This window comes from Tindallia californiensis, from assembly GCF_900107405.1.
Classification (GTDB): Bacteria; Bacillota; Clostridia; order Peptostreptococcales; family Tindalliaceae; genus Tindallia; species Tindallia californiensis.
Genome location: NZ_FNPV01000008.1, coordinates 115,344 through 164,553, shown reverse-complemented (window position 1 = coordinate 164,553; position 49,210 = coordinate 115,344). Strand labels below are relative to the sequence as shown.

At 42.2% G+C, this 49,210-nt stretch carries 43 protein-coding genes and 1 other annotated feature (1 of these 44 running past the window's edge); of the genes, 22 read left to right on the top strand and 21 right to left on the bottom strand.

What is annotated here, in order from left to right:
* Positions 1-318 precede the first annotated feature (318 nt).
* Both leuC and BLV55_RS11915 read left to right on the top strand, forming a co-directional pair.
* A complete protein-coding gene (gene leuC, locus BLV55_RS11920; protein WP_093314727.1) occupies positions 319-1,581 on the top strand; it encodes a 3-isopropylmalate dehydratase large subunit in 1,263 nt (420 codons plus the stop codon).
* Positions 1,582-1,597: 16 nt separating this feature from the next.
* Positions 1,598-2,101 carry a 3-isopropylmalate dehydratase small subunit gene (locus BLV55_RS11915; protein ID WP_093314725.1) on the top strand — a complete coding sequence of 168 codons (504 nt, stop codon included), beginning with the start codon at positions 1,598-1,600 and terminating at the stop codon, positions 2,099-2,101.
* Between the two features lie 56 nt (positions 2,102-2,157).
* Here the strand turns inward: BLV55_RS11915 and BLV55_RS11910 are convergent, their stop codons facing one another.
* On the bottom strand, positions 2,158-2,859 hold the full coding sequence (locus tag BLV55_RS11910; protein WP_093314723.1) for a FadR/GntR family transcriptional regulator: 702 nt from the start codon (positions 2,857-2,859) through the stop codon (positions 2,158-2,160).
* 126 nt (positions 2,860-2,985) lie between these two features.
* Positions 2,986-4,227: a threonine ammonia-lyase gene (ilvA, locus tag BLV55_RS11905; protein WP_093314721.1), complete on the bottom strand. Its 1,242-nt coding sequence runs from the start codon at positions 4,225-4,227 to the stop codon at positions 2,986-2,988.
* A gap of 40 nt (positions 4,228-4,267) precedes the next feature.
* Positions 4,268-4,499, bottom strand: a binding site (T-box leader).
* A gap of 354 nt (positions 4,500-4,853) precedes the next feature.
* Between ilvA and citC the strand changes: the two genes are divergently transcribed.
* The 3 genes from citC to BLV55_RS11890 are packed head-to-tail and all read left to right on the top strand — an operon-like array spanning position 4,854 to position 7,326.
* On the top strand, positions 4,854-5,894 hold the full coding sequence (citC, locus tag BLV55_RS11900) for a [citrate (pro-3S)-lyase] ligase (RefSeq protein ID WP_242870115.1): 1,041 nt from the start codon (positions 4,854-4,856) through the stop codon (positions 5,892-5,894).
* A 36-nt stretch (positions 5,895-5,930) separates the two neighbouring features.
* Complete coding sequence (citX, locus tag BLV55_RS11895; protein WP_207646074.1) at positions 5,931-6,440, top strand: citrate lyase holo-[acyl-carrier protein] synthase; 510 nt, start codon at positions 5,931-5,933, stop codon at positions 6,438-6,440.
* On the top strand, positions 6,433-7,326 hold the full coding sequence (locus tag BLV55_RS11890) for a triphosphoribosyl-dephospho-CoA synthase (protein ID WP_093314717.1): 894 nt from the start codon (positions 6,433-6,435) through the stop codon (positions 7,324-7,326). The genes citX and BLV55_RS11890 overlap by 8 nt, the downstream gene beginning before the upstream one ends.
* A 119-nt stretch (positions 7,327-7,445) precedes the next feature.
* On the opposite strand, the gene BLV55_RS11885 is transcribed toward BLV55_RS11890, so the two are convergent.
* Positions 7,446-9,062: a methyl-accepting chemotaxis protein gene (locus BLV55_RS11885; protein WP_093314715.1), complete on the bottom strand. Its 1,617-nt coding sequence runs from the start codon at positions 9,060-9,062 to the stop codon at positions 7,446-7,448.
* A 360-nt stretch (positions 9,063-9,422) separates the two neighbouring features.
* Here BLV55_RS11885 and BLV55_RS11880 point away from each other — a divergent pair, with 360 nt between their 5' ends.
* The 14 genes from BLV55_RS11880 (at position 9,423) to BLV55_RS11815 (ending at position 28,309) form a co-directional block, all read left to right on the top strand.
* A complete protein-coding gene (locus BLV55_RS11880) occupies positions 9,423-10,085 on the top strand; it encodes a GntR family transcriptional regulator (protein WP_176968401.1) in 663 nt (220 codons plus the stop codon).
* 179 nt (positions 10,086-10,264) lie between these two features.
* A complete protein-coding gene (locus BLV55_RS11875) occupies positions 10,265-10,954 on the top strand; it encodes an RraA family protein (RefSeq protein WP_176968400.1) in 690 nt (229 codons plus the stop codon).
* Positions 10,955-11,050: 96 nt separating this feature from the next.
* On the top strand, positions 11,051-12,994 hold the full coding sequence (locus tag BLV55_RS11870) for an aconitate hydratase (protein WP_093314709.1): 1,944 nt from the start codon (positions 11,051-11,053) through the stop codon (positions 12,992-12,994).
* Between the two features lie 123 nt (positions 12,995-13,117).
* Positions 13,118-14,173, top strand: a complete 1,056-nt coding sequence (locus BLV55_RS11865; protein ID WP_176968399.1) for a tripartite tricarboxylate transporter substrate binding protein — start codon at positions 13,118-13,120, stop codon at positions 14,171-14,173.
* A 133-nt stretch (positions 14,174-14,306) separates the two neighbouring features.
* Complete coding sequence (locus tag BLV55_RS11860) at positions 14,307-14,807, top strand: tripartite tricarboxylate transporter TctB family protein (RefSeq protein ID WP_093314705.1); 501 nt, start codon at positions 14,307-14,309, stop codon at positions 14,805-14,807.
* Positions 14,808-14,851: 44 nt separating this feature from the next.
* Entirely contained in the window at positions 14,852-16,366 is a 1,515-nt protein-coding gene (locus BLV55_RS11855) for a tripartite tricarboxylate transporter permease (RefSeq protein ID WP_093314703.1), read from the top strand.
* Positions 16,367-16,445: 79 nt separating this feature from the next.
* Complete coding sequence (locus BLV55_RS11850; RefSeq protein WP_093314701.1) at positions 16,446-18,743, top strand: hydratase; 2,298 nt, start codon at positions 16,446-16,448, stop codon at positions 18,741-18,743.
* A 139-nt stretch (positions 18,744-18,882) separates the two neighbouring features.
* Entirely contained in the window at positions 18,883-19,161 is a 279-nt protein-coding gene (gene citD / locus BLV55_RS11845) for a citrate lyase acyl carrier protein (protein ID WP_093314699.1), read from the top strand.
* On the top strand, positions 19,158-20,045 hold the full coding sequence (locus BLV55_RS11840) for an HpcH/HpaI aldolase/citrate lyase family protein (RefSeq protein WP_207646073.1): 888 nt from the start codon (positions 19,158-19,160) through the stop codon (positions 20,043-20,045). Before citD ends, BLV55_RS11840 begins: the two co-directional genes overlap by 4 nt.
* Position 20,046: 1 nt before the next feature.
* Positions 20,047-21,603: a citrate lyase subunit alpha gene (gene citF / locus BLV55_RS11835; RefSeq protein ID WP_093314697.1), complete on the top strand. Its 1,557-nt coding sequence runs from the start codon at positions 20,047-20,049 to the stop codon at positions 21,601-21,603.
* A 189-nt stretch (positions 21,604-21,792) separates the two neighbouring features.
* A complete protein-coding gene (locus BLV55_RS11830; protein WP_176968398.1) occupies positions 21,793-22,890 on the top strand; it encodes an AbrB family transcriptional regulator in 1,098 nt (365 codons plus the stop codon).
* Positions 22,891-23,110: 220 nt separating this feature from the next.
* Entirely contained in the window at positions 23,111-24,283 is a 1,173-nt protein-coding gene (locus BLV55_RS11825; protein ID WP_093314693.1) for an NAD(P)-dependent malic enzyme, read from the top strand.
* 230 nt (positions 24,284-24,513) lie between these two features.
* Entirely contained in the window at positions 24,514-25,887 is a 1,374-nt protein-coding gene (locus tag BLV55_RS11820) for a DEAD/DEAH box helicase (RefSeq protein ID WP_093314691.1), read from the top strand.
* A gap of 181 nt (positions 25,888-26,068) precedes the next feature.
* The gene (locus tag BLV55_RS11815) at positions 26,069-28,309 is read left to right on the top strand and encodes an EAL domain-containing protein (RefSeq protein ID WP_093314689.1); all 2,241 of its coding nucleotides are present in this window, start codon (positions 26,069-26,071) and stop codon (positions 28,307-28,309) included.
* Here the strand turns inward: BLV55_RS11815 and BLV55_RS11810 are convergent.
* Together BLV55_RS11810 and BLV55_RS11805 are read right to left on the bottom strand one after the other, a co-directional pair.
* Entirely contained in the window at positions 28,294-28,944 is a 651-nt protein-coding gene (locus BLV55_RS11810; RefSeq protein WP_093314747.1) for a potassium channel family protein, read from the bottom strand. The two genes, BLV55_RS11815 and BLV55_RS11810, sit on opposite strands and share 16 nt — an antisense overlap.
* A 22-nt stretch (positions 28,945-28,966) precedes the next feature.
* Positions 28,967-30,328: a TrkH family potassium uptake protein gene (locus BLV55_RS11805; RefSeq protein ID WP_093314687.1), complete on the bottom strand. Its 1,362-nt coding sequence runs from the start codon at positions 30,326-30,328 to the stop codon at positions 28,967-28,969.
* Positions 30,329-30,643: 315 nt separating this feature from the next.
* Between BLV55_RS11805 and ercA the strand changes: the two genes are divergently transcribed.
* Together ercA and BLV55_RS11795 are read left to right on the top strand one after the other, a co-directional pair.
* A complete protein-coding gene (ercA, locus tag BLV55_RS11800) occupies positions 30,644-31,834 on the top strand; it encodes an alcohol dehydrogenase-like regulatory protein ErcA (RefSeq protein ID WP_242870114.1) in 1,191 nt (396 codons plus the stop codon).
* Complete coding sequence (locus BLV55_RS11795) at positions 31,800-33,302, top strand: bifunctional diguanylate cyclase/phosphohydrolase (protein ID WP_093314685.1); 1,503 nt, start codon at positions 31,800-31,802, stop codon at positions 33,300-33,302. The genes ercA and BLV55_RS11795 overlap by 35 nt, the downstream gene beginning before the upstream one ends.
* A 70-nt stretch (positions 33,303-33,372) precedes the next feature.
* Here the strand turns inward: BLV55_RS11795 and ilvD are convergent, their stop codons facing one another.
* The gene (ilvD, locus tag BLV55_RS11790; RefSeq protein WP_093314683.1) at positions 33,373-35,049 is read right to left on the bottom strand and encodes a dihydroxy-acid dehydratase; all 1,677 of its coding nucleotides are present in this window, start codon (positions 35,047-35,049) and stop codon (positions 33,373-33,375) included.
* A gap of 200 nt (positions 35,050-35,249) precedes the next feature.
* Between ilvD and BLV55_RS11785 the strand changes: the two genes are divergently transcribed.
* Positions 35,250-36,464 (top strand): CapA family protein, encoded by a 1,215-nt coding sequence (locus BLV55_RS11785; protein ID WP_093314681.1) that lies wholly within the window; start codon positions 35,250-35,252, stop codon positions 36,462-36,464.
* 48 nt (positions 36,465-36,512) lie between these two features.
* On the opposite strand, the gene ade is transcribed toward BLV55_RS11785, so the two are convergent.
* The 15 genes from ade to BLV55_RS11710 form a co-directional block, all read right to left on the bottom strand.
* Positions 36,513-38,237 (bottom strand): adenine deaminase, encoded by a 1,725-nt coding sequence (ade, locus tag BLV55_RS11780; protein ID WP_093314679.1) that lies wholly within the window; start codon positions 38,235-38,237, stop codon positions 36,513-36,515.
* A complete protein-coding gene (locus tag BLV55_RS14870) occupies positions 38,221-39,240 on the bottom strand; it encodes a xanthine dehydrogenase family protein molybdopterin-binding subunit (RefSeq protein WP_093314677.1) in 1,020 nt (339 codons plus the stop codon). The genes ade and BLV55_RS14870 overlap by 17 nt, the downstream gene beginning before the upstream one ends.
* Entirely contained in the window at positions 39,237-40,502 is a 1,266-nt protein-coding gene (locus tag BLV55_RS14865) for a xanthine dehydrogenase family protein molybdopterin-binding subunit (protein ID WP_093314675.1), read from the bottom strand. The genes BLV55_RS14870 and BLV55_RS14865 overlap by 4 nt, the downstream gene beginning before the upstream one ends.
* On the bottom strand, positions 40,474-40,983 hold the full coding sequence (locus BLV55_RS11765; protein WP_093314673.1) for a (2Fe-2S)-binding protein: 510 nt from the start codon (positions 40,981-40,983) through the stop codon (positions 40,474-40,476). The genes BLV55_RS14865 and BLV55_RS11765 overlap by 29 nt, the downstream gene beginning before the upstream one ends.
* Complete coding sequence (locus tag BLV55_RS11760; protein WP_093314671.1) at positions 40,980-41,855, bottom strand: FAD binding domain-containing protein; 876 nt, start codon at positions 41,853-41,855, stop codon at positions 40,980-40,982. Before BLV55_RS11760 ends, BLV55_RS11765 begins: the two co-directional genes overlap by 4 nt.
* A 25-nt stretch (positions 41,856-41,880) precedes the next feature.
* Positions 41,881-43,218, bottom strand: a complete 1,338-nt coding sequence (locus tag BLV55_RS11755; protein WP_093314669.1) for a 5'-deoxyadenosine deaminase — start codon at positions 43,216-43,218, stop codon at positions 41,881-41,883.
* Between the two features lie 132 nt (positions 43,219-43,350).
* On the bottom strand, positions 43,351-44,670 hold the full coding sequence (locus BLV55_RS11750; protein WP_093314667.1) for an NCS2 family permease: 1,320 nt from the start codon (positions 44,668-44,670) through the stop codon (positions 43,351-43,353).
* Between the two features lie 123 nt (positions 44,671-44,793).
* Positions 44,794-46,608: an adenine deaminase gene (locus BLV55_RS11745; protein ID WP_093314665.1), complete on the bottom strand. Its 1,815-nt coding sequence runs from the start codon at positions 46,606-46,608 to the stop codon at positions 44,794-44,796.
* 21 nt (positions 46,609-46,629) lie between these two features.
* On the bottom strand, positions 46,630-46,908 hold the full coding sequence (locus tag BLV55_RS11740) for a EutN/CcmL family microcompartment protein (RefSeq protein ID WP_093314663.1): 279 nt from the start codon (positions 46,906-46,908) through the stop codon (positions 46,630-46,632).
* Between the two features lies 1 nt (position 46,909).
* Positions 46,910-47,698 carry a hypothetical protein gene (locus BLV55_RS11735; protein WP_093314661.1) on the bottom strand — a complete coding sequence of 263 codons (789 nt, stop codon included), beginning with the start codon at positions 47,696-47,698 and terminating at the stop codon, positions 46,910-46,912.
* Between the two features lie 42 nt (positions 47,699-47,740).
* The gene (locus BLV55_RS11730; RefSeq protein WP_093314659.1) at positions 47,741-48,019 is read right to left on the bottom strand and encodes a BMC domain-containing protein; all 279 of its coding nucleotides are present in this window, start codon (positions 48,017-48,019) and stop codon (positions 47,741-47,743) included.
* Entirely contained in the window at positions 48,016-48,363 is a 348-nt protein-coding gene (locus tag BLV55_RS11725; protein WP_093314657.1) for a BMC domain-containing protein, read from the bottom strand. The genes BLV55_RS11730 and BLV55_RS11725 overlap by 4 nt, the downstream gene beginning before the upstream one ends.
* Positions 48,360-48,641 (bottom strand): hypothetical protein, encoded by a 282-nt coding sequence (locus BLV55_RS11720; RefSeq protein ID WP_093314655.1) that lies wholly within the window; start codon positions 48,639-48,641, stop codon positions 48,360-48,362. Before BLV55_RS11720 ends, BLV55_RS11725 begins: the two co-directional genes overlap by 4 nt.
* Before the next feature lie 3 nt (positions 48,642-48,644).
* On the bottom strand, positions 48,645-48,917 hold the full coding sequence (locus BLV55_RS11715; protein ID WP_093314653.1) for a BMC domain-containing protein: 273 nt from the start codon (positions 48,915-48,917) through the stop codon (positions 48,645-48,647).
* A 22-nt stretch (positions 48,918-48,939) separates the two neighbouring features.
* On the bottom strand, positions 48,940-49,210 hold the 3' end of the coding sequence (locus BLV55_RS11710) for a UbiD family decarboxylase (RefSeq protein WP_093314651.1). It continues 1,082 nt past the right edge of the window; the window shows 271 of its 1,353 coding nt (coding positions 1,083-1,353); its start codon lies off the right edge, out of view; it ends in the stop codon at positions 48,940-48,942.

Sequence of the window (49,210 nt, the reverse complement as noted above, 5' to 3'; positions counted from 1 at the left end):
AAGACTTGGATCCTGAAGCGTATCCCTGGCACCCAACGCATAACCACAACCTCGCGCATGAGTATTCGAATCCTTTAACTCATAAGCTGCCCGGTGACTGCTATCGCCGGTATGAACCAAAGGTGATACAGCTTGTGCGTTTGCAGTGTAACGGTGGACCGGGAGACAGTCTTCGAAATGTAGTCTAGCTACAGGAGGAATTAGTCTTTGCCCAGATAGATCCTTTTCCTTGGTTCTATTATCCAGGGATGCGCTTCAGGATCCAAGTACTAATTCAATATTTTATTGAATAAACTTATTATACGAGGAGGAAGTCTTATGGGAATGACAATGACTCAAAAAATACTGGCCGATCATGCGGGAAAAGAATTGGTTACGGCGGGAGAGCTGGTAGAAGCCAACCTGGATCTGGTTTTAGGAAATGACATTACCACACCAGTAGCCGTAAGTGTTTTTCAAAAGATGGAAGCAACAAAGGTTTTTGACCGGAAAAAAGTGGTCGTGGTACATGATCACTTTACACCGAACAAAGACATACAATCAGCGGAACAATGCCGAGTTAGCCGTAATTTTGCGTTGGAACAGGATTTAGAGCATTTTTATGAAGTAGGCGAAATGGGGATTGAACATGTGTTACTACCGGAAAAAGGCTTAGTAATCCCCGGGGATGTGGTTATTGGAGCGGATTCCCATACTTGCACCTATGGTGCGTTAGGTGCCTTTTCGACAGGTGTTGGTTCAACGGATATGGCAGGCGGTATGGCACTTGGAAAAACCTGGTTTCGTATTCCGGAAGCCTTAAAATTTGAAGTGACCGGCAAAATGCAAGAGTGGGTCAGTGGAAAGGACGTTATTCTTTATATTATTGGGATGATTGGAGTGGAAGGAGCTAGATATAAATCCATGGAGTATGTGGGAGAAGGAATCCAAAACCTTACCATGGATGACCGGTTTACGATTGCTAATATGGCAACGGAAGCCGGTGCTAAAAACGGAATTTTTCCAGTAGATGAGAGGACAGAAGCCTATCTGAAGGAGCGGTCCAACCGAACCTATCAAGTGTATCAGGCAGATGAGGATGCTGAATATGAAAAAACCTACCAGATCAATCTTTCGGAAATTCCGCTAACGGTAGCCTATCCTCATCTTCCGGAAAACACACGTCCAGTGAAAGAAGCAAAAGAGGTGAAAATCGATCAGGTGGTGATTGGGTCCTGTACCAATGGAAGAATTGACGATTTAAGAATGGCGGCAAAAGTATTGAAAGGCAAAAAAGTGGCAAAAAACCTGCGATGCATTGTTATTCCAGGGTCACAGCAAGTACATTTGCAGGCGGTTAAAGAAGGGCTAGTAGAAACCTTTATCGAAGCCGGTGCTGTTTTTACAACGGCGACCTGTGGTCCCTGTCTGGGAGGCCATACAGGAATCCTTGGAAAAGGCGAACGCTGTGTATCAACAACTAATCGGAACTTTGTAGGGCGAATGGGACACACAGAATCAGAAGTATATCTTGCCAGTCCGGCAGTAGCAGCTGCCTCTGCTGTGACAGGAAAAATAAGCAGTCCGGAAGACATGGTATAGGGAAAGGGGAAAAACAATGATCGCAAAAGGAAAAGCGTTTGTCTATGGAAACAATGTGGATACAGATGTTATTATACCGGCCAGATATCTTAATAATGCAGATCCTTCTGCATTAGCCAGCCATTGCATGGAAGATATTGATGAAAATTTTGCTAAGGAAGTAGAAAAAGGGGATGTAATCTTGGCTGGAAAAAACTTTGGCTGTGGATCTTCCCGGGAACATGCACCGCTGGCCATCAAAACCACCGGTGTCTCCTGCGTAATTGCTGAATCTTTTTCTCGGATATTTTACCGCAATGCAATTAACATAGGGCTACCAATTTTGGAATGCGAAGCGGCTGTGAAAGAGGCAAAGAGAGGGGATGTGCTGGAAGTTGATTTTTCCGGTGGCACCATAGTCAACAAAACCCAGCAGAAAACCTACCAGACAAAACCCTTTCCACCCTTTATACAATCTATTATTGATCAGGATGGCTTGGTAGGAAAGGTTCAGAAAGAATTAGCCGCAAAAAAAGGATAAAAAGAAAAACCCTGAAACTCTGTTAACAGAAGTTAAAACAGAAGAACAGGGTTTTTTTAAGGTTTCAAAAGCTTATTCAAGATAGCGAGGGTTCGTTGAACATGACCTTTGACAGCTTTCTCAATAATGGGAGGATGACCGGATTCGATGGCCTTCATGATATCCAAATGATCCTGATGCCTAAGATCTAAAGGGTAAGGCGTTAATTCCAAGGATAAGAAACATTGTTGCCACTGAAGGCATGTTTTTTTATGCATTTCATGGATCATCGGATTTCCATAATAATGAGACAGGAGGAGTTCTAATTCCATCGACATAAAGACATCTTGATGATCTTGTGTGGACCCCAAAATCCTTTCCTCCTTTTGGATAACGTCATAAAGTTCTTTTAGTTGCTGAGGAGTTAAGGTAGAAGCCAGTTCTACGGCACAAAAACTTTCAATCATCATTCTGGACTGTGCTAATTGCTTTAGTAAATGAAAAGTTTCCTGACTTTTGTCAAAAGTTTCGGTTCCTGACAGGAGAAAATTTTCCGGGCCATTAAAATAAACCCCGCTCCCATGACGAATACTGACAATATCCTTTGCCTGTAATGTTTTAAGAGCCTCCCGGATGGAGGTTCGGCTAACGGCTAAGAGGGTGGACAGTTTTCGTTCGGAGGGAAGCTTGTCTCCGGGATGATACTGGTTATTTTTCATAAAAGCAATCAGCTGTGCAATCACAGCCTCGTAAAGAAAGATCTTTTTTTCAGTAGGCATAAAAGGGGCACTCCTTATGGTTATTGAGATGTCTTCTGTGGTCGAAGCAATAAGCCTATATCACTAGATCTTTATTTTACCTTATTCAGTGACCATGATCAATTCAAAGCTACCTGTCGAAGAAGGTTAATAAACCCGATTCACCTTAAATCCATCCTTTAGCAGTGCTTCAATAATTTCATCAATGTGAAGGTGACCATTGGTCTCTACCGTCACCTCCAACTGAACATTTTCATAACGATCCATTGCCTTGAACTGGTTATGATCCAGTTTGATGACATTGGCTTTCAGATCCGACAAAATTTTAGAAATATGAAGAAGTTGACCAGGAACATCCGGCAGGTCGACGCTAAAACAAAAAATTCGCCCCCGGGAAATAAGCCCCTTATTAATCATAGAAGAAATGGTCACCACATCGATATTACCGCCACTGATCACACTGACAATTTTTTTATTGGTAACCGTCAGCTTCTTCAGCGCTGCAAGCGTAAGAACACCAGCAGTTTCGGCAATCAGCTTATGTTTATCAATAAGCATTAATAGTGCTTCCATAATTTCTTTTTCAGAAACTGTAACAATGCCATCCACAAAACATTTTGCAATCTGAAAGCTTAAATCTCCTGGTCGTTTTACAGCAACACCTTCTGCAGAGGTGCGAATGAGGCTAAGGTCACAGACTTTATCATTGTTAAGCGAATTTTTCATGGTCATGGCTCCTTCTGGCTCCACACCAATCACCCGAATATTAGGATTCACTGATTTTACGGCCATAGCGATACCGGCAATTAATCCACCACCACCGATAGGCACCAGGATTTCATCAACATCCTTCAGTTCCTCCACAATCTCCAAACCAATGGTTCCTTGACCACAGATTACATCATAATCATTAAAAGGATGAACAAATTCCCGGCCTTCTGTTTTGGCAATATCCATGGCTTTCTGATAAGCATCATCATAGATATCACCATGGATCACAACTTCTGAACCATGAGCTTTAGTAGCCTCTACTTTAATTAATGGTGTGACACTGGGCATAACAATTTTTGAAGAAATACCGAGACGTTTAGCTGAATAAGCTACGCCCTGAGCATGATTCCCGGCAGAAGAAGCTACAATGCCATTTTTTCGTATCGATTCCGGTAAGCGGACAATTTTATTGTAAGCTCCTCGTATCTTAAAAGAACCTGTAAACTGAAGGTTTTCAGGTTTCAGATATACATTGTTCCGGCATTCACTGCTGAAAAAATCACTGTAGATTAACTCGGTTTTATTCACAATCCCCTCTACATTTTCTGCGGCTACTTTAATGTCGTTACCGGCCTCTTCTAAGCTAACATGTTTACTTTCAAAATCTTTTGCGGTCATGATCATCCCTCCTAATAAAATAAAAAACCGCCTCTATCATATAAGAGGCGGATATCCGCGGTACCACTCTAATTGCTCTTTTATTCCAAAGAGCCACTTATTTCGGTTCTATCAAACCTAAATCGATAACGAGATTAACCGTCCTTTCCTACTATTATTCAGAAATGCTCCCCTGGAGTGATTTGAGGCAATGGCTCCAATGTCGGCTTTCAGCATACACCGACTCTCTTTGATTGGAAGAACAAAGCACCTGTCTCCAGCAATGGTTTTTTCATTCATTAACTTGTCAGTAAATTATCATCTATTCTAAATATTTCTTCGATTGCTGTCAAGGCCTAATGAAAAAGTTTTTTGAAAAAATATTGTCTGACAAAGTAAAGTTCCCCAAAATGTGTAATTTTATCGATAACATTTTTTGATCGATGACAATGATCATACCGTTATTTAGTAAAGAGGAATAGGAATAGACATTGTGTTCATTCACTCATCCGTGATAGTATTTAGCTGAGGAAAATAGGGATATGTCTTCAAAAAAAACGGTGGGCTGCTGTGAAAAGCAAGTCGGAAGGCTTAAAGATAAGGACTTGCTAGGGGTAGATCCACTTGAATCGTAAGGAGCGGGTAGGATGAGCATGGATTATGGATTTACCTTAAAGCAATTGAATAGTGACAGAGAAAAGCAAATGGTTTCGGATTTTCTGATAGAACAAGGCTTAAAGTTGGAAAAAGATGTGGAGTATACGGTGGGCATTTTGAAAGGTGAGGAAATCATAGCGACGGGTTCTTTAAGCAGGAATGTACTAAAATCTCTGGCGGTTAAGGAAAACTATCAAGGAGAAGGCCTTACGAATAAAATAGCCACCCAACTGATCAATGAAGCTTATCAACGTGGAGAAACCCATCTTTTTATCTATACGAAACCAGAAAACCGGCGTATGTTTGAAGACTTGGGATTTTATGCGATTACAGAAGTGGAAAATTATGTTTGTTTACTTGAAAATCAGCGAGATGGTATAAAAACCTATATAGGAAATTTGAAAAAGAAAAAAAGAGACGGTCATGTGATTGGTTCCATTGTGATGAACTGTAATCCCTTTACCTTAGGGCATCAATACTTGATTGAACAAGCTGCCAAGGAATGCGATGTAGTGCATGTATTTATTGTATGGGAAAATCGTTCCAGCTTCCCGGCAGAAGTCAGGTATGAGCTGGTAAAAGCTGGAACAAAACATCTTGAAAATGTGTTTCTTCATAAAGGGGAAAACTATATTATTTCCGCCGCTACCTTTCCCAGTTATTTTTTGAAGGGCGAAGAAGTTCTTCGGTCCCACACCTTGCTGGATCTGAAAATTTTTACCGAATTTATTGCACCGGCATTAAATATTCATCGCAGATATGTAGGAGAAGAACCTTATTGTCCTGTAACAAAAATGTATAACGAAACAATGCATCAAGTATTACCGGAAGCGGACATCGAATTAAAAGTGTTTGAAAGAAAGAGACAAGAGGATAGTTGTATTAGTGCATCAATGGTTCGAAAAGAGTTGGCAGCCGATCGTTTGGAATCGGTTCGACAACTTGTCCCAGAAAGCACGTATCAATATTTATTAACGGAAGAAGGGCGAAGAATTACAGAAGCAATAAAAAAAAGCAATAGCAGGCATTAACCCTTTGTTAAAACTGGATTAATGGAGTGACGAATGTTGGATAAACGAATGAGAAGAGTGCTAGAAGCAAAGGAAGAAAGGAGCGCCTTTCAAAAGGAATGGATAGCTAGGTACCAATTACCGATGATTTCCCTAACATTAAACTTGCCAGGTGGTTTTGAAGCGTATAAAGAGTGGGAAACAATATTTCATATTGCCTTAAAAACCATTGATAGAGCTTATGACGGAAATATTGTAGATAAGCATAGCAGGTTGGGGAAATGGGGACCTGAAGGTTTTTGGGTCATTGATTTACCGGCAGTTCAAATAAAAGAAAAAGCCATTGACCTGGAAAACAGCCATCGAGGGGGGCGGATTTTTGATATTGACGTGCTAGACGAAAAAGGAAGCATGCTCTCACGTCGAGATTTACTAATGGAGGGAAGAGTTTGTTTGGTTTGTGATGAAAAAGCACTGCTTTGTTACCGTGAAAAAAAGCATGATTTTGAAGAAGTGAAGGCAAGTGCTCAAAAAATAATCTTCAAAGGATTGGTGACAGATGAATGAAAAACAATGGAGCTTATCAAAAGAGGCACTAACCATTGGACAGGCAATGACAGCAGGCATTCTTTTAGAGGTATCCTGTGAACCATCGCCGGGATTGGTGAGTCCCAACTCCGTAGGTGCACATAAAGATATGAATCTGATTAGTTTTCTTTTAAGCAGTGCGGCCATTGCTCCCTATTTTTCTATTTTTGCGGAAATGGGATTGGATTGCAAAGTGGAATCTCAGTTGCTCCCAAAGCTTCGACCATTGGGAATAGAAGCGGAGAAGGAATTTCTTTCCCTGACAGATCAGGTGAACACGCAGAGAGGCATTTTATTTCTTGGCGGTATTGTGGCAGCAGCAGCTGGTCTTGCAACTAATGCAGGAGAAAGATCGATGGAAAAAATATGCGAAAAAGTTTCCGTGATTTGTGAAGGAATGATCAAAAAAGAACTTGATGCTATTAGGGAAGATAAAGAAAGGACCAATGGAGAAAATCTATACATAAGCCATGGATTAACAGGTATTAGAGGTGAAGTTGAGAAGGGGCTTCCTTCCATAAAGAATATTGGATATCCAGTATTTCAGGATGCTATAAACAGTGGAATGAGCGTTAATGATGCAATGGTGCATACCCTGCTGCATTTGTTTTCTCAGGTGGAAGATACCACCGTTGTTTCGCGGGTTGGGATGGAAGGACTTCAAAAATGCCGAGAACAGGCGTTGAGAGTGATTGAAAAAGGTGGCATGGAGAGTAAAGAAGGACGGCAAGCGATGACAGAGCTAGATACCTACTTTATTAACCAGAATATCAGTCCCGGCGGATGTGCGGATTTATTAGCCGTAACAGTAGCGATTTATCTAATGGAAGGTTGTTTTTTCAAACTTGAAAATATTCTTGGTTAACGAATACCGCCTTTTCTGGTTTTGAACACAGAAAAAGCGGTATTCGTTGTTTTGGATCCTTCAGAAAGCATGGATCAAAGGGGAATACAAATTTGGATGGTATTAACTGATGAAATCAGTTAAACCTTAAACTTACCCAGCTCATCATTAAGCTTGACAGAGAGTGCATTTAACGATTCTGCTTCAGAAGCAATTTCGTCAATAGCGGACGATTGCTGATGCATGGATGCGTTTACCTCCTCCGAAGTAGCGGCTGATTCTTCAGATACAGCGGAAATATTTGTCATTGTCTTAACAATATCCGATACGACAAAGGATAAATCCCTCGAAGAGTCTTTAATGCTTTGAATTCCTTTTGTAATACCGCTGATTGATGTTGATATTTCGTTAAAAGATTTTTCCATATTCTCTACAGCATTCTTTTGTTCGCTGGAAATCTGTTTAGCTTTTTTCATTGTTTCAACTGTTTGACCACTTCCGTAAATAATAGCCGTCGTTATGTTGCGGATTTGATCTGTTGCTTCGCTAGACTCTTCGGCCAGCTTACGTATTTCCTCTGCAACAACAGCAAATCCCTTGCCTTGCTCTCCAGCTCTTGCAGCTTCGATAGAGGCATTTAAGGCTAATAAGTTTGTTTGAACAGCAATTGAACTGATAGAGTCAAGAATACTGCTTATTGACTGTGTATTTTTGTCTAGGTCTGAAATTGCTTTCTCGACACTATCGTTGGTACTTTCCGCTAACTCAGATTTTTCCTTAAGTTGCTTAATAGCCACCTCACCCTGTTCTTTTTCGCCAATAATCTTTTCTGAAAACCGATTCATTTCAGAAGCTTTACCATCCATTTCTTCAAAAACCGTTGAAAGCTTTGAGGCTGTTTGAGAAGCATGATCTGTATCGGTAGCTTGTGCACAAGCACCTTCAGCGATTTCATCAATTGCTTTGGAAACTTCATCCACTGTATCGCTAGCTTTTTGGGATGACATAGCCAAGGTTTCAGCCGATGATTTAGCCTTGGAAGAAATACCCTTTATATTTCGCAATAAACCATTTAAGACTTGTATGGTTCCTAAAACAATATTCTGCTTTTTCTCTGAAGCAGGGCTTATTTCTATAAGATCAACCGTTGCCGCAACAATGCCATTGAACCTGGCATTACGCTGATAAGGTGCGGCGACAATAATAGCGAGCCGATTTTCTCTTTTAGAAAAAGTACAATTGGATACTTGTGGTTTTCCAGTCTTCTCAGCGTTTTTGAAGTATGACCGATCTCCGTTAAAAAGTAGTTTTTTTGGATCCGTTACCGCCGAGTTATAGATTTGCTGACCTGTTTCGTCGGTAATAAAAATTCGCTTAATTCCTTTATGATTACGAAGAAATCCTTCATAATCATAGGCATCTTTTGTGGATAGATCTGATCCTTTTGAAAGGCTATGAGCTATGTGACTGATTTTTTCTGAGTAAGAGAAGATAATCGATGTTGTCTGTTTACCAAGTTCGGAAGATACAACCAAATTTCCGGCAGCAACATCCGTGAGATAGGTTAAGATTTTCTCATCATCCTTGACTAATCTAGAAGAGATAAAAAAATAGATGCCAATAAGCAACCAGGAATAAAGACCATATAATAACAGGTTCTTATCATATGGAAGCACAATAATGGGGACAGAAAAAAGCAAAGCACCTAGAATAATCTTTGGGGTTGCTGCTTTTGAAGACAGCCATTTTTTCAACATGGTAGTTCCCTCCTAAAAGAATGTGTTTTTTCCTACTTGTAAAAGTAAAAAGGTAAAAAAAGCAAAGAACCTTCGGATATTATACATACAAAATTTTCGGAATATTAGAAAGTGAAACGACACCGAGGAAATAGAAAGGATTTTCTGTATACAATATACAGAATACATTATAAAATAGACGAAAGAAAATAGCAACGGCGGTTGAAAAGGATTATCCGGATAAATTTTTTGTTAATTTCGAAATTTTATTGACAAGATCTAGCAGAAGGAAGTATACTGTATACAATAAACAAGAAACCGTTTGCATAAAATGAAGGTAACAATGTTAAGATATTATCATTCAAAATAGAGGTGTTAATGATGAATACAACTTACAAAGTAGAAAATATACAGTCCGTAAGCGATATCGTTTATAGTAATTTAAGAAATATGATCTTCAGTCAGGATCTTAAGAATGGAGATCGATTGATAGAGAGTAATATTGCTGAAGAAATGAATGTCAGCAGAACGCCGGTAAGAGAAGCGATAAAGAAATTAGAAGCGGAGGGATTACTGGAGTATAAACCTCGAAGAGGAGCTATTGTAAAGGGAATCAGTAGAGAAGATATCATTGAGATTTACTCCATAAGAAAGGCCATAGAAGTGTTGGCGGTTGAGTATTCCGTAGATAATATTACGTCGGAGGAATTAGAGAACCTCAGAGAGTTATCCAATAGATCTAAAAAGCATGCAGAAGCAGGAGAAACAGAATTGTTTAATAAAGTGTTGAAAGAATTTAATCAACTGCTGATAGAAACCAGTAGAAAACCAAGATTGATACGGCTTATAGACATACACTTAGATTATTTAGAAAGATTTCGATTAGCGAATAGAGGTCAAATCAATAGAAGAAAAGAAGCTATTGAAGAGCATGATGAAATCATCGAAGCAATCTCAAAAAAAGATAAAGAAGAAGCTAGAAATGCTGTGATAAATCATTTGAACAACGCTCAAAAAGCATACTTAGATGTGGTCTTAGAGTAGATAAAGGAAGGCGGGTGGTGAAAAACCATCAATCTTTGCTGTGGATTGTATACAGTATACTGAACTGAAACTGAAAAATGATGATCCAGAAAGCGATCAACGAGGATATCTACCAAGGCCTGGAAGCATGATTCATTAGAAGAAGGGGACACCTTAGAATCCTACAAGGGGTGAAAAAAGTGAGCAAGGATAGAATCGGATATCGTGTGAGAACAAAAATCAATCGATTAGATCAGAACACAATAGAAAAGATTAAGCAGTATGATACCACTTTGCTGGCGGATGGAGCAGGCAGTCGAATAGCTTTATCGAGTGACCTCAAGCCTGTGATCCAGGAAAAAAGTATTGTTGGACCTGCGATTACGCTTAAGCTAACCCTAGGAGACAGCTTGTTAGTTTCTAAAGCCATCGATATTGCTCAGGCGGGAGATATCATTGTGATTGATGCTTTTGGAACTGATATGAATGCGGTATGGGGCGACTTGAAAAGCCTGATAGCAAAGCAAAAAAACATTGAAGGAATTATTATTGACGGCTCCATAAGAGATGTCAGTGCTTGTAGGGAAATAGGTGTTCAGATTTATTGCAAAAATATAGTTTGTAGTTCCAGCACAAAAAACAGTCCGGGTGAAATAAATATCCCTATTGTATGTGGAGGTATGAATGTTCATCCAGGTGATATTGTTGTTGGTGACGAAAATGGCGTGGTAATATTGCCGGCAGATGATGTTGATAAAATTCTTGAAAACGCTAAGAAAAAGCAGGAAATGGTAGAAAAAATACGTCAGGAAATTATAAAAGGAAAATATATATCTGACAATATTTCGGAAAAAATGAAGCAATTGGGATACGAAGATGAATCGGTATAGATGAACTGGGAAAAAAAGACAAACCTTGCGTGAATATGAGGGAATAAAGGTATTCTGCAGTAAGATACTTTGGTTACTCAATGAGGAGTGGTTTTTATGGGAAAGACGGTTGCAGAAAAAATAATTAAAACTCACCTAGTGGATGGAAAAATGACAAAAGGCAGCGAGATAGGCATTAAAATGGATCAGACCCTCACTCACGACGTGACAGGAACACTGGCATACCTTGCCTTTGAATCGATGAAGATACCAAAAGTGAAGACTGAATTTTCGATAAGCTATGTCGATCATAATTTACTTCAGGTGGACTATAAAAACATGGATGACCATTTATTTTTGAAATCTACAGCAGAAAAATTTGGTGTTCATTATTCAAAAGCAGGAAATGGAATATGCCACTCCGTTCATTACCAACGGTATGCAGTACCTGGAAAAACCCTGATAGGATCTGATAGCCATACGACAACCACAGGAGGACTTGGAGTTCTTGCGATTGGTGCTGGTGGGATGGATGTGGCGATGGCTATGGCTGGCGAAGCTTTTCACCTTACAATGCCCTTCATCACAAATGTAGTTCTAACGGGTGAGTTGAAACCGGGCGTTGCGCCTAAAGATATTATTCTTGAGCTTTTGAGGCGTCTGTCTGTGAAAGGCGGCTTGGGCAAAATAATGGAATATACTGGCGAGGGTATTAAGTCGTTAAGGGTTCCGGACCGGGCAACGATTACGAACATGGGAGCTGAACTGGGAGCAACAACATCCATTTTCCCAAGTGATGAAATGACAAGAAAATTTTTGAAAGCACAAGGAAGAGAAGAAGACTGGACAGAAATCCTGCCGGATGAGAATGCGGTCTATGATGAAGTGATAGAGATTGACCTGAATGAACTGGAACCAATGATTGCAAAGCCGGACATGCCGGACAATGTAGTTCCTGTAAAAGAGTGTTCTCATGTGAAAGTGGATCAGGTATATATAGGGAGCTGTACAAATGCCTCCTACTCAGATATTAAAAAAGCGGCGGTTATGCTTAGGGATAAAACAGTACATCCTGATGTTAGTTTTATTCTATCAGCCGGTACTCGCCAAACATTTCAGGAGTTGATCCGTGACGGTGTGATTCAAAGCTTAGTAACATCAGGAGCGAGAATTATGGAACCTGGCTGTGGTGCCTGTGTTGGCATAGGACAAGCCCCAAACAGTGGTGGTGTTTCTGTAAGGACATCCAACCGAAATTTCAAAGGCAGAAGTGGCACAATGGATGCTCATGTATATTTGGCAAGTCCGGAAGTGGCAGCAGCTGCGGCATTAACGGGGTATATTGAAGATCCGAGAAGAGTATTTAACAGCAGAGAACTGGCAGCCTTTGTGGAGCCGACAAAATACCTGGTAGATGATAGTCAGGTAATAAAACCTAAAAATAAGCACACAGATGAAGTTGAGATATTAAGAGGTCCTAATATAAAACCATTGCCTATTAACGAAGGGATAACAGAAACCCTGAAAGCTCATGTGGTATCAAAATTAGGAGACAATATGACAACCGATGACATTATTCCGGCTGGTTCAATCTTTTCATCTCTTAGATCTAATGTGCCAGAGATATCGAAGATCACTTTTGGCAGAATTGATCCGAATTTTGTGGAAAGAACCCAACAATACAAGAAAAGCATTATTGTAGGGGGAGAAAACTATGGACAAGGATCCAGTAGAGAACATGCGGCTATTGCCCCTATGTATCTTGGTGTAAAAGCAATCCTTGCTAAGTCTATTGCAAGAATTCATAAAGCTAATTTAATCAACTTTGGCATTCTGCCCCTGATATTCCGGGACAAGAAAGACTATGAATATATTGCCAGGGATGATGAGCTGGAAGTGGTGCAAATAATTAATCAAATTAAAAATAAAAAAATAAGCATCCGTAACAACACTCAAAACCTTATCATTGAAACTGTGCTGGACATATCGGATAGGGAAGCAGAACTTTTAATTGCCGGTGGACGTTTAAACTATGTGAAACAAAAAAATCAAATAAACTAAAGAAACTATGTACAAGTTGATTTGAAGATAGGAAGAGGAGGGGATAAGGAGCGAGGAAGAAGCCGGGCATTAGATAAAAGAATCAATAAAACTAATGAAGAAAAATTAATGAGGAGGGTTACAATGTTTAAGACGAAAAAGTGGAGTAGGATAATGATTCTGGTGGCTGTTTTAATAGTTAGTATGACTTTTACTGGTTGTGGATCACAAGAGGAAGCTGTAGATGCAGGTTCACAAACAGAGAATGGGCAGGAAGCATCCGGAGGAAACGGATATCCAACAAGAAACATTGAACTGGCGGTACCTTTTTCAGCGGGTGGCGGAACAGACTTGGCAGCAAGGGTAGTTGCACCATTTTTAGCGGATGAACTGGGCGTTAACGTGCTGGTTGAAAATAGAGAAGGCGCTGGGACACAAATTGGAATCACTCATTTATTGCGATCAGGAGATGGCGATGAAGGATACTCTGTTCTTTTTGCCACTCAACCTCATGCCAGCAACACCATTATTGGGCAGGGTGCTGAATACGCCATCGATGATATCCATTGGTTAAACTTCCATCATATTGATCCTGTAGCGGTCAATGTTGCGGAAGATGCACCTTGGGATGACTTGGCAGAATTAATTGACTATATTGCAGAAAATCCAGGTGAAGTATCCATTGGTGTTGCTCAAATGGGTGGAGGTCATATATTTATGGAATACCTCATTGACAAACTGGGAATTGAGCCAATCATGGTGCCTTATGATGGCGGCGGAGATGTTAGAACCGCATTTCTGGGAGGACATGTTGACGTTGCCTTTACTAATGTAGCACCAAGCGCTCAACTGATTGATCAGTCAAAATCCCTTGGAGTTGGATGGAATGAAAGAAGTTCTATCTGGCCAGATGCACCAAGCTTTGATGAAATTTTTGATGACGAAGAAATCATTGAAACAGCTATGGGTCTGGCATCCTGCAGAGGAATTGCTGTTACAACAACCTTTAAAGAGACTCATCCGGATCGATATGAAATACTATTAACAGCTTATGAAGCGGCTTTCAATCATGAAGATCATATTCAGGAAATGGTAGATAATGGTCAAATGCCTATTTCTCAATGGATTGGCCCGGAGGAGGCTAATAGAATAGCCGAATCGACTCATCGAACATTGTCTCAGTTTGAGCATTTATATTAGATAAGCAATAAAAATGATTGAATAAATTATCCCCCTTTGTAGAAAGAAGAACGTCACCATAGAAAAACAATTAGAAGTCGAAAATTGTGTTGGTGACGTTCTTCGATAGTTTACCGGGAAAAAGGAGGCACATATGAAAATAGGGAAGTACTATATCTATATTAAGTCCAAAGGAGAACTGATTCTTCCTGGCATTATGTTGATGTTTTCTTTTATGTATCTGCGTGAAGTCATGAGGCTAATGGGCACGGATTCTATGCTGTTAGTTCGATTTATTCTCGCAGGTGTCGTAGGCCTGTCGCTGTATATGATCATTAGAGAAATTAAAATTACCAGTGAAGAAAAAACGGAACTTAAAAGCAAGATTAATTTCAAAGACTTGATACTCAAAAAAGAAAATAAGAATATTATCATTTTTGTGGTGCTGACAACCATCGCTGTCAGCGTCATTATGACACTGGGATATGTGATTACTTTTGGAGGCTATTTAATCATTATGATGTACCTGTTGGGAATAAGGAATTACAAGCTATTAGTTGGTGTACCTGTCGGACTTATTCTGTTTCTTTTCTTGCTTTTCCAGATGTGGTTAAGGGTGCCACTTCCAAAGGGGATTTTAAGTGGAATTATGTAACGATGTGACTATGAAAAAACTGAAACTTGAGGAGGGTCTAGCGTATGATTGAATGGTCAGCTTTTTTAGGTGGGGCATCCCAACTTATGAGCTTAGAAATTGCTCTTATTATCACTTTTGGAGTTTTCTTTGGAATTATTGCTGGAGCTATCCCGGGATTTTCCTCGGCGATGGCAATTGCAATTCTTTTACCAGTGACATATACAATGGATGCGTTGACAGCAATGGTTTTTCTTGCATCTAACTATGCTGGTTCAACCTATGGAGGTTCGATTGCGGCTATTTTGTTAAATGCACCAGGAACACCTGGAGCAGTAGCCACTGCTTTTGATGGGTATGAAATGACAAAGCAAGGAAAATCCAGCGAAGCATTGGGTCTTGCCATTGGTTCATCAGTAGTGGGAGGAGTCATAAGCTACGCACTGCTTTTAGTAGCTATGTATCCTATTGCAGGATTTGCTATTCGTTTTGGAGCGCCGGAAATGTTTTTGTTAGCCGTCTTAGGCTTAACCATTATTGCTAGTATGAAACAAGGAAGTTTTGCAAAAGCCATTCTAGCCGGACTTTTTGGTGTGTTAATATCCGCTGTAGGAATTTCACCAACAGGAGCGGTTAGAGCTACTTTTGGGTTTACAAACCTCTTGGATGGAGTTTCACAAATGCCTGCTATTATAGGGTTTTTAGCGTTTACAGAATTATACAGCATGATCAATAAGGAATACGTAACTAGCGATTCTGAAAAAGTTGAAAGAAGCTATAAAGAGATGTTCTTAGGCACAGTGAAATGCTTGAAATCACCGATTAACTTACTTCGCTCAAGCGGAATAGGTACCTTTATTGGAGCTGTACCAGCGGCAGGTGCAACTATTGCCAGCTTTATAAGTTATAATCAGGCAAAGCTATCCTCTAAAGAGCCAGATAGCTTTGGAAAAGGAAATCCAGATGGGGTTATTGCCGCAGAATCGTCTAACAATGCTTCTACTGGTGGTGCAATGATTACCATGTTGGCATTGGGAATCCCTGGTGGTGGAACAACCGCAATGATGCTAGGAGCTCTAATGCTTCATGGGCTTCAACCAGGTCCAAGATTATTTATGAATCAGATGGAATTTGTATATGCTATTATCATTGCTTTGTTTTTAAGTCAGATTGTGATGTACATTGGGGGAATTTTCTTTTCCTATACATTAACAGGAGTACTGAATGTATCAACCAAAATACTGACACCATCCATTGCTATCTTGTGTATCGTAGGTTCTTTTGCTTTGTCCAACAGCATGTTTGATGCACGGATTATGTTTGTATTTGGCTTCTTAGGATGGATTATGAAAAAATACGATTATCCGGCGATTGCTGTAGTGCTGGGTATTGTCCTTGGTCCTATGGCAGATGCTCACTTTATCAGAACGGCAATTCGTTACGGTGGAGACTATACCGTGTTTTTCACCCGACCCATAAGTTTAGCTTTACTGATTAGTATTGTAATTCTTTCGATCGCACCTTTTGTAATGAAAAAAATAAGAGAAGCAAAAAATCAAAGGTTTGAAGAAGGAGCTTAATATTTCTGTAGGGGAAAGATAAAACAGTGTCGTGAATTCTGTTCTAGAGTTGTGAGATCGTCATTGAGGAGGAGCTAAAATGGTTAAAAAGTATCGCAACGGAGTTTACCTGGTAAACGGTACAGAGATGGTAGAAAATGATGAAAACGCACCTCAAAAACTTCAGCAATTAACTGGTGATGAAGTGGCGGAAGCAACAGCCAGAAAAAAAACAATTACCTATCATCTTCTTGAAACACATAATACCTCGGAAGACATGACCAGTTTGAAATTGAAATTTGATTCCATGACCTCTCATGACATCACGTATGTTGGAATTATCCAGACGGCACGGGCAAGTGGCATGAAAAACTTCCCGCTCCCATATATCTTAACGAATTGCCACAATTCATTATGTGCCGTTGGAGGCACCATTAATGAAGATGACCATAAATTTGCTTTATCGGCAGCTCAAAAATACGGAGGCGTCTACCTTCCCACCAACTTAGGCGTAATTCACTCCTATAATCGTGAAATGATGGCCGGTTGTGGAAAAATGATTCTCGGTTCTGACAGCCACACCCGTTATGGAGCCCTTGGTACTTTAGCTGTTGGTGAGGGTGGAGGCGAACTGGCGAAGCAGTTGGTTGGAAAAACCTATGATATTACTTATCCTGGTGTGGTAGCCGTGTATTTATACGGAAAACCAAAACCAGGCGTTGGACCACAAGACGTTGCTCTGTCCATTATAGGTGCTGTTTATGCCGATGGTTATGTTAAAAACAAAGTGATGGAGTTTGTGGGACCGGGAATTCAAAATCTCCCCGTGGAATACCGGAATGGAATCGATGTGATGACGACAGAAACAACCTGCTGGAGTTCCATATGGTGTACAGATGACCAGGTTAAAGACTATCTGATGATTCATGGACGTCCAGAAGACTACAAAAAAATGGAGCCGGGATCAGTAGCCTATTATGATGGCCTGGTTTATGTGGATCTTGATAAGATTGAACCAATGATTGCGATGCCTTTTCATCCAAGCAACACCTACAGCATCCGGGAACTTCGTGAGAATGCAGCAGATATTCTTAACAAGGTAGAAAAGGAAGGACTGGAACTTTTTGACAGCTCAGATCTGAAAATAGATCTTAAATCAAAACTGCACGGCAAAGATATTTACGTTGACCAGGGAATCGTGGCAGGTTGTTCCGGAGGTACCTTTGATAATATTGTGGAAGTGGCGGACATTATGGAAGGAAAATCTATTGGCAATTCAAGTTTTTCGATGAGTATCTATCCGGGAAGCCAGCCAGCTTATATGGAATTGGTGAAAAACGGTGCCATCGTCAAAATCATGAGTGCCGGAGCGTTGATTCGTGAAGCATTTTGTGGGCCCTGCTTTGGTGCAGGAGATACTCCGGCCAATAATGAATTGTCCATAAGGCATACCACTCGGAATTTCCCTAACAGGGAAGGATCAAAACCAAGTGATGGACAGATATCCTATGTTGCCTTAATGGATGCACGATCTATTGCAGCAACGGCCATTAACCATGGCAAGCTAACCTCAGCAACAGAGATAGACGTAGAATACTCAAAGCCAATCTACTATTTTGATAAAACTATTTACGATAAACGAGTATACGACGGCATTGGAAAACCCAAGGAAGAGACAGAACTGATCTTTGGTCCTAATATTAAAAACTGGCCTGAAATGCCAGCATTGACAGAGGACATATTGTTGAAAGTGGTAAGCTATATTAAAGATCCAGTTACAACTACAGATGAGTTAATACCATCCGGCGAGACTTCCTCTTATCGTTCGAACCCAATAAAACTGGCTGAGTTTACTCTGAGCAGAAAAGATCCGGAGTATGTGTCCAAAGCAAAAGAGATTCATCAGCTTGAACTTAGGAGAGAAAAGGGAGAAGACCCAAGAGATGGCAATCAGGATTTGAAAACAATTTATGATAAAATAAGCAAAATAGATGCGGACAGAGGGGACAAATTATCCTCTATGGGCATAGGAAGCTCTGTGTTTGCCATTAGCCCCGGAGATGGTTCGGCTCGGGAACAAGCAGCGTCATGCCAAAAGGTACTAGGTACCTGGGCAAACTTTGCCAATCAGTATGCAACAAAGCGGTATCGTTCAAATTTAATTAACTGGGGAATTTTACCTTTTGAAATAAAAGGAGAACCTCCTTTTGATAAAGGAGACTATCTATACATTCCAGGAATTAGAAAAGCAGTACTTGAGGGTACTCCAGAGATTGAAGCCTATGTGATCGGAGAGCAAGTTGCGACATTCAAAGTAAGCTTAGGCGATTTATCGAAGGAGGAAAAAGAAATTATAGTGGCGGGCTGTCTTATTAATTACTATAGAAATCAACCATAAGGATTCTTATCAATGCCATAGTGAATAAGCAGGTTCGCGCATTCGATTAAATGATGAAGTGATTCCGAATAATACGATTAGAATGGTAGAGGCATTAATCATTAAAGGTAGATTTTTACTTTGTGAGAGGAGGAATAGCATGGATAAGATCACAACGGGAATTGCCGGTACCCTTGAGTCCAATGATGTAATGGTCACCGTAGAACTCCGGACAGAAGGCCCCTTGAATATAGATCTTGAGAGCAATGTTATCCATCAGTTTGGAAAATTAATTGAAAAAACAGCAAGAGAGACTCTTGAAGAACTTGGTGTGAAGCATGGGTTGATTAAAATTGTAGACAAAGGTGCTTTAGACTATGCAATTCGTGCGAGAATTATTACGGCCGTAAATCGGGCACAAAGGAGGGAGGTTTCGTGAGAAAACTTAGAAGATCTATGATGTTTGTTCCGGCTAACAATCCGGGAATGATATTTCAAGCCTCTGTTTTTTCTCCTGACTGCATTATTTTTGATCTTGAAGATGCAATACCAGTTAGAGAAAAAGATAGTGCAAGAGACCTGCTGGTAGAGGCCATTAAGTCAATCGACTTTGGAAAATGTGAGATTTTTTCGCGAATTAATCCATTGTACACACCTTATGGAGAAATGGATGTGAGAGCTTTAGCCCATGCTGGGTTGAAGAATTATCGACTGCCTATGACAGAATCGCCGGAAGATATTGAACGAATGGACATGTTGTTGACAGAACTGGAAAAAGAGATAGGGTTAGAGTCAAGAAGCTTGAAAATACTTGGAGCCATCGAAACGGCAAAAGGAGTACTTAATGCACCGGCAATTGCCGGTTCCAGTGATCGGTTGGTAGGAATCTCCTTTGGTGCAGAAGACTTTACACGGAGTATGGCTACAGAACGAAGCAAAACAGGAGAAGAACTTTATTGGGCTCGCTCGCATGTGGTGATGGCGGCGATGGCAGCGGGGATTGATGCTATCGATACAGTTTTTGCAGATCTGGAGGATTCGGAAGCATTTGAAAAAGAATTAAAAATGGCGAAACAGCTGGGTTTTTGTGGGAAATCGCTGATTCATCCAAGTCAGATCAATGTAGTTCATAAAGTCTTTTCTCCTGGTAAGGAAGAAGTGTATCAAGCTAAAAAAATCATTGATGCAATGGAGGAAGCAGAAGAACGAGGCGCTGGTGTTATTGTAGTAGATGGAAAAATGGTAGATGAACCAGTTCTGATCAGGGCGAAAAGAATTATGGAACTGGCAATGGCCAGCGGTATGGAAGGAAGAGGTGACTAAGATGCATCCTTTAGTAAAAAATTCAATTGGGAGAGAAGTACCGTCCTATATCGATGGAATCGGGAAATTAACACCCTTTGCCGGTGCTTTTGCTCATACAACCCAAAAGACAAATGCTTCATTACCGGCTTCAAGCCATCGTCCGGGAGATGTAAAACTGGTAAAATCGATTAGAGAAGCATTGGAAAAATCAGGGTTAGCTGACGGCATGGTTTTATCATTTCATCATCATTTTAGAAATGGGGATCATTTGATGAACATGGTCATGGATCAGGTGGCTGAGATGGGTATCAGAGATATTACCATTTCACCCAGTTCTATGCAAAGTATCCACGACCATTTGATTGCACATATTCGAAAAGGTGTTATCACTGGTATTCGAACCAGTGGTCTTCGAGGGGAACTGGCTCGCCAGATTTCTGCCGAAGGGATCTTGCCAACACCGGTGATGATTCGATCTCATGGCGGACGACCCAGGTCTATTGAATCAGGTGATTCGAAAATTGACATTGCTATTATTGGAGCGCCAGCATCTGATCCACATGGTAATGTCAATGGAGTGGAAGGACCTAACGCATGTGGATCCTTAGGCTATGCCATGGCTGATGCCGCTTTCGCCCAGAAAACCATCGTAGTGACAGATCATTTGGTATCTCACCCAGTTCATCCTGTCAGCATTCCACAAACACAGGTGGACTATGTAGTGGTAACAGATGGTATCGGAGATCCGAAGGGAATTGTTTCCGGCGCCACAAGAATTACACGGAATCCTTTAGAACTACTCATTGCTGAAAAAGCTTGTCAGACCATTCTAGCTTCGGAATTGGTCAAAGAAGGCTTTTCTTTCCAGGCAGGTACGGGTGGTTCATCCTTGGCGGTGGCACATTTTTTGCGTCAATATATGAGAGAGCATTCTATCAAGGGTAGCTTTGCTTCAGGAGGTATCAATGGTTACCTGGTAGATATGCTGGAAGAAGGGCTGTTTAATTGTCTTTTAGATGTTCAGTGCTTCGACTTAAAAGCCATTGAATCTATTCGAAATAACCCTCATCATTTGGAAATGTCTGCCTCTTACTATGCAAATCCGCATAACAAGGGGTGTGTGGCCCACAATCTGGATATTATGATTCTAAGCGCAACAGAGATTGATGTTAACTTTAACGTCAACGTTATTACAGGATCCAATGGTATTATGATGGGAGCCTCTGGAGGGCACTGTGATACAGCCGCCGGATCTAAACTTTCCGTAGTAGTGGCTCCTTTGTTTCGGGGAAGAATACCTATTGTACTGGACGAAGTAACCACGGTGGTAACCCCGGGCGAATCCATCGATGTTTTGGTGACAGAATATGGTGTGGCGGTAAACCCAGCTCGAAAAGACTTAAAGGATCGATTCCAAGACTGTGGATTATCGGTCATGGAGATTCATGATCTGAAAGAAATGGCCGAAAAAATAACCGGAAAACCTCGAAAACCAATGGTAACCGAGGATATTGTAGGATTGGTAGAGTATCGAGATGGTACGATTATTGACACCATCAAAAAAGTAACGACTTAAGATAAGAATGGATAGTGGTCAGGAGGGCATAGATCGCAAGAAAGGTCAAGTTGCCTTCTGACCACCATTTATATGGTTCATTGAGTAGGTTAATAAAATGAATGGGTACTATTTTTCTATTACAGGGATTCAACGGAGACTGTGTTACTAGGTTATGGAAAAGAGATGATTATAAGGAGTAGAAATGAGATGGAACTAAGTGGAGTACTGTTCTTAATCACTATGGGAATAACTGGCTATTTCCTGTTTTACATTTTAGGGTTACCGACACCTGCGCTTTTGGGCCCTTTTTTTCTGGTAATGGTAGCCACTGCCTTGGGATTTCCGTTAGAACCAGTAGCACCGGTGGTTACTCGAGGACTTCAAGTGATACTAGGGACTTTCATTGGATTTGGAATAAACCGAGAAGTTCTCGGGAATATGAAAAAGTTATTCATTCCATCTTTACTGATCATTCTGTGGACGCTGGTGATTACCTTTGGACTAGGAAGTATCCTGATCTACAACTTTGATATTGATCCGGCGACCGCCTTTTTGAGCACGGCACCTTCAGGTCTAGCAGAATCAGCAATGTTGGCTATAGAAGTTGAAGCGGAAGTGGGAATGGTGAGCATGTTTCAGCTTTCTAGGTTTTTGCTCACACTGCTACTGTTTCCAGTGATCATCCGAATGCTACAAAAGAAAACAAAAGATTCCACTAATTATCCATACCATACCTTGGTGATAATGAGACTGAAGAAACTAGTTGGTAAAAACAGGGATCGAAAAAAAAGCCATAGGAGTAGAGAGGCTATATTTTTACAGATGAAGACATTTCTGATAGGAATGCTGGGAGCGTTGATGGGAGTCATTCTTTCCATTCCGGCAGGAGCGTTGATGGGATCTTTTTTAGCCGTTATGGTAATGTCTTTAATAGGGTCAAAGATGGGTAAACCTCATGAAAACATTAGAACTTTTATGCAATTAGGAGTTGGTAGCACCTTAGGACTTAATGTATCCCAAGCTTCCTGGTTAGACCTGAAATCCGTTTTCGTTCCGATGATTGCCTTTACGCTGCTAATGTTTTTGACCAGCTTTGGATTATACCTCGTTCTAATGAAACTGACAAAGTGGGATCAATATTCCTGCATTATTTCAGTAGCTCCTGCAGGAGTGACACCAATGACAATCCTCGCATATGAACATGCGGATAATCCGCTGGAAGTAAGCTTATTACATATGGTAAGATTAATGACAGTTAAAGTGGTGATTCTTCCGGTACTAGTAATGTATTTGATGAGTTTGTAGGCAAATGCAAAACAAGATAGACTCATAAAAAAGTTACTTTAAAAAGACTGGGATCACTCAGTCTTTTTTCGATATCTGGATAGAAAGCGTCAAATAACAATGATTAAGACAGAGAATCTGTGATATAATGGCGGTTAAAGTTGTCATTCCTCCAACTGCTAGGGCGCATTAAATTAGCTATTCAGAGCTTCCAAACAACATCAATAAAGGAGATGCTAGGATGAACACAAATGAAAAAAGTCTGAAGCTACATGAAGAACACCAGGGGAAAATAGAAATAGTATCTAAAGTAAAGGTGGAGACCAGAGAAGATTTGAGCCTTGCCTACACACCTGGTGTGGCTGAACCCTGTCGAAAAATTCATGAAGAGAAAGAGCTGGTTTACAAGTATACCTCTAAAGGAAACATGGTGGCTATTGTAAGTGATGGCAGTGCTGTTCTAGGATTGGGAGATATCGGACCAGAAGCCGGTTTACCGGTGATGGAAGGAAAAGCCATTCTTTTTAAGGAGTTTGCCAATGTGGATGCCTTTCCCGTATGCTTGGACACTCAAGATCCAGAAGAAATTGTTAAAACCGTTGAATACATAGCACCAGTGTATGGTGGCATCAATCTGGAAGATATTTCAGCACCCCGTTGCTTTGAAATTGAGGAAAAACTGAAAAAAAGCCTGAACATACCCGTTTTTCATGATGATCAGCATGGTACCGCCGTGGTGACACTGGCAGGAACCATTAACGCCCTGAAACTGGTGAAAAAGAAGTTCAAAGACTGTCGATTTGTTATCACAGGAGCCGGAGCCGCCGGAGTAGCTATCGCTAAGCTACTCCATCATATAGGAGTAAAAGACATTTTCTTGTTGAATCGGGAAGGAATTATTTGTGAAGGACAGAAATATAAAAACCCTTATGTGGCAGAAATGGCTAAGATCACTAATAAAGAAAAGCGGCAGGGCGGTCTGAAAGAAGCCTTTAAAGGAACGGATGTATACATTGGTGTTTCTGGGCCAGATATGGTCACGAGAGAAATGATTGCGGATATGAACGAAAATGCCATTGTTTTTGCCATGGCGAACCCCATTCCGGAAATCATGCCGGAAGAAGCCGAAGCTGGCGGTGCGGTGATTATTGGAACCGGAAGATCAGATTTCCCGAATCAGATCAATAATGTACTGGCCTTTCCGGGGATTTTCAGAGGTGCATTGGATGTCAGGGCTTCTGATATTAATGAGGAAATGAAAATCGCCTCGGCAGAAGCCATCGCCAATATTATTACGGATGAAGAAAGAAAACCAGAGTATGTCATTCCGGATGCTTTTGATTCACGAGTGGTGAAGGAAGTGGCTAAAGCCGTAGCGCAAGCCGCAAAAAATACGGGTGTGAACAGGATATAAGACTAAAGTTAAGGAAATTGAAAAAAGAAAAGATAGGAAAGGAAGGACAGCTTCCGGCAAAATAAAGCCCGGAAGCTGTCTTTTTTAGGAAGTTTCAAAAGAGACTTCTTCTGATATAATAGAAAAGGGAAGTTTTTATCCAATGACAGCCACCGCAAGAAAATCCTCATCATGTAAAAGGAAAACCATTAGTAAAAGCACACAAACTAAGAAAGAATAGGAGATTTTATATGGGATACCACTTCAAATCCTTAGGCATTCAGCCACAATGGATTAACAAACTGGAAAAAAATCAGATAACAGACCCGACGCCAGTACAGACAAAAACCATTCCGCCATTATTAGAAGGGAAAGATGTTATTGCACAGGCTCAGACAGGTACCGGAAAAACCTTGGCATTTTTACTACCCATTATGGAAAAGCTAGACCTGGAGAATGAAGAGGTACAAGCTTTAATAGTGACGCCAACAAGAGAGCTGGCGATTCAAATTACACAGGAAGTAAAAAAATTAACAGAAGGAACGGATATACGAACCTTGGCCGTTTATGGTGGTCAGGATGTTGAAAAACAATTACATAAACTGAAAGGAAACATTCACTTGGTCGTAGGAACACCAGGAAGGTTATTGGATCATCTGGGGCGAAAAACATTAGAATTAAGTAACCTTAAAATGCTTGTATTGGATGAAGCGGATCAAATGCTTCATTTAGGATTTTTGCCAGAAGTAGAAAAAATTCTTAAACACACTCCATATCGACGCCAAACCATGCTGTTTTCGGCCACCATTCCGGAGTCTGTCAGAAAACTGGCAAAAAAAGTGACGACAGAAGCCGTGCATATTCATATTAAAAGCGAGACAGTAACCTTAGATCTGATTCGCCAGATGGTGGTAGAAACAACAGATCGAAAAAAGCAAGAAGCTCTTTGTTCGGTATTGGGAGAGCAAAAACCTTTTATGGCCATTATTTTCTGCCGCACTAAAAGAAGGGCACATGCCTTAAACATGGCATTACAGGAATGGGGTTATTTATCTGAAGAACTTCATGGGGATCTAACTCAAGCCAAAAGAGAGAAAGTAATGAAATCTTTTCGAAAACTAGAACTTCAGCTATTGGTAGCAACGGATATAGCCGCAAGAGGATTAGATATTGAAGGAGTTACTCATATTTATAACTACGATATGGTACAGGATGTGGAAAGTTATATCCATCGAATTGGTCGTACCGGACGGGCAGGAGAAGTGGGAATGGCGGTTACCTTTGTAACTCCCCGGGATCAAGAGACATTGCGGATGATTGAAAAAGGCATAGGGATGAAACTGAATTCTTTAGGGAAACCGGCTCCCAAAGTAGAAACTTTCAAAGAAAAGCAAAAAAAAGAAAAAGGTAAGAAAAGGCAGGAAGGGAAGAAAGTTGAAGGAAAGTCAGGTAAAAAACATCAAGAGAAGAATGAAAAAAGTAGAAACGATTATAAAAGTGGATCAAAAAACAAGAAGGATGTTTTCAATAGAAGTAGAAGCAATGATAAGGGCAGAACGGATAGTACCAATAGCAACCGTAGAAATAATAAAAACAGTCGGAAAAAGAGCCGAAGACCAAAATAAAGTCACTCAGTTAAGTAATGTTGAAAAACAAGAAAAGGAATCAGATACCTTCGATAGAAGGTGCCTTTATGGGAAAAGGCATGGTATAATTAAAACGTAGTATTTTTCGGAAAACACAAACGAATCAGATAATACAATTGGTAGAAAAAATCTTTAGAAGCAGACGTAAGGGGCCCTTATTGTGAACAGAAAAACATGGACGCTGATTATTCTTCTTATGTTGCTGGCAGCTCAGACAATAGTTGCTTCAGCGTACATTGATGTGGTTAATTATTATGCTGACGAAGCATATCCACCCTACTCTTATCAAACCGCCGTAGGGATGGATGGTTTTGACGTGGAACTGATTCAGCGAATTTTTCAAGATCCGAACTATCATCTGGTGATAAGGGGAGAAAGTTGGCCAAAGGTACTGGATTACATGACAGAAGGTAAGGCAGATGTGATTAGTGCATTAGCCATTACAGAAGAGCGAAAAGGTACGATGCTGTTTACGGACCCGATCCTACAAGTGAGTCAAGGTTTTTTCGGTACTGATAGAATAAAGAATTTTTCAATGAATCGGTTACAGGAATATTCCATCGGAATTGGAGAAGACTACTCGGACTTTCTTTTGCTTGAAGAGCTAGGGATATTGGAATACAACAGTTTTTCAGATTTAGAAGAAGCCATGCATGCCTTGATGGCTGGAAGAATTGATTTGGTTTTTGCAGAGGAAGATGCCTTTGCCCATGTATTGATTCAAAACCGGCTTCAAGGCTATATCACTACTTATGAAGGCAATCTTTTTCCACGAACCTATCATTATGCTGTGAATAAAGAAAAGCCGGAACTGGTCAGCTTTATCAATGGACGGCTAGAAGAGCTAAAAGAAACCGGTGTGTATGAGGCAACCCATCAAAAGTATCTGCAAAAAAATTCGCCCCATTTCTATCAAGAGCAAAGAAAGCGACAGATAAGCATCATGGCCATTGTAGGACTTTTGCTCATTGGACTGATCGTCAGTACCCGCTATTTTGCCATTAAAAACCAAATGAGTGAGTTGCAGGCTTCTTACGAAGAAATAAGGGCGATGGAAGAAGAATTAAGCGATCAGGTCGATCAGCTTCAGCACTATATCAGCGTGATTGAACATATGGCACACCATGATGAGCTGACAGGGCTTCCAAACATGAGATCTGTACATGAATATTTAGAAGAAAAAATAGAAGCTGCCGGAAAAACAGAAGAACTAATTGCTTTTGTATTGATGGATCTGGATGACTTTAAAAGTGTCAATGATATTCACGGCCATGCGGCCGGTGATCAATTATTGATCGAACTAGGAAATCGGCTGTCTGCCGAAAAAAGGGAAGATTCCATGGTGGCTAGAATGGGTGGCGATGAATTTATTCTTTGTATTAATAAAATAAAAAGCCAAGAAGCATTACGAGGATACCTTGATCATCTTTTGGAAGCAATTCATCAGCCGGTTCAAATGGAAGAAGTCTCCCTATACCCTTACTTCACAGCAGGGGTAGCCCTATACCCAACAGATGCGACAGACGCCTCCTCTTTGTTTGCCTGTGCGGATGCGGCCATGCATCAGGCTAAGAAAGAGGGTAGCCGACGCTATCAGTTTTTTTATCAGGAAATAAAAGAAAGTGTTCAGAAAAGAGTAGAACTGGAAGCGGATATTTACAAAGCCATCGAAGAAAAAGAATTTAGTTTAGAATATCAGCCTCAGTTTGAAGCGATAACAGGATTGATTAAAGGCGTAGAGGTGTTGATCCGTTGGAACCATCCACAAAAAGGAGTGATCCCACCATCAGAATTTATCCCGGTAGCCGAAGATTCCGGGCAAATTGTGGAAATAGGGCGATGGGTAATGGAGGAAGCATCGAAGAAGATGCATGAATGGAAATCCAAAGGACGAGAACCGCTAAACCTTTCTGTTAATGTTTCCATCAGACAAATGCAGCATCCTTCTTTTCTGAATGACTTTAAATCTTACTATGAACTGGGTTTTGCAGACATTAATCACTTGAAGCTGGAAGTAACCGAAAGTATTAGCATGATGGATTCTGGAGAAGTGTTGGCTTCTTTAGAGGAATTATCCCAAATGGGGGTGCGAATTTCTTTGGATGATTTTGGAACCGGCTTTTCATCCATGAATCATCTAAAAGCGATGCCTGTACAAGAAGTGAAAATTGATAAATCCTTTGTTAATAACATGGAAAACAGTGCATCCAAACAGGCGATTGTTCGCTCCATGATTAAATTAGCCCATGCATTGGATAAAACAGTGGTGGCAGAAGGCGTCGAAACAAAAAAGCAGGCAGAATTGCTCTGTACTTACCAATGCGACATGTTGCAGGGCTACTATTACGCTAAACCTATGACCTGGGAGGCTTTTGTAAAACGATTTTATTCGTGTTCCTGAACTTTTCGGAGGTCTTCATTGGAACCCACGACAATCAAAACATCTTTACTTCTGATGATTTCTTCTGCCTGTGGGGATACGTTAATCTCTTCTTCTCGTTTGATGGCTAAAATACTTAGTCCAAAACGGGATCGGATATTATTTTCCATTAAACTCTTATCGTGCCATATCTTAGGAGAAACAATTTCTAAAATACTGTAGTCTGGAGAAAGTTCAATGAAATCCAGTATATTCGTTGAGGTAAGGTTGTAGGCCAATCGGATTCCCATGTCCCGTTCTGGAAAGATGACCCGGTCGGCCCCGATTTTTGTCAGGACTTTTGCATGCATTTCATCCTGAGCTTTTGCAACTACATAAGGAACACCCATTTCCTTCACTAAAAGCGTGGACATAACAGAAGCTTTTAAGTCGCTTCCAATTCCTATGATGACGACATCCATGTTTCGGATACCAACTTCTTTAAGGGCGATGGCATCGTCAATATCGATGGTAGCCGCATGGGTTACTTCATCGGCAATATTTCGGATAACACATTCGTCATCGTCCAGCGCTAACACATCAAATCCGCTTTTATACAAAGATTTTGCAACACTTCCTCCAAAACGGCCACAGCCGATAACAGCAAATTGTTTCATTGCTACTTTTCCCCCATTCTTTTTATCCCACCAATACTTTTTCTTCTGCATAATGAACCAGATTTCTATAATGATGTTGCCGACGTGCCAGTGCAAAAGCAACCGTAAGGATACCAACACGACCTGCATACATCATTGCGATCATTAATAGCTTGGAAGTGGTTCCCAGTTGAGAGGTAATACCTGTAGATAAACCAACGGTTCCAAAAGCAGAAGTAACTTCAAATAAAATTTGCATAAAGGTAAATGTTGGCTCCATAATAGTCATGAGCATTGTTACCAGAATAATAAGGTTAATTCCAATAATGGCAACGGTGATGGCTCGTTTGATAATTGGTTGAGGAACAGTTTTTTTGAATAGCACTACCCGGTCGTTGCCACGGATAACCGAAAAAGCTAATAGCAACACTACGCCGAAGGTAACGGTTTTAATCCCACCGGCGGTGGAAGCTGGTGAACCGCCAATAAACATCAAGATAATAGTAAAGAAAAGCGAGGCATCTGTTAAACCAGCGGTATCGATAGTATTGAAACCGGCCGTACGAGGGGTAACGGACTGAAACAAAGAAGCCATCAGTTTTTGTGGGAAGCTTAAATTTCCAAGAGTAGCAGGATTGCTCCATTCCAGCAAAAGATATACCAAAGCACCTATTGCCAACAGGCTGATGGTTATTAAGAGAACGATACGGGTATGAAGGCTGAAGTGTTTCGCCTTGTTATGGTTATAGAGATCCAGCAAAACCGTAAAGCCAAAACCTCCGGTAATAATTAAAGTCATAATGGTAAAATTAATCAACGGATTGGTTGCATAACGGCTAAGGCTGTTTCCATCACCCAGAATATCAAAGCCAGCGTTACAGAAAGCGGAGATAGAGTGAAAAATGGCGTATCCGATACCTGTTGAAAAACCAAATTCTGGAACAAATTGAAAAGCTAAAAAAAGAGCTCCTAGGGCTTCAATGCCTAAAGCAACAACGAGTAAAAACAAGGTGAAGCGAACAACACCTGAAATGGTTTCCTGACCGACGGCTTGTTGAATAATGAGTCGTTCTTTAAGAGAAATCTTTTTACCTAATACAACAGCAAAAAGGGTAGCCATGGTCATAAATCCAAGGCCACCTATTTGAATCAGGACAGCAATCACCGTTTGTCCAAAAACAGACCAATAGCTACCGGTATCCACAACCACTAAGCCAGTAACACAAACAGCAGAAGTAGCTGTAAACAGAGAATCGATCCAACCGATCGATTCCTGGTGAACCGTAGCAATAGGAAGATTTAACAAGAACATACCGATCAGAATCACAATAGCAAAGCCACTGGCAAGAATTTGTGGCGGAGATAATTGAACTGGTTGGCTTGTTTTTTTTCGTAGTTTTATCATGACAAACCCTCTTAATGATATAATAATAAAGACCACTTTTTTTTCTTCGATGACTACCACCGCTAAGAGTCCCTTTTCTGTAAGATGAATCCAAGTCGAAAAAGTACAAGCCAAGTTTATCATTAATGTCAAAGAGACACAATAGGGATTTAAAAGCAACAGCATACAACGTTATTTAATTCATGGAGTGATTTCGGATGATGATAAAAAGCTTTGTTGAAGGGATTGTTAGGGGAGAGAAGGATAAGGGTATTTAGAACCATAAACAGGAAAAAGGTGACGAAACATTGGAAGGCTAGGAAGGGTAGGGATAAAATGGATACTGGGATGAATAAATCACTGGAGCTTAGAAAATTTGTTGTGCCGGAATTGGTTATGGGACAGGGTGCTTCCCTCCTGATTAATCGATATGCGATGCATTTTGGAGCCCGAAAAGCGTTACTGGTTACCGATAAACACTTAAGAAAACAACCCTGGTTTCAGGAAATAATAGAAGCGATAGAACAAGCGGAAATAGAAACTCATTTATTTGATGACGTTTCCTGCAACCCTAAAGATTACGAAGTCATGATTGGTGCGGAACAATTCTTAGGGGAAGAATGTGATATTATCGTAGCCATTGGAGGAGGAAGTCCGATGGATTGTGCTAAAGGAATCGGCATTGTTTCTACTAATGGTGGTCATATACTGGATTATGTAGGAGTAGATGAAATTAAGTTGCCAGGACCACCGCTTATCTGCATTCCAACCACGGCTGGCACTTCGGCAGATGTATCTCAGTTTGCGATTATTGCGGATACCAGTGAAAACATAAAAAAAGCCATCATCAGTAAAAAAGTAGTGCCCGATCTGGCCTTAATTGATAACAATCCCCTGAAAACCATGGATCCTTATTTAACCGCCTGCACAGGTATGGATAGCCTTACCCACGCCATTGAAGCCTGTGTATCGAATGCCCGGTCTGATTTGACCCATGTTCATGCGTTGGAATCCGTTAGGATGATTACCAATCATCTGGAAGCAGCCGTTCAACCGGATCGGAGTGTAGAGACGCTCTGGGAGATGATGGTGGGAACGCTGCATGCTGGCTTTGCCTTTTCCAATGCCAGCTTAGGAGCGGTTCATGCCATGGCTCATAGTTTAGGAGGTTTGTATGATTTACCTCATGGTGAATGCAATGGTATTTTATTAGAAAAAGTGATCGAAGCAAACTTTCAGGCAGCAGAACCCTATTTTCGACAAATAGCTGAAAAAATGGATCTTTCTGTAGCTAATATGAATACTGAAGAAGCTTGTATAGCCTTGGTGGAGCGTATTCGACAATTACGCCGGAAAGTGGGAATACCAGATTATCTTCCAATGGAATCAATTGATGAGATCGCCTTAGAAAAGCTCACAGAAAATGCCCTTCAGGACCCCTGTATGGTGACAAATCCTAAAATAATGGCGAAGGAAGAGGTAAAAAAGATTTATGGACAATTATTCAAGGAAAAAAAACAATCTTAAAAATAAGGTTACGCGGGAATCGATTATCGGATTGGGTGAAGAATCTTTTCAAAAGAATTATTACCCGGAACTGCAGGAAAAAATTGTTTCTCTAGAGAGAGTAAGTGCTAGGAACAAAGCACTTATGATGGCGATCCCGGATATTTTGCTGGTAAGTGATGCGCAAGGAAATATAACGCCTTTTTCTTCTGGTGAACAAAGTAAGACTACAGGAACCCTGCTGATTTTTCGAAACCAGCATCTCCTGAAAACATTGCAAAAAATGGCACAAGAAGTGCTGAAATCGAAGGAGCTACGAACTCATTTTTTTGAAATGCAAGAAGAAGAGCGCACCTGTTTTTTTGAGGCCCGCCTCCATAAAACAGAATTGGATGAAGTACTTATCATTATTCGGGATATGACGAAAAGAATTGAGTTGGAACATCGGTTGAGACGAATGGCTGAAACAGATCATATGACAGACCTTTTCAACCGGCGATGTTTTGAAGAAGCTTTTATGGAACTGGAAGGACAACCATGCACAGCCGTAGGGCTGGTTTTATTTGATATTGATGGGTTGAAAATTATTAATGAAACACTAGGGCATATCACAGGAGATACGGTGATTCGGGCAGTGGGTCAAATGGTAAAAGAAGTCTTTGGAGAAGTTGGATTTATTGCCAGAGTAGGAGGTAATGAGTTTGGTGTCATCACCCGTAATCAAAAGGTGGACATACTGGAAAAAGCGATTCAAACCTTTTCAGAAAGACTGCAGACCTATAATGAAAAAGACAATCTCTATAAAGTGGAAGTGTCCTACGGATATGCTTACCACTCACAAGGGACACTCAATACAAGCTTAATGTATCAGGAGGCTGATAATAATTTATATCAACATAAACTTCTAAAAGATACCAGCAGTAAAAGTGCTTTGGTAAGGACCTTGATGAAGGCTTTGGAAGCAAAAGACTATATTACGGAAGGTCATGCGGATCGCATGTCTTTTCTAGCAGAAAAATTAGGCAAAGCCCAGGGTTTCTCGCAGAATCAACTGGATCGGGTACGCTTACTGGCAAAATTTCATGATCTGGGAAAAGTGGGAATACCGGATAAAATTTTACAGAAACCGGCTGCTCTGACAACAGAAGAATGGAAAGTGATGAAGACCCATACCGTTATAGGAGAACGCATTGCATCGGCTACTCCTGAATTAAAAGAAATTTCCAGGCTGATCCTTAAACATCATGAAAAATGGGATGGAACCGGGTATCCATTACAATTAAAGGGAGAAGAAATTCCGGTAGAGTGTCGTGTGCTATCCATTGTGGATGCTTTTGACGCTATGACCAATGAAAGACCATATCGAAAAGCTATGACGGTAAAAGAAGCTTTGGATAGAATCAAAGCATGCCAAGGAACTCAGTTTGATCCAGAAATGGCTCGGATATTTGTGGAAATATGCCAGGACTATCAATTAGATCATTCATAACAAGAAGAAAACCAATGCATTTTACCGCATTGGTTTTCTTCATGTTTTAAAAGGTAGTAAAAGATTGATACTACCGCTGGATGTCAGGAATTTTCAAGACAGCCCCCTGGCTACCGCTGGTAACCATATGAGCATAACGAGCTAATACACCACTGTTAATTTTTGGTTTTCTGGGTTGCCAGTTCTTTTTGCGTTTTTCTAGCAGGTCTTCCGGCACATCTAAGTGGATGGTTTTTGATTCAATATCAATGTTAATCTGGTCGCCTTCTTCTACCAAAGCGATAGGTCCGCCAACGGCTGCCTCCGGTGAAACATGACCAATGGAGGCGCCGCGGGTAGCGCCACTAAAGCGGCCATCCGTAATAAGGGCTACTTTACTTCCTAAGCCCATACCAGCAATGACAGAGGTCGGACTAAGCATTTCCCGCATCCCTGGACCACCCTTTGGTCCTTCATATCGGATAACAACCACATCTCCCGCGTTGATTTTTCCACCGGTAATCGCTTCTGTTGCCTCTTCTTCGCTGTCAAAAACCCGGGCTGGACCTTTGTGCTGCATCATCTCGGGAGCAACAGCGGAAGCTTTTACCACACAAGCTTCTGGTGCCAAATTTCCTTTCAAGACAGCAATGCCGCCAGTAGTGCTAAAAGGCTGATGAACCGGTCGAATAATTTCCGGGTTCTTGTTAAGGCATCCTTTCAAATTTTCTCCAAGGGTTTTCAAGGTACAGGTAAGTGCTTCTTTTTCAATTAAACCAAGCTGGTCCAATTCTTTCATTACGGCATAGACACCGCCGGCTTCCTCCAAATCTTCCATAAAGGCTGGTCCGGCAGGCGCCAGATGACATAGATTAGGAGTTTTGCTGCTGACTTCATTAGCCTTCTCCAAATCTAAGGGTACACCGGCTTCGTAGGCAATAGCAGGTAAGTGAAGCATGGAGTTAGTGCTGCATCCTAAAGCCATGTCAACCGTTAGAGCGTTCTGGAAAGCTTTTTCTGTCATAATCTGGCGGGGGCGAAGATCGGCCTTCAATAGGTTCATGATCTGCATTCCAGCCAGTTTAGCTAATTGAAGGCGAGAGGAATAGACAGCCGGAATGCTGCCGTTTCCTGGAAGGCCCATTCCTAAAGCTTCCGTCAGACAGTTCATGCTGTTAGCCGTATACATACCGGAACAAGAACCACAGGTAGGACAAGCTTTATGCTCAAATTCCTCTAAATCCTCCAGGCTGATAGTACCGGAGGAATGACTTCCTACCGCTTCGAAAACAGAAGATAAACTGGTTTTGGAGCCTTTTACCTTTCCTGCCAGCATTGGACCACCACTTATAAAAATAGTCGGGATATTAAGGCGGGCAGAAGCCATTAGAAGGCCAGGAACGTTTTTATCACAGTTAGGAATCATCACTAACGCATCAAAAGCATGAGAAATGGCCATGGCTTCCGTAGAGTCGGCGATCAGCTCTCTGGTGACCAGTGAATATTTCATGCCGGGGTGTCCCATGGCAATACCATCACAGACAGCAATGGCAGGAAATTCCATAGCTGTGCCACCAGCCATGGCAACACCGGTTTTTACGGCAGCGGTTATTTTATCAAGATGGGTATGGCCCGGAACCACTTCGTTAAAAGAGTTTACAATACCGATTTTAGGCCGGTTCATTTCTTCTCGGCTCATTCCTAACGCACTTAGAAGAGAACGATGCGGAGCCCGATGAGCACCTTTGGTAATTTGATCACTTTTCATTGGTAAACCTCCTAGTCAAAGAATAAACGATGTTTAGAATAGTAATGCTTATCAGAATATTATAGAACATCTGTTGAGTGATTTGCAATGTTTTTATTCGAAACAGGCCTTTCTACCTCTTGATTTTTTCGGGAAGAAGGGTTATGATTTGTGGCTGATAAAAGAAGAAAAGGCCTAAACAATCATGGAGGTACTATCCTATGACTCGAACAGAAAGACGCAAAAAAAGGCAACAACAATCTCGAAAACGATATCTTTTATTAATGGTGACCATCCTAATTCCTGTTTTGTTGTTAGGGTTGAATTTTTCGGAGTATCTAGCAAGTTCTATGGAAGGGATGGTATTTTCCGAAGAAAGAATTGAGGTAGAAGAGGATCCGGAAATAGGAGATGAAAATCATTCGATGGAAAAGAATAAGGAATCATCCTCGGAAGAAGCGAGCCTTCCGGAAACAATGGTTTCTGAAGATGAAAAAATAAAAGTTGTTTTTCTTGGAGATACAATGATGGATGGAAACGTTGCAGGAGCTATGGATCAACATGGGATGGACTATCCTCTCCGAGAATTTGCACCGGTATTGCAAGAGGCAGATCTGATCGTTGCTAATCTGGAGACGGCGGTAGGTACCAGTGGCAACCTGATGGAAGAAAAGAGTTATGCTTTTCAGACAGACCCGGCTTACCTGAAGCTGTTTGAGCCATACAAGGATAAACTGATCTTTACACTGGCCAATAATCATGGAATGGATGGACCGGTAATGGAAACCATTCATGCCCTAGAAAGAGAAGGCTTTCATTTCGTAGGCATTGGAAGAGATAGAAGGGAAGCTTTTGCACCCTATGTAGCTGAAATAAACGGGGTTTCGATGGCTATTTTTGGAGCGTCCCGAGTTATTCCTGTGGCTGAATGGAGAGCAACAGATTCAACTCCTGGTATGGCCACGGTCTATAGTCCGGAACCGCTGGTTGGATATGTAGAAGAGTGGTCAGAAAAAGTGGATTATGTGGTACCCTACCTTCACTGGGGGCAAGAGTTGGAGGAAAAACCGGATAAACATCAGCTGGCGTTAAAGGAAGCTTTGGAAGCCGCCGGTGCCAATATCATTATTGGTAGCCACCCCCATGTCTTACAAGCAATGGAATGGAAGGCTCCCAAATCCTTTACCGCCTATTCTCTGGGGAACTTTGTGTTTACCACCAGTCATACAGCCTTAGCCAACGACACCGTGGCCTTGGAAATGACGTTGACATCAGAAGCGATAGAAGAAGTAAAGGTATATCCGGCAGAAATTCGGTTTGGTTTAGTCCGTTACCTGAAAAAAGAAGAAGAACGAGCCCGTATTTTAGACCGGTTGAACCAGATCAGTCCTAAACTGTTTTTTACTCCGGAAGGGATTGTTGAGAAAAAACAGTAAGGAAGATCTGTTCAACATGTATAAAAGGTTTCAGTTCCTTAAAGGATTTTAGTCCGTGGCTTCGAGAGGAATAAACTGAAATTGACTGACATCAAAGAGCCCCATATCCGTTAGCTTTATTTCCGGTATAACAGGCAATGCCAGAAAGGATAAGGTCATAAAAGGATCGACGGAACGACTGACAGATAAGGAATCATGAGCAAGGTGGATCATCTCTTCTAACTGTTGATGAACTTGATCAATGGGTTCCTCTGATATCAAGCCGGCGATAGGTAATGCTAAGGTTTTCAGTACCTTTCCTTGGTGGCATAAGGTGATGCCTCCACCAACCTTCCGCAAGGTTTCTGTGGCCAGTGCCATATCCGGATCATTATCACCGATAACAATGAGGTTATGAGAATCATGACTGATGGTGGTAGCGATAGCTCCGTTTTTAAGACCGAAGCCTTCGACCAGACCAAGGCCCATATTTCCCGTTCGGCGGTGTCGTTCAATAACCGCTATTTTTAGAAGATCCAGGCGGTGGTCCTGTTCAAAGAAACCATCGACTCTGTTGACTTTACGCAGCTTTTTCTGTGTCACCAAGCTATGAGGTTGCAGCTGGATGACCTGCAGGGTGTCACTGCTGATCGGAAGCCGAAAATTCTTTTGCTCCACCGGTGACAGATTGACTGTATGGTGAAGGTGAGAAGCAGAGACGGATGGTATAGTGGTTTGAACCTTTCCTTCAGAAGCTACCAGACAGCCCTTTTGAAACACTTTAGTTGCCCGAAAATCTTGTAAGTCTTCAAACACAACCAGATCCGCCTGGTAGCCGGGGGCAATGGCTCCTAAATGACGTAGATGGTAGCATTCAGCCGCATTAAGACTTGCCATCTGGATGGCTGTAATAGGATCAATGCCGGCTTGAACAGCCATACGCAAGTTATTGTCAATATGCCCACGTTGAAGCAGGTCTTCCGGATGCTTGTCATCGGTGCAAAAAAGGCATCTTCTGGAATTATCCCGGTTGACAACTTTAGAGAGGGTTGTTAGATTTCTGGCAGCAGAACCTTCCCGAATAAGGATATACATTCCTTTTTGCAAGCGATCTTCCATTTCCTTTTCGGTAGAACATTCATGTTCTGTCCGGATACCGGCGGCTACATAGGCATTTAAGTCTCGGTGCTGTATTTCCGGACCATGACCATCAATGACCTTATCCTTAGCGCCTACCAGTTTATCCAGAATATCTTCCCTTCCCTGAATAACTCCCGGATAATCCATCATTTCTCCCAACCCAATAATGGCCGCATCCTGATACAAAGGTGCTAAATCCTCAGCATTCAGAACAGCACCTGCGTTTTCAAAGTTGGTTGCAGGAACGCAGGAAGGCAGCATCATCTTAACGGTCATGGGAAGGCTCTTGCTGGCTTCCAATAAGAACTGTATTCCTTTTATGCCGGACACATTGGCAATTTCATGGGGATCAGCGATGATTGTAGTAGTGCCTCTTGGGAGAACAGCCTTAGCAAATTCAGCCGGATGAACCATGGCGGATTCCAGATGAACATGGCCGTCAATAAGGCCCGGAGAAAGATAAGCCCCCTGAAGATCTATTTCTTCTTTTCCTTCATAATGACCGACACCGGCAATATAGCCGTCCTGGATGGCAACATCACCTTCCTGAATAGAGGACGTAAAGACATTGATGATGCGAGCATTTTTCAAGACCAAATCAGCGGCTTCTCTTCCAGCCGCAACGGAAATACGCTTGCTAAGAAGATTTTTCATCCCGGACTCCTTTCTCCTCTTTTTTCTCTTTCTCCTTCAATAAAACCAATAAATAATCCGGTGTTACAGGCAGTTGGGTGATCCGAACACCCACCGCATCATAAATAGCGTTCAGAATAGCTGGAGCTACTCCCAGCATTACCGGTTCTCCAATTCCTTTGGCGCCAAAAGGAGCTGTTGATTCCGGAGATTCTACGATAATTTTTTCCAAGGCGGGAAGGTCCATCGCTGTAGGGATCAGATAGCTGGAATAACGGTCATTTTTCATTCTTCCTTTTTCCAGACCAACATCCTCCATTAAGGCATAGCCAAGCCCCATGGCAAAACCACCTTCCATCTGACCTTCAATTAACTGAGGATTGATAGCCCGTCCCACATCCTGAGCGCAGACGGCTTTGGTAACACGCACCTTTCCGGTTCGTGTATTCACTTCTACCTGAACACCGTAAACATTAAAGGTATAAGGCCAGTAAGGATCTCCCTGACCTGTTTCTGGATCGATGGCCGTAGTGGTAGCCGTAAAATCATCTTCCACTGTCAAGGGCATATCGCCTTGTAACCAGGCTATTTCTTGGTAGCAGAGAGATTCCTTTGTTTTAGGGTGAATCAACTTACCAGCCGCTACCTGGATGCTTTCAGGATGTGAAAAATTCCAATGAACAGCAGCGGTTTTTTTCATTTCTGCCAGTAGCTTTTCGGCGGTTCTTTTAACCGCATTACCGGTGTTGTAGGTTTGCCGGCTGGCCGCAGCGGTTCCTGAATCCGGAGTGGTGTCTGTATCTTCGCAAATAAACCGGATCTCTGAAAGGGGAAGTTTTACGATTTCTGCTGCCATTTGACTTAAAATGGTTTTAGCGCCCTGACCAACTTCTGTGGCACCCACAAAAATGGTGACATCCCCTTTTTTTCCTAATTGTGCAATGGAACGGGAAACGTCCGGAAAACCGTTTCCATAACCCGTTCCGTAAAAAGAACATCCGACACCTTTTCCGATGCGCTTCATTTTGCCACCTCCTGTTTCGACTCTTCCCAATTCATGGCGGAAGAAACGGCTTGCAGACATTCAACAAAGGGAACACTTTCTTTTAATCGTTGACCGGTGGCGGTATGGTCGCCTGGTCGAAAAGCGTTCTTCAGACGTATTTCTATGGGACTGATCCCCAATTTTTCAGCTAGGGCATCCATTTGCCCTTCGTGAGCAATAGGGATCTGAGCCGCACCAAAACCACGCATGGCTCCGGCAAAAGGATTGTTGGTATAAGCGCTATAGCCGTCGATTTTCACATGAGGGATTACATAAGGACCGGTTGCATGGACGCCAGCTTTTCGAAGGACATTGATGGCCCAAGAAGCATAAGCTCCGGTATCTGAATAAATGGTGGCTTCCAAAGCCTTCAGATGACCCTTTTCATCTGCACCGGTTTTTAATCGCATTATCATGGCATGACGTTTGCTATGGGCGTAAAAAGACTCCTGACGGGAATAAACGGTTTTAACCGGTCGCTGTAATCTTTGGGCAGCAAGGGCTAAATGAATTTGCATGGTAACATCTTCCCGACCGCCAAAAGCACCTCCAACAGCAGGATTAATCACTTTGACAGATTCAGCGGGCAATTGGAGAGCTTCGGCAATTTCCAGCTGATCAAAATGAGGGTATTGATTAGCGGCACATACAACAATCCGTTGATTTTCTGGATAGGCAATACCAGCCTCCGGTTGCAGAAATGCGTGATCGACCATCGGTGTCCGGTAGGTTTCCTCGACAATGGCATGGCTTTGAGAAAATCCGGTTTCGCTATTACCTTTGCGAAGTTTAAAGTGGTAGACTAAATTACCTTTTTCATGAATAAGAGGAGCTTCTGGTTGCAGTGCTTCCTCCGGATCAAAAACCGCTGGTAAGTCTTGATACGTAACCTTAATGGCTTTCAGAGCCGCTTCCGCTTCTTTTTCTGTTGTTGCCACTAGAAAGGCTAGGGGATCGCCGATACGGCGCACTTTCTTTTCGCAAAAAACCTCATGATCTTTTAGCAAAACCCCATGAGCGTTATGCGGAACATCGGCGGCTGTGAATATTTTTAGAACACCGGGCATCCTTTTGGCTTTTTCTGTCTCTAATTGGAAGTAGGCATGAGGACGGTCGGAGCGAAGCGTACGGCCAAAAGCCATTCCTTCCATTTGAAAATCTTCGGAATAAAGGGCGGCTCCGGTAACCTTTGATTTGCCGTCAACTCTGATTTCACTTTTTCCCACACTGTGCCAGGTCATCAGAATCGCCTCCTTCTTTCAGCTGATCTCGTACCATACAGATGGCTTCAACAATTTTTTCATAACCGGTACAGCGGCATAAATTTCCTGATATCCCTTCTCGAATCTCTGCCTCACGGGGATTAGGGTTTTCGGCTAAAATCACTTTAGCGGCCAGTACCATACCGGGAGTACAAAAACCACATTGAACAGCACCACTGTCTAAAAATGCTTGTTGTATCGGATGAAGGTTTCCGTTTTCACCGCCAATTCCTTCGATGGTTTCAATGGTTTTTCCATTGGCTTGAAAAGCAAGTACCAGACAGGAATTGACGATCACTCCGTCCATGATCACTGTACAGGCGCCACATTCTCCTTCGCCACAACCTTCTTTGGTGCCGGTAAGTTGAAGCTGGTTTCGGAGCAGATCAAGCAAACGTTCTTCTTCAGTGACGGATAAAGTATGCTGTTGATGGTTCACTGTTAAAGTTATCGATATCATCTAATGTCCCTCCTAACGCAAAGTTCCATGGCTTGTTCCAATGCTTCCTGAAAAACACCCTGCACAGCATATCGCTTGAATGGCAAGGTTTTTCTACCGGATAAACGTTCTAATGTAGTAGCTTCCAGGGCTTTAGAAGCGGTTTCAATCATTTTTTTATCCAGAGGCTGGCCCTTGATCAGAGACTCTACATTTTTTTCACGCTGAGCTGTTAATCCTAAAGCACCGCTGGCAATGCGGATATCTTGGCAATTTCCCTTGTCATCTAAGTGTAAGTATACAGCCATAGAAATTCTGGCAATAGCCAATGCGTTTCGGACAGAGAGCTTGCTAAAGCCCAGGCCCTCGCCCTTACCAAGCGATGAAAATTCAATAGATTTCAACATTTCTTCTGGCAATAAGCAGGTGGTTTCTTTGCCAGTCAGCAATTCTTCTAAGGGCAGTAACCGGGAACTTTCCTTGGATTGAAGCAGTGCCTTGGCATTCATAGCTAGTAAGGGTGGCAATAGGTCAGCCGCCGGTGAAGCATTACAGATATTGCCACCGACGGTAGCCCGGTGCCTTATTTGAGGAGAACCTACGGATTGAGCCGCCTGGGCAATGGCTATCAGTCTTTTCTGAAAAATACGGCTCTGCTGAATGTCAGTGAAAGTTGCTGTACTGCCAAGAATAATTCGCTGATCCCTTTCTTCTATATGGTTGATGCCTTGCATGTTGCTGATATCAATAAGCACCGCTGGCATCACAGCACCTTCCCGGAGCTTAATAATCAAATCTGTGCCACCAGCAATCAGTTTTGCTTTTTCTTTATGCTGGTCCAGCCAATCTAGTGCTTCTTCCATAGTGTGTGCCTGATACACTTGATTTACCACGATGGATTTCTCCTTTCCTGCAGCTTTATTTCACAACTCCGGCCCTTTCAATCTGTTTTTGGATAACCCGGTTGGCTTCTTTTCGCAACGTTTTTTCATTAATATATGTCAACTGACGGTTTCTCATCATGATGTCTCCATCAATGATGGTAGTATCCACATCAGCAGCGGTGGCGGAGTATACAATAGCCGATACTGGATCCATGGTAGCGGAGGGAGTCTGATGAAGTCCATCTTGACGGATAAGAGCCATATCAGCTTTTTTTCCAATTTCTAAACTACCCAGCATGTTTTCTTTTCTCATGGCAATCGCTCCATTTCGTGTAGCCATTTCAAAAACGCTGCTGGCAGGCATTACTGTCGGACTAAGGGTTCTGGCCTTTTGAATTAAAGCCGCATGGCGCATTTCGCGAAACATATCCATATTATTATTACAGGGGGCTCCATCGGCGGCTAAGGAAACGGCAGCGCCCATTTCTAACAATTCGGGTATCTTAGCAATACCTGAAGCTAATTTCATATTGCTGGAAGGACAATGGGAAATTCTGGTGCCACTGTCAGCCAAGATTTTCATTTCTTCTTCGTCAAGCCAGATACAATGGGCAAGAACCAGCTGTTCTCCTGTAAGTCCTAAAGACTGTAAATAAGTGATGTTTCGCATTCCACGATCTTTTTGAACCAATTCAATTTCTCCACGGTTTTCCGAGGCGTGGGTATGAATCATAACGTCGAATTCTTTTGCCATTTTGCCGACTTCTTTTAATAAGGTTTCCGTGCAGGAGACAACAAAGCGTGGAGCAAAAGCGTAGTCAATCCGATTGTTTTCTGTTTGATGCCATTTTTTTAATAGGCGCAAACTTTCTTTTAGTGAGGCCTCTGTATTTTCCATCAATGAACTGGGGACACCGGAGCCATAGTCCATCATGCATTTACCAGACATAGCTCGGTACTTGGTTTCCTTGATGGCTTCAAAGGCAGATTCTGTATGGTTCACGGTTTCCATATCGATAATGGAAGTAGTGCCACCTTTAATTAGTTCGGCAATGCCAAGTTTGGCGGAGAGATAGTTAGATTCTTCTGTATGGGCACCTTCTAAGGGCCAGACTCGCTTTTTAAGCCAATCAAGAAGTTCCAGATCATCGGCTTGACCCCGGAGCAAACTTTGGGTTAAATGAATATGGGTTTGAATAAATCCGGGGATCAAAATCATATCCGTAGCATCGATGATGTCGCAGTCATTGGCTACTATTCCTGGACCAATGGCTTTAATGAGGCGGTCTTCAATCAACAGATCTCCTTGTAGGATTTCTTGTTGATCGTTCATGGTAACAATGGTTGCATTCTGGATTAATAATGGTTTCATGCTTAAGAACTCCTTCCGATGCCATATTAAGTGGCTGGTGATGGGGAAATGCCCCGAGAAGCAATGGATTCTCAGGGCATTGTGGTTTTTCAGGGTGATTCTTTTTCGAAGGAAACTTCGAAGGATGTAAAATTACAATGCAAATTTAATAATGAAGAGGATCGATAAAACAATCATAATAGCAGAAACATCCTTTACCTTACCGGTAAAAATTTTCAGGGCTGTGTAAGAAACCATACCAAATACGATTCCATCGGCAATACTAAAAGTCAATGGCATCATAATAATGGTTAAGAAAGCAGGGATGGATTCTGTGAAATCGTCCAAGTCAATTTTATTGATAGGAGACATCATAAAGAGTCCAACCAATACCAAGGCTGGTGCTGTAGCAGCTCCGGGGATCATAATAAACAGAGGAGATAGCAACAGGGCGATGGCAAACATTCCGGCTGTGGATAAAGCGGTCAGACCGGTACGGCCGCCTTCTGCAACTCCGGAAGCACTTTCAACATAAGTGGTAACGGTACTGGTTCCCATACAGGCTCCAGCGGTTGTTCCGATAGCATCGGCAAATAAGGCTTGTTTCGCTTTTGGCAGGTTACCGCTTTCGTCCAGCATATCAGCTTTCGAGGCAACTCCTACCAAGGTACCCAAGGTATCAAACATATCCACAAACAGTAAAGTGAAAAGAATGATGACCATATCCATGGTGAAAATACTGGAAAAATCAAATTGAAACAGTAATGGAGAAAGAGATGGCGGGGCTGTGATGATCCGGCTTGGAATTTCGGTCATTCCCAGTGGAACACCTAAAAGCGTCGTAGCAAAAATACCGATCAGCAAAGCGCCTTTAACGCCTTTTGCCAACATCACACCAGTAATAACCAGACCAACCAGTGCCATAATGGAACCGGGGGCTGTCATATCTCCCAGTGTGATAATAGTACTTTCATAAGGAACCACGACGCCTGCATTTTTCAAGCCGATAAAAGCAATGAAAAGACCAATACCGACAGATACCGCATGCTTCAGGTTCAGAGGGATGGCTTTTACAATGGCTTCGCGCACATTAAATAAGGTAAGCAGAATAAAGATGATTCCCTCAATAAAAACAGCGGTTAACGCCATTTGCCAGGAATAGCCCATTCCCAGGACAATACCGTAAGCAAAAAACGCATTTAGCCCCATGCCTGGTGCCAACGCAAAAGGATAATTTGCATAAAAGGCCATGACTAGGGTTGCAATCACCGAGGATAAAGCCGTCGCTGTAAATACGGCTCCAAAATCCATTCCGGCGTCAGACAGAATTAATGGATTGACGATAAGGATATAAGCCATTGTCATAAAAGTAGTAATTCCTGCTAAAATCTCGGTTTTAGGATTCGTGCCATGTTTTGATAATTGAAACCTTTTTTCCAGAAATCCGTTTTGCGTTGATTCTTTTGTACTCATGTAATGCCTCCTTTTTCATCTCCTTATGAATGGAAAGACGGCCACCGGGACAAATTCCTTATCTTACAAGAGAGGATGAACAGGTGGCATGTCTTATGAATTAGACGATCCAGTTTGGTCTTTCTAGTCTTCAAAGACTGGTGGAAGAACAGTAAAGTTAATAACATCGATCAGTCCCTGGTCAGTAATCTTCCACTTAGGGCTGGTGGAAAGGGCCAGGAAAGAAAGGTGCATCAAAGGTGCATGGACTTTACAGCCTAGCTGATCCTTAATGGTAGATTCCACCTGTGAAATTTTACGGCTAACCTCATGCCCGTTCATTTCATCGGTCATTAAACCGCCAATAGGTAATCTCAGCTCATCAATAATCCGGCCGCCTTTTGCGACAGCAATACCTCCGCCCATTTGGATCACATGATTAACAGCGGCAGTCATATCTTTCAGGCAAGTACCCATGACCATGATATTGTGAGTGTCGTGGGCAACACTTTCGGCAAAAGCACCATGCTCCAAACCAAAACCCTGCACAAAGGCTTTTCCGATACTGCCATTTCGACCATAGCGCTCAACGCAAGCAATATAAAGAACATCTTGCCGGGTATCAGGCATCACAATTCCCTGCTGGGTCTTAAGGGTGAATTCAAGACTTTCGGACAGGTTTTGGTCTGGAATCAACCCAATGCAACGCACCCGAGGTGCTGCGTGCTGACTTCGTATGGCTAGGTCTTCTGGTTGAAGAGGTTCACGCCGTACAGAATTTTTAACAGTATCCGGATAAGTATACTCTGGCAGGTCGATTAATAATTGACCTTGGGAAGCAACTAACTCTCCCTGTAAGAAAACAGCTTCTACAGACATGTTCTCTAAATCGTCAATAATAGCGATGTCAGCCAGCATACCCGGGGCTAAAATGCCTCGATCCTTAAAGCCGAAATAACTGGCCGGATTAATGGTTACCATCTGAATGGCAACCGCCGGATCCACTCCTTCGGCAATGGTACGCTTAACAATTTCATTCATATGGCCAAGTTTTTCCAAATCTTCGGCGACCATGTCATCGGTTGCTAAAATGCATCGTCGGGAATCAAGTCCATCTTCTGTAACAGCCCGGATGCATTCTGCCATGTTACGCTGGGTAGAGCCTTCTCTCATAAATACATAGACGCCCTGTCTCAGTTTTTCAACACATTCTTCCTTTGTAGTGGTTTCATGGCAGGAACAGCTTCCTCCCGCAACGATAATATGTGCGGCCAGTTCAGCACCAAATAACTCGGGTGCATTGCCGTCCACAATCTTACCAATGCTTCGGGCATAAGTAGTAGAAGCAAGTAAATCCGTTACGATTTCGGAGGTGTTACGGTAAACATGGGCCGCATTACTAAAGCCCTGTAGTTCTCCAATACCAATAACGTGAGGGTAGTTTAACAGGTCTTCCATATCTTTTGAATCCACATCGTATCCGGCAGTCTCCAGTCCGGGACAGTCCGGGGTAAGTGCCGGCACAACCAGATGCACATGGTTAGGAACCAGAGCCGCTTCGTCGGCCATGGCTTTCATGCCAACAGGGCCCAGTGCGTTTCCAATTTCGTGAGGATCGGCAATAAGGGTAGTGGTACCGGAGGGAATGGAAAGCCTTGCGAATTCTGTAATAGTTAGCATACTGCTTTCAAAATGCATATGGGAATCCATCATACCGGGAGCTAAGGTTTTTCCCCGCACATCAACGGTGACGGTTTCTGGTCCAATGAGTTTTTCGGCATCTCCCACCATTAAAATGTATTTTCCCTGGATGGCAATATCCGCCGGATAAATTTCGGCGGTTAAAACATTGACAACATTTCCACCATGAAGTACCAGATCGGCATATTGACTTTCGGACATCAATGTATCCACCAGTTGCCGGTACTCCATGGCTTGCTTAATTTGCTGGGTATCCATAAGGTTGGTCCTTCCTCCTTTCTAGCGATTTTTAGTCGCCAGATCGATGGTGTCTACAATGCCTACAATGGCGGCATCAATCGGTGACTGTGGCTGGTTGGCAGCATGTCGTGATGCAGCTCCTGTTGCGAAAAGAACGGTTTCGCCAATACCAGCGCCTACGGTATCGACGGCTACTAACGCTTCGCCGGATGGCTTGCCGTCGGATTTTATGGGCTGGGTCAAAAGCAACTTGCTGCCGGTAAGTCGCTCGTCTTTTCTAGTGGCGGTAATGGTGCCAATCACTTTTCCAATCCGCATGTTATTCACTCCTTACCTGCGCTTCATTGACTCGCAGCACGTTAATAGATCTTGCTTTCGCTGTGTCTTTTGCTAAAGCGGTAACAATGGTTTTAGCTGGTATTTCGATGGTAGTTCCCGGTGCTACTGCTAGAATGTCTTTTTCTGTAAGCACCTTAGAATCCGTTGGTTTTCCCGGAATGAGTATCCGGTTTTCTTGTTTTTTCGGATAAGTTTCCAGTGCTGCAATGCCCATTTTTTTCAATTTTTGAATGGTGTCTTCTGTCATTTGAGCTAACATTGGATTGACGGTAGGTTCACCATGGTACGACTTTAGTGCGGAAAAGTCCATGTAGACAGGGATGCCCTTCCAAAGAGCATGCCAAAGCAGAATGGGGATCAGTCCGTCTTGTATGCCGAGGGTCAGTTTGCTAGCCGTGTTATGGGTCATATTAAGTGACAGAACCGCCGATAAATCATCCATTGGATAGTCTTTCAATTCTGTAATATTGCGGGATAATGTTCGGACTGGCTTGATTTTTTTAAGGATTTCCTTTGTATTGCTTAAGGCTTCAGCGTTGGAAGAAAAAGCAACATCGAAACGACAGCCTTCTTTTTTCCAGGAATCCAGTATTTGCTGTGTTTTAGTTGCTGGCTGTGGATTGGCTGTAAAGGCAACTAAAACACGGCTGGATAACTGGGGTTTATCCTGGTAGGAAGGCTTTGGAATCGTCGTTTTAGGATGATGCAAACCACCGATTCCGCCAGATAAATGGCTTAGTATTCTGTGGGTCTGGCTTCGTTGATTCATTTAGATCCCTCCTGGTTCAGCGATTTGCCGCTTAGGGAGAAACTATTCGCTCTTCTTAAGGATGGCACGTTCTACTTCGGAATGAGGTCTTGGAATAACATGTACAGAATGAAGCTCGCCTACAGCACGGGCGGCTTCAGCACCAGCGTCGGTTGCAGCTTTTACGGCTCCTACATCGCCTCGCACCATAACCGTTACAAGACCAAATCCAATTTTTTCGAAGCCTTCAATCGTAACACTAGCGGCTTTTACCATGGCATCTCCAGCCTCAATCGCACCTACTAATCCTTTTGTTTCTACTAATCCTAATGCTTGACTCATGACTTTGCCTCCTTTTCCGGACCCTTTGGATCCTTCAACCTTGTTTTTTTAGTTTCTTTCTTAACAGCAATAAGCTTTTTCATAACGTCTTCATCGGGGCGTGGAATCACACGATGTGACAGAACACGACCGGATACTTCGGCCGCTTTTACACCGGCGTCAACCCCTGATTGCACAGCCGCTACTTCACCGGTAAAATAAACGGTGATAGTAATCGCGGCACCGGCACCAATGACTTTTTCATGGCCGACCATCTGAATATCAGCTGCTTTGCAAGCAGCATCAACAGCTGTCATGGCAGAGGTCAGTCCGATTGCTTCAATCATACCAAGAGCTCCACTCATGACCGGTTCCTCCTTTTAGTAGCCAAGTCTGAAAGAGATAGCATTCCTTCCTGCGAGGCGTTTTTTGATTGATGGGTTGCTGGTTGTTGGTGATGACTGGTTGTTTTTTGATGTTTTTGTATCAGCTCGGAAAGAGCTATTTTCTGTTGTGGTTCTAATCTCAGCTCTGATTCTTGACCTGTGGGGGAGGGATGGGGTTGCTTTGGATCAGAAGCCACTTCGTGCCCAGCTTTTTCAGCAATATTACGTAAAACTTGCTTGATTAATGGGTTTGCCATGATCTATTCCTCCTGCTCCATCAGGTTTGCCACATCATCATGTGGTCGGGCTAAGACATTCCATGAAATAATTTCAGCAATTTTTTCAGCTTCTGCTTTGCCATGTTCGACAGCCGCTTTCACGGCAGCCACTTCACCTTCAACAATGACGGCTACAATTCCTGAACCAACCCGATTAAAATCGGCGACCCTTACATCAGCGGCTTTTGCCATGGCGTCCGCCGCTTTTAATGCGGCTACTAAACTTCTGGTTTCTACAAAGCCTAAGGCTTGCATTTATACCATCTCCATCCTTATCTTACTTTTCTTCTGGGAAATAACGCTTGATATCCAGGGTTTCATAACCGGGAATAATGGCTCGGTGAAACTTTTGCCGCATTTCGCCAGAAGGGGCTGTAGCATCGATTCCCATTTTATCACTGACGCCTCGGATTCCGTTGGAAGGATCCAAACCGGACCCCACTGCTTCTGGAATGACAACCAGATCTCTGGAAGCCTGGAAGCGGGTGGCAATGGCTAATTCTACATCCTCTGGATCATAGATATTAATATCTTCATCTACAATGACC

What these genes read in the sequence shown, in the direction of transcription:
- leuC (WP_093314727.1), top strand. Translation starts at nt 319, where the DNA reads ATGGGAATGACAATGACTCAAAAAATACTGGCCGATCATGCGGGAAAA.
- BLV55_RS11915 (WP_093314725.1), top strand. Translation starts at nt 1,598, where the DNA reads ATGATCGCAAAAGGAAAAGCGTTTGTCTATGGAAACAATGTGGATACA.
- BLV55_RS11910 (WP_093314723.1), bottom strand. Translation starts at nt 2,859, where the DNA reads ATGCCTACTGAAAAAAAGATCTTTCTTTACGAGGCTGTGATTGCACAG.
- ilvA (WP_093314721.1), bottom strand. Translation starts at nt 4,227, where the DNA reads ATGACCGCAAAAGATTTTGAAAGTAAACATGTTAGCTTAGAAGAGGCC.
- citC (WP_242870115.1), top strand. Translation starts at nt 4,854, where the DNA reads ATGAGCATGGATTATGGATTTACCTTAAAGCAATTGAATAGTGACAGA.
- BLV55_RS11890 (WP_093314717.1), top strand. Translation starts at nt 6,433, where the DNA reads ATGAATGAAAAACAATGGAGCTTATCAAAAGAGGCACTAACCATTGGA.
- BLV55_RS11885 (WP_093314715.1), bottom strand. Translation starts at nt 9,062, where the DNA reads ATGTTGAAAAAATGGCTGTCTTCAAAAGCAGCAACCCCAAAGATTATT.
- BLV55_RS11880 (WP_176968401.1), top strand. Translation starts at nt 9,423, where the DNA reads ATGAATACAACTTACAAAGTAGAAAATATACAGTCCGTAAGCGATATC.
- BLV55_RS11870 (WP_093314709.1), top strand. Translation starts at nt 11,051, where the DNA reads ATGGGAAAGACGGTTGCAGAAAAAATAATTAAAACTCACCTAGTGGAT.
- BLV55_RS11865 (WP_176968399.1), top strand. Translation starts at nt 13,118, where the DNA reads ATGTTTAAGACGAAAAAGTGGAGTAGGATAATGATTCTGGTGGCTGTT.
- BLV55_RS11860 (WP_093314705.1), top strand. Translation starts at nt 14,307, where the DNA reads ATGAAAATAGGGAAGTACTATATCTATATTAAGTCCAAAGGAGAACTG.
- BLV55_RS11855 (WP_093314703.1), top strand. Translation starts at nt 14,852, where the DNA reads ATGATTGAATGGTCAGCTTTTTTAGGTGGGGCATCCCAACTTATGAGC.
- BLV55_RS11850 (WP_093314701.1), top strand. Translation starts at nt 16,446, where the DNA reads ATGGTTAAAAAGTATCGCAACGGAGTTTACCTGGTAAACGGTACAGAG.
- citD (WP_093314699.1), top strand. Translation starts at nt 18,883, where the DNA reads ATGGATAAGATCACAACGGGAATTGCCGGTACCCTTGAGTCCAATGAT.
- citF (WP_093314697.1), top strand. Translation starts at nt 20,047, where the DNA reads ATGCATCCTTTAGTAAAAAATTCAATTGGGAGAGAAGTACCGTCCTAT.
- BLV55_RS11830 (WP_176968398.1), top strand. Translation starts at nt 21,793, where the DNA reads ATGGAACTAAGTGGAGTACTGTTCTTAATCACTATGGGAATAACTGGC.
- BLV55_RS11825 (WP_093314693.1), top strand. Translation starts at nt 23,111, where the DNA reads ATGAACACAAATGAAAAAAGTCTGAAGCTACATGAAGAACACCAGGGG.
- BLV55_RS11820 (WP_093314691.1), top strand. Translation starts at nt 24,514, where the DNA reads ATGGGATACCACTTCAAATCCTTAGGCATTCAGCCACAATGGATTAAC.
- BLV55_RS11810 (WP_093314747.1), bottom strand. Translation starts at nt 28,944, where the DNA reads ATGAAACAATTTGCTGTTATCGGCTGTGGCCGTTTTGGAGGAAGTGTT.
- BLV55_RS11805 (WP_093314687.1), bottom strand. Translation starts at nt 30,328, where the DNA reads ATGATAAAACTACGAAAAAAAACAAGCCAACCAGTTCAATTATCTCCG.
- ercA (WP_242870114.1), top strand. Translation starts at nt 30,644, where the DNA reads ATGGATACTGGGATGAATAAATCACTGGAGCTTAGAAAATTTGTTGTG.
- BLV55_RS11795 (WP_093314685.1), top strand. Translation starts at nt 31,800, where the DNA reads ATGGACAATTATTCAAGGAAAAAAAACAATCTTAAAAATAAGGTTACG.
- ilvD (WP_093314683.1), bottom strand. Translation starts at nt 35,049, where the DNA reads ATGAAAAGTGATCAAATTACCAAAGGTGCTCATCGGGCTCCGCATCGT.
- BLV55_RS11785 (WP_093314681.1), top strand. Translation starts at nt 35,250, where the DNA reads ATGACTCGAACAGAAAGACGCAAAAAAAGGCAACAACAATCTCGAAAA.
- ade (WP_093314679.1), bottom strand. Translation starts at nt 38,237, where the DNA reads ATGAAAAATCTTCTTAGCAAGCGTATTTCCGTTGCGGCTGGAAGAGAA.
- BLV55_RS14870 (WP_093314677.1), bottom strand. Translation starts at nt 39,240, where the DNA reads ATGAAGCGCATCGGAAAAGGTGTCGGATGTTCTTTTTACGGAACGGGT.
- BLV55_RS14865 (WP_093314675.1), bottom strand. Translation starts at nt 40,502, where the DNA reads ATGACCTGGCACAGTGTGGGAAAAAGTGAAATCAGAGTTGACGGCAAA.
- BLV55_RS11765 (WP_093314673.1), bottom strand. Translation starts at nt 40,983, where the DNA reads ATGATATCGATAACTTTAACAGTGAACCATCAACAGCATACTTTATCC.
- BLV55_RS11755 (WP_093314669.1), bottom strand. Translation starts at nt 43,218, where the DNA reads ATGAAACCATTATTAATCCAGAATGCAACCATTGTTACCATGAACGAT.
- BLV55_RS11750 (WP_093314667.1), bottom strand. Translation starts at nt 44,670, where the DNA reads ATGAGTACAAAAGAATCAACGCAAAACGGATTTCTGGAAAAAAGGTTT.
- BLV55_RS11745 (WP_093314665.1), bottom strand. Translation starts at nt 46,608, where the DNA reads ATGGATACCCAGCAAATTAAGCAAGCCATGGAGTACCGGCAACTGGTG.
- BLV55_RS11740 (WP_093314663.1), bottom strand. Translation starts at nt 46,908, where the DNA reads ATGCGGATTGGAAAAGTGATTGGCACCATTACCGCCACTAGAAAAGAC.
- BLV55_RS11735 (WP_093314661.1), bottom strand. Translation starts at nt 47,698, where the DNA reads ATGAATCAACGAAGCCAGACCCACAGAATACTAAGCCATTTATCTGGC.
- BLV55_RS11730 (WP_093314659.1), bottom strand. Translation starts at nt 48,019, where the DNA reads ATGAGTCAAGCATTAGGATTAGTAGAAACAAAAGGATTAGTAGGTGCG.
- BLV55_RS11725 (WP_093314657.1), bottom strand. Translation starts at nt 48,363, where the DNA reads ATGAGTGGAGCTCTTGGTATGATTGAAGCAATCGGACTGACCTCTGCC.
- BLV55_RS11720 (WP_093314655.1), bottom strand. Translation starts at nt 48,641, where the DNA reads ATGGCAAACCCATTAATCAAGCAAGTTTTACGTAATATTGCTGAAAAA.
- BLV55_RS11715 (WP_093314653.1), bottom strand. Translation starts at nt 48,917, where the DNA reads ATGCAAGCCTTAGGCTTTGTAGAAACCAGAAGTTTAGTAGCCGCATTA.